The sequence below is a fragment of the Streptomyces sp. NPDC029041 genome, assembly GCF_040637515.1.
Classification (GTDB): Bacteria; Actinomycetota; Actinomycetes; order Streptomycetales; family Streptomycetaceae; genus Streptomyces.
Genome location: NZ_JBEZWO010000024.1, coordinates 1 through 54896 on the forward strand (window position 1 = coordinate 1; position 54896 = coordinate 54896).

Here is a 54896-nt window from a genome sequence, read left to right on the forward strand (position 1 = left end):
GGAGAACATCACCCTGGCCTACCGGATGCGCCATGCGCGTTCGAGGTTGTGGCGCCGGGCGAACGTTGCCTGCCGCGGCACTAGTGCTTCGGCCCCCGGGGCACGGTCACGGACGTGAGCAGCGCGACGCCCGGGGCCAGCGCCTGCCAGGTCGTGCCGTGCCAGGACAGGACGGCGATCGCAGAGGTGGGGAATTTCGTGCGGACCTGCTCCAGGGTGTCGTCGAGGCCGTCACCGGCGAGGGCCAGGACCAGTTCCTCCAGACCGGGGTTGTGCCCGATCAGCAGCAGCGTCTCCACCTCGGCGGGCACCTCGTGCACCACGGCCAGCAGCCCGGACGGACCGGCGGCGTACAGGCGCCGGTCGTGCCGGACCGGCGGGGGTGTGCCCCACTCGGCAGCGGCCAGGTCCCAGGTCCGGCGGGCGCGGACGGCGGTGGAGCACAGCGCGAGATCCGGCAGGAGGTCGGCGCCGGCCAGGGCCCGTCCCGCCGCGGGGGCGTCCCGGCGGCCGCGCGGGGCGAGGGGGCGTTCGTGGTCGGCGACGTCCAGGGGCCAGGCCGACTTGGCGTGCCGCAGCACGACCAGGCGGCGCAGCGGGCCGGCGCTGCTGCGGGCGATCATGACGGCGATCCCAGGTCACGGGTGAGGTCGAGGCCGAGGAGCCGGTCGGCGTAGGCGTATGTCTCGAAGCGGGCGCCGTCCGCGAGTTCCGGCTCGGTCTCGACCCGGCGCAGGATTTCCAGCACCCGCGGCACGTCCAGGTCGGCGTCCCAGGCTTCGCGCAGCCGCTCCCGCACGCCGTCGGGGACGGGCCGCGAGGGCTGTCGTGCCCAGCGGGCGACCGCGGTGCGCCAGCGGGCCAGGGTGGCGCCGGCCTCGTCGAGTCCGGCGGGTTCCAGCCGGACGGGGGCGCTGTGGTGCCGGGTGATCAGGGCGAGGCGCAGGGCGGCGGGGTCGCTGTGATCCGGCGGGCCGGACTCGACCGGTGCGACGGCGATCCGCACCCCGCCGGTCACCGCCTCGCCCTCGGCGGCGACATGGACGACCTGGGACTCGCCCAGACCGGCACCTACGTCGGTACTGTCCTCGAAGGCACGGATGCCGAGTGTCGTGGCGCCCGCGCGCAGCTCCGCCTGCCGGTTGCCGCCGGTCAGCAGGGCCCACACCGGTGTGCCGCCGAGCTCCAGGGTCCGCACGAGCAGGTCCCCGACGAGCAGCACCCGCAGGTCCGTCGTGCCGGAGCCCGACGCGTGCACCTGGACGCGCGTCAGACCACGGCGGGCCGGGGCGGCGTCGACCGGTTCACGGGTTCGGGCGTCGATGATGCGCAGCACGAGGCGAGCGTAGGCGGGCGGGCGGGCCCGCGCAGGCAGGCCGGGCGTTTTCCGGCCACCGTGGCGCGATCGGCCGACCTCCGTCGTGGACGGCCGTTCCTCTCAGTCCAGTGTGCCGAGGAACCGCACATGAGGCCGCCCTGCGGGCCCTTCCCGGCTGACGGCGGCCCGCACCCCGTACACCTCGGCGATGAGCTCCGCCGTGAGGACGTCTCCCGCGGGGCCGGCCGCCACCACCCTCCCCGCGCACAGGACGACGACCCGATCGCAGTACATCGCCGCGAGGTTGAGGTCGTGCAGGGCGACGACGGTGGTGACGGGCAGGGTGGTGACCAGGGCGAGCAGGTCGAGCTGGTGGTGGATGTCGAGGTGGTTGGTGGGCTCGTCGAGGAGGAGTTCGCGGGGTTCCTGGGCGAGGGCGCGGGCGATCTGCACCCGTTGGCGTTCACCGCCGGAGAGGGTGTGCCAGAGCCGGCCGGCCCGGTCGGCGAGACCGGTGCGCTCCAGGGCGGCGCGCACCGCCCGCTCGTCGTCGGCGGAGGAGGGCGTCCAGGCGCGGCGGTGCGGGACGCGGCCGAGCCGCACGACGTCCAGAACCGTCAGCTCGACCTGGGTGTCCGTTTGTTGCTCGACGACCGCGAGGCGGCGAGCGACCGTGCGGCGGGGCAGCTCGGCCAGGGGCGTGCCGTCGAGGGTGACGACTCCGGAGGACGGCGGCAGCAGCCCGGCGAGCAGCCTCAGCAGGGTGGACTTGCCGGAGCCGTTGGGGCCGAGGACGCCGACCGTGGAGCCGGTCTCCGGCGCGAGGGCGACGCCGTCCAGGATGAGGCGCCCGTCGGCACGGCGGCTGACCCGGTCGGCCCGCAGCCCCTCCCCCGCCGACGTCTCCGCGCCGCTCACCGCGCCCTCCGGGTCCGGTACAGCACCGCCACGAACGCCGGCACGCCGATCAGCGACGTCACGACACCCACCGGGACCTCCTGCGGATCGAGAACGGTACGGGCCAGCGTGTCCACCCACACCAGGAACACCGCTCCCGCGAGGGCGGTGACCGGCAGCAGCCGTGCGTGCCCGGGGCCGGTCAGGGCCCGGGCGGCGTGCGGCAGGACCAGTCCGACGAAGCCGATCGCCCCGGCCGAGCTGACGAGAGCCGCCGTGAGCAGAGCCGTGACGCACAGCAGGACCAGGCGGGTCCGGGCGACGGACACCCCGAGCGCGGCGGCGGCGTCCTGCCCGAAGGCGAAGGCGTCCAGGGTCCGGGCGTACGACAGGCACACCACCAGCGCCACCGCCAGCACGGCCAGGCACAGCCACACGTCGGTCCAGCCGGCGCCGCCGAGCGAGCCGAGGAGCCAGAACAGCACGCCGCGGGTCGTCTCGGCGTCGGCGGAGGTCATCACGACGAAGGAGGTGAGCGCGGAGAAGAGCTGCATGGCGGCCACGCCCGCGAGGACGACCCGGTCGGTGGTGCCGCCGAGGGTGTGGCTGAGCAGCAGCACCAGCGCGAACGACAGCAGGGCGCCGAGGAACGCGCCCGCGGACACCGGGAGGGCACCGCCGCCCACGCCGAGTACCACGACGAGCACCGCTCCGGTGGAGGCGCCCGAGGACACCCCGAGCACGAACGGGTCGGCGAGCGGGTTGCGCAGCAGGGACTGCATCACCGCCCCGCACACGGCCAGTCCGGCCCCGCACACGGCGGCGAGCAGGGTGCGCGGCAGTCGCAGCTGCCAGACGATCCCGTCCCGGATCGGCGTCAGCCCGGAGCTGCCGAGGCCGAGATGGGCGGCCACGACGGACCACACGTCGGCGACGCCGAGGTCGGCGGGGCCGATGGTGATGGCCACGGCGAGGGAGGCCACGAGTGCGACGGCCCCGGCCAGGCCCAGCGCGAGCCCGGCCCCGCGGCCGGGTCCGGGCCCGGCGGCCGGCAGCTCCTGCTCCCGGGCGGTCACTTCACCAGTCCGAACCTGCGCAGCCCGGCGGCCACCTGTTCCACGCCCTCGACGGTGCGGATCGTCGGGTTCATGGCCTGCCCGCTGAGCAGCACGTACCGCTTGTGCCGGACGGCGTCCATGTTCCTGGTGACCGGGTTGGACTCCAGGAAAGCGATCTTCTTCGCGGCCGACTCGGCGGTCTGGGACTTGCGGGTCAGGTCGCCGATGACGAGGACGTCGGGGTCGCGGTCGGCGACGGTCTCCCAGTTGACCTGTGGCCACTCCTCGTGGGTGTCGTCGAAGACGTTCTTCGCGCCGAGGGCCCGGGTGATGATGCCGGGCGCTCCGCAACAGCCCGCCATGTAGGGCGACTCGGAGTTCGCGAACCAGTACAGGAGGGTGACGTGGGAGGCGTCGATGCCCGCCGTGGCCTTCGCCATGCGCTGCCGGAGGGAGGCCACGAGTGCGTCGCCGCGTTTCGTCACGCCGAACACGCTCGCGAGGTCGTGGACTTCGCCGTAGACGGTGCCGATGCCGAGGGTCTTGTCGCGTGCGCCGTCGCCGCCGCCCGAGTTGTCCTTGCCGGCGCAGTCGGACGGGGAGACGTAGGTGGGGACGCCGAGTTTCTCGAACTGCTCGCGGGGGGCGACGCCCCCCTTGCCGAGGGTGGAGACGAAGGACGCGGTGACGAAGTCGGGCTCGGCGTCCAGGACGCGTTCGAAGGACGGGTTGTCGTCGGCGATGCGCGGCACCCGGGCGTTGGCCTTCTCCAGTCCCTTCATCACGGGGTCGGTCCAGGTGGCCGTGCCCGCGAGTCGGTCGGCGAGACCGAGGGAGAGCAGGATCTCCGTGGTGCCCTGGTTGAGGGACACCGCGCGGCGAGGTGGGGCGGCGACCCGGACCTCGTGCCCGCAGTCGGTGAGCGTGACGGCGGCCTTCGCGTCGGGGGACGGGCCGCCGCCGCAGCCGGTCAGGAGCAGGGAGCCGGTGATGAGCAGGACGGCGGCGCGGGCGGGTCGGGCCAGGGGCACGGGAACCAGTCCTCAGTCGTCGAGGGCCCGATCGCGGGGCCCGGTCGTACGGTGCTCCCCCGCCGCGTGCGGCCGCGGGGGCCGCCAGCAGGTCTTCGGACTCGGGTTCACCCGGGTCGGAGCGCCTTCCCGGACGTCCGTGCGGAAGTCCAGTGGCCGAGGCCCCGCCCGTCCCCCTCACCGCTGCGCGTCAGTTCCGGATTCGCACCGGATTCCCTGACCCACGTACATGGGTTCGACTGGCTTCGGCAAGCTATCACGGGGATCGTCCCGGGAATCACCGCGCACCCGGAGCCGTTGAACGGGGAGCAGCTCGTCCACGACTTGCGAGGAGGCCGCCGGTGTACGGCGACGAGGCAACGGTCCGCAGGATCCTCACCGAGCTCGGCGACACCTGGGCCGTGGTGGGCCTGTCGTCGAACCGGCAGCGCGCCGCGTACGGCGTCGCCGCCGTGCTCCAGCGCTTCGGCAAGCGCGTCGTTCCGGTGCACCCGAAGGCGGAGACCGTGCACGGGGAGAAGGGGTACGCGAGCCTGGCGGACATCCCCTTCGACGTGGACGTCGTGGACGTGTTCGTGAACAGCGACCTCGCCGGAGCCGTCGCGGACGAGGCGGTCGCCAAGGGCGCGCAGGGTGTCTGGTTCCAGCTCGGTGTGATCGACGGGGCGGCGTACGACCGGACCCGCGCGGCGGGCCTGGAGATGGTGATGGACCGCTGCCCGGCCATCGAGATCCCACGGCTGCCTCATCACCGCGTACAGGAATCCTGAAGCGTTTCCCAGGAAACACCCGCAGCCGGTCAAGGCTTGACGCGCCCGGTCAAGGCTGCACAACTCGTCTTCTGCCGCCGAGTAGTCCATTCCTAATCTGAGGCCTCTTGCTCACTGAACTCTCCGAGTTCGTCTATGAGAGGCCCCTGAATTCATGGAAAGAGACGGCCTGCGCCGGGATGTCGGGCTGATCGGGCTCATGTGGGCCTCGGTCGGCTCCATCATCGGCTCGGGCTGGTTGTACGGCGCCGAGAAGGCCGTCGTGGCGGCCGGCCCCGCGGCGATCCTGTCCTGGCTCATCGGTGCGGTGGCGATCGTGCTGCTGGCACTGGTGCACGCGGAACTGGGCGGCATGTTCCCGGTCGCCGGCGGTACCGCCCGTTATCCGCACTACGCGTTCGGCGGACTGGCCGGCATGTCCTTCGGCTGGTTCTCCTGGCTCCAGGCCGCGACGGTGGCACCGATCGAGGTCGAGGCCATGATCGGCTACGCCGGGCACTGGCACTGGGCGCAGGGCTTGCAGCACCCGAAGGACGGAACGCTGACGACGAGCGGCTTCGTCGTCGCGGTCGTCCTGATGGCCGTGTTCGTCGTCGTCAACTTCCTCGGGGTGCGGATCCTGGCGCACACCAACAGCGCCGCCACCTGGTGGAAGGTGGCCGTACCGCTGGCGGCGATCTTCATCATCGCGGCGGGCAACTTCCACCCGGGCAACTTCACCGAGCACGGCTTCGCGCCGTTCGGTGCCCACGGTGTGCTGAGCGCCGTCAGTTCCAGCGGCATCATCTTCGCCCTGCTGGGCTTCGAGCAGGCGATCCAGCTGGCGGGCGAGAGCCGCGACCCGCAGCGGGACCTGCCGCGCGCGACGATCGGTTCGGTCGCCATCGGAGCGGCCATCTACGTCCTGCTCCAGGTCGTCTTCATCGCCGCCCTGCCGCTGGGCTCGTTCGTGCACGGCTGGACCAAGCTCGACTACCCGGGCATCAGCGGCCCGTGGGCGGGGCTCGCGACCCTGCTGGGCCTCGGCTGGCTGAGCGTGGTGCTCTACCTGGACGCGGTGGTCTCCCCGGGCGGCACCGGCCTGATCTACACGACGGCCACGTCCCGCGTCTCCTACGGGCTGGCCCGCAACGGCTACGCGCCGAAGATCTTCGTCCGCACCGACGCGCGCGGCGTGCCGTGGTTCGGGCTGATCGTGTCCTTCGTGACGGGCGTGGTCTGCTTCCTGCCGTTCCCGAGCTGGCAGCAGCTGGTCAGCTTCATCACCTCGGCGAGCGTGCTGATGTACGCGGGCGCCCCGCTGGCCTACGGCGTCTTCGCGGACCGGCTGCCGCACCGGGAGCGCCCCTACCGCCTGCCCGGCGGGAAGGTCCTCTCTCCGCTGTCGTTCGTGGTGGCCAACCTCATCATCTACTGGTCCACGTGGGACACCCTGTGGCGGCTCGGCGTGGCCATCGTCCTCGGTTACGTCCTGCTCGGCGGCTACGCCTGGTACGCCACGCGCAAGGGCCTGCCCGACGCTCCCCGGCTCGACTGGAAGGCCGCCCAGTGGCTGCCCGTCTACCTGCTCGGCATGGGCGTCATCTCCTGGCAGGGCGGATTCGGCGGCCAGGGACACCTCGGACTGTGGTGGGACATCCTGGTCGTCGCGGTGTTCTCGCTGGCGATCTACTACTGGGCCCGGGCCTCGGCCTCCCTGTCCGGGGAGATCGAGCGGAGCATCGAAGAGGTTGCGGTCACGGAGGTGCCGGTCCACTGAGACAGACCTTCATAATGTGCGGATGCCGCCCCAAGCCCCCGAGCCCCTCGACTCCGGCGCCCCGCAACGCTTCCCAGTCGTTGTCGTGGGCGCCGGTCCGGCGGGTCTGACCGTCGGCAACATCCTGCGGGCCGCGTCCGTCGGCTGTCTGGTGCTGGAGGCGGAGACCCGTGAGTTCGTCGAACAGCGGCCCCGCGCCGGGGTGATCGAGGAGTGGGCCGTCCGGGGCCTGGAGAAGCGGGGCCTCGCCCGTGATCTGCTGGACCGGGCGGAACTGCACACCGCGTGCGAGTTCCGCTTCGACGGGGAGCGCTACCGGTTCCCCTACGGCGAGCTGACCGGCAGTCACCACTTCGTCTACCCGCAGCCGTTGCTGGTGACGGACCTGGTGCGCGAGTACGCCGACGTCCGCGGCGGCGAGATCCGCTTCGGCGTCCGGGACGTGGAGCTGCACGACGTCTACAGCGACCGGCCGTCGGTGTCGTACACCTGCCCCGAGACGGGTGAACGCCGGCTGGTGCACTGCGACTTCGTCGCCGGGTGCGACGGGGCACGCGGAGCGACCCGGGCCTCGCTCCCTCCCGAGCGGGTCCGGATCGCGCGGCACGACTACCGCGTCGGCTGGCTCGCCCTGCTCGCCGAGGCGCCGCCGTCCGCCGACTGCGTGCTGTTCGGCTGCCACCCGCGCGGGTTCGCCGGCCAGATGCCCCGCAGCCCGGAGGTGACCCGCTACTACCTCCAGTGCCCGCCGGGCGACGCTCCGGAGAACTGGCCGCACGAGCGTGTCTGGTCGGAGCTCCGCCGGCGGCTCGGGGCGTCCGGCGTGCCCCCGCTGACCGAGGGGCGGCTGATCGAGAAGCGCGTGCTGGACATGCACGACTACGTGGTCGAGCCGATGGTGCACGGCCGGCTCCACCTCGCCGGTGACGCGGCCCATCTGGTCGCCCCCATCGCCGCCAAGGGCATGAACCTCGCCCTGCACGACGCCTTTCTACTGGGCGACGCCTTGGTGGCCCGGCTGACCACGGGTGACGTCAGCGCTCTGGCCGGTTACGAGCAGGCGTGCCTGCGGCGCGTGTGGGACTACCAGGAGTTCTCGCAGTGGCTGTCCGAGGTGTTCCACGGCACGGCCACGGGCGACGCGTTCCGCGCGGGCACCGCACTCGCCCGGCTGCGCCGCCTGTTCACCTCTCCCACCGCGGCGGCCGCCTTCGCCGAGCAGTACCTCGGGACGGCGGCGCGTCACTGAGCGGACCGTCGCGTCGGCAACAGCCGCGGAGCGAGCCGCGCCGACCGGGACCGCGGTGCGGAGCGAGCCGCGCCGGCCGGGACCGCGCCACGGAGCGAGCCGCGCCGGCCGGGACCGCGCCACGGAGCGAGCCGCGCCGGCCGGTACTGCGCCGCGGAGCGCGCGTACTCGCCGGGACCGCGGCGCGGAGCGAGCCGTGCTCGTCAGGACTGCGCCGCTAAGCGCGCGTACTCGCCAGGACCGCGGCGCGGAGCGAGCCGTGCCCGTCGAGGGTGCGGCGCGCTGCCGAGCGAGCCGCGCTCAGTCGTGCAGGGGGCGGTCGCTGAGCCGGTGGTCGGCCACGTTCAGTGCCTCGTCGACCAGCCTGCGCAGGTGGCCGTCGCGCAGCGAGTAGATCACCCGGCGACCCTCCTTTCGCGTGGTCACCAGGCCCGCCAGACGCAGTCGCGCCAGGTGCTGGCTGACGGCCGGCCTCGCCGCCCCGCACGCCTCTGTGAGCGTCGTGACGTCGGCCTCTCCCCCGGTCAGCGCGTGCAGCAGGGCGAGCCGGGTCCGGTCCCCCAGCAGGGCGAGGAGCTCCGCGGCGAGGGCGAGCTGCTCCTCGCCCGGGCTGCGCGGATGCGCATCGTGTGCAGATGACAGGTGCATGCGTGCGCTCATACGCACATAATGGCGGCACGGCACGGGTACGTCCACTCCCGCGCACACCGGAAGGGGATCCACGTGAGCGAACGGCACGAGCACGCCCACTCTCACCAGCACGAGCATGGGCACGACCATGGGCACGAGCACGGTTCCCGGCACGGGCTGCGCCACCGGATGGCCCACCTCCTCGCCCCGCACTCCCACGAAACCGCCGACAAGGTCGACTCCGCCCTGGAGTCCTCGGCACGCGGGATGCGTGCGCTGTGGGTCTCGCTCGCCGTGCTCGGCGTGACGGCGCTGGCCCAAGCGGTCGTCGTGGCCGTCTCGGGATCGGTGGCCCTGCTCGGGGACACGGTGCACAACACCGCGGACGCGCTGACCGCCGTCCCGCTCGGCATCGCCTTCGTGCTGGGCCGGCGCGCGGCCACGCGCCGCTTCACCTATGGCTACGGACGCGCCGAGGACCTCGCGGGGCTGGTGATCGTACTGACGATCGCGGCGTCCGCGGCCTTCGCGGGCTGGACGGCCGTCGACCGGCTGCTCGATCCGCGCCCAGTCGAGCACGTCCCGGCGGTCGCCGTGGCCGCCGTCGTCGGCTTCGCCGGAAACGAGTGGGTGGCCCGCTACCGCATCCGCGTCGGCCGCTCGATCGGCTCGGCCGCGCTGGTCGCCGACGGTCTGCACGCCCGAACCGACGGCTTCACCTCGCTGGCCGTGCTGCTGGGAGCCGGCGGCTCGGCCCTGGGGTGGCAGGCGGCCGATCCGATCGTCGGTCTGGTGATCACGGCGGCGATCGTCCTGGTGCTGCGGGACGCCGCCCGCGAGGTGTTCCGCCGGGTGATGGACGCAGTCGACCCGGCTCTGGTGGACCGGGCCGAGCAGGCCCTGGCCGAGGTACCCGGGGTGCGCGGGGTGGGTGAACTGCGGCTGCGCTGGATCGGCCACCGGCTGCGCGCCGAGGTGGCGGTCGTGGTGGACGGCGGGGCCACGGTGCGCGAGGCCCACCGCATCGCCGTGGACGCCGAGCACACGCTGCTGCACGCCGTACCGCGTCTGACCGCGGCCCTGGTGCACGCGGACCCGGAGCCGGCGCCGGGCGAGAGCGACCCCCACCTCCCGCTGGCCCACCACATGGCGGCGTAGGTCGGCGGCCGTGTCACGGGCTCAGGTCACGGGTGGCACCGAGACGGCCATGACCATCTCCATGGGGGCGTCGCCGGTGTTGCCGTAGGTGTGCGGGACGTTCGCCTCGAAGTGGACGCTGGCGCCCGCGGGCACGCGGTGCTCGACGCCGTCGACGGTGAGGGTCAGTTCGCCCGCCGTGACGTGCAGCAGTTCGGTCGTGCCGGCGGGGTGCGGGTCCGACGGGCTGCTCTCGCCGGGCATGAGCCGCCAGTCCCACATCTCCAGCGGGCCCGGTGCCTCGGTGCCCGCGAGGAGCCGGTTGTAGCTGCCCGCGTCGGTGTGCCACAGCCGTACGGCCTGCTCGGCCGGGACGATGCGGACGTTCGGGCCCTGCTCGTAGTCGAGCAGCGTGGTGATGCTGACACCGAGGGCGTCGCCGATCTTGACGACGGTGCCGAGGCTGGGGTTGGTACGGGCCTGCTCGATCTGGATGAGCATGCCGCGGCTGACACCCGCCCGGGCCGCGAGCACGTCCAGGGTGAAGCCGCGCACCGCGCGCCAGTGCTTGACGCTCCGCGCCAGGGACTGGGTCAGCAGGTCGAGGTCCGACACATTCCGTCCAATATTCTGTATGACACAGTGCAGCAGACTGCACTATGGTGTGGTTGACCTGATCGTTCACTGCACTGTACTGCGAGGTATCCGTCCCATGACAGCGCTCTTCGCCCTGGCCACCAGCCTGTTGTGGGGCCTGGCCGACTTCGGCGGCGGTCTGCTGACCCGGCGCACGCCCGCCCTCACGGTGGTCGTGGTCTCGCAGTCGATCGCGGTGGTGGTGCTCGGCGCTCTCGTGATCGCGACCGGCGGCTGGAGCGAGACGGGGCCCCAGCTGTGGTTCGCCGTGGCGGCCGGGCTCGTCGGACCGGTGGCGATGCTCGCCTTCTACAAGGCGCTCGCGCTCGGCCCGATGGGCGTGGTCTCGCCGCTGGGCTCGATCGGTGTGGCGGTGCCGGTCGGGGTGGGGCTGATGCTGGGTGAGCGCCCCGGTCTGCTGCAGTTCGCCGGCATCCTGGTGGCCGTCGCCGGGGTGTGCCTCGCCGGCGGCCCACAGTTCCGTGGAGCCCCGGTCCAGCGCCAGGCCATCGCCCTGACCCTGCTCGCGGCCTTCGGTTTCGGCGCGGTGATGGCGCTGATCGCCGAAGCGTCGACGACCCTGACCGGCCTGTTCCTCGCCCTGTTCGTCCAGCGGGTGACGAACGTCGCCGCGGGCGGACTGGCCCTCTATGTCTCGGTGCGGCGCGGATCGCCCGCGCTCCCGGCGGACGGCTTCCCCTGGCACTCCCTGCCCGCCCTCGCCTTCGTCGGCCTCGCGGACGTCGCGGCGAACGGTACGTACTCGATCGCCGCGCAAAGCGGCCCGGTGACGGTGGCCGCCGTGCTGGCCTCCCTGTACCCGGTCGTGACGGCCGTGGCAGCGCGGGGCGTCCTGCGGGAACGGCTGCGGGCGGTCCAGGCCGCCGGAGCGGGGCTCGCCCTCGTCGGGACGGTCCTGCTGGCATCGGGCTGAGCCGGCGGTTCAGGAACCAGGCTCCAGCTTCGCCAGACCGGCCGCCTCCTCCTCGTCCAGCTCGGCCAGCCGGGCGGCCGTCTCCTCGTCCAGGTCCGACAGCGCGCGCAGCTGCTCGGGGGTGACGCCCTCCGGTATCGGCACCGGTGCGGGCGTGCGCAGCGGCGGCTGCCAGCCGTCCGCGGGTGTCCAGCGGCGTACGACCCGGGCGGGCGCGCCGGCCACCACGGCATGGTCGGGCACCGTGCCCCGCACGACGGCGCCCGCGGCCACCACCACGTTCCGCCCGATCCGGGCGCCCGGAAGGATCACCGCACCCGTGCCGATCCAGCAGCCCGGCCCGATCTCCACCGGTTCCATCCGCGGCCACTGCTTGCCGATCGGCTCGTGCGGATCGTCGTAGGAGTGGTTGGTGGAGGTGACGTAGACGTACGGACCGAAGTAGCAGTCGCTGCCGATGGTGACCGTCATGTCCGCGATGACGTGGCTGCCCCGGCCCAGGACGACACCGTCGCCGATGCGCAGGATCGGGTCGGGGCCGAGGTCGAGGTCGGGCATCAGGCCGGCGGTGAGGGTGACCTGCTCGCCGATGATGCAGTGGGAGCCGAGGTGGATCCAGGGTTCGCCGAAGACCGTGCCGAGCGGGAAGGCCAGTCTGGTACTCGTTCCCATCGAGCCGAAGCGGTAGCGGCCGGGGTGCTCGGCGGTGACGGAACCCGTGCGCTGCAGCCAGGCCCAGCCCGCGTGGACGGCGCGCTGTGTCAGGCCCCGCCGCCAGGATGAGAACGTGTTCTTGCGCTTCGGCACGACCTCACGGTACTCACCGGTAGCTCCGCCCGCGGCGTCGGAGGCCTGTGATCTTCGCCCCACCGGGTGGCGTACGGTTTGCGCGTTGTCTACGACGTTCCTGGAGGCGGACATGGCGCAGCGGGCGATGATCACGGGGATAGGCGGCCGGGAGCCGGAGATCGACGAGACGGCGTTCGTGGCGCCCACGGCGTCGGTGATCGGGAGCGTGACGCTGGGGGCGGGGGCGAGCGTCTGGTACGGGGCCGTGGTGCGCGGCGACGTCGAGGCGATCTCCGTGGGGGCGAGCAGCAACGTCCAGGACAACTGCACGCTGCATGCCGACCCCGGATTTCCCGTGACGGTGGGTGAGCGCGTGTCCATCGGGCACAACGCCGTGGTGCACGGGGCGACGGTCGAGGACGACTGTCTGATCGGCATGGGGGCGACCGTACTGAACGGGGCTGTCATCGGGGCCGGTTCGCTGGTCGCCGCGCAGGCGCTGGTGCCTCAGGGGATGGTGGTGCCGCCCGGATCACTGGTGGCAGGCGTTCCCGCGAAGGTCCGGCGGGAGCTGTCGGAGGAGGAGAAGCAGGGCGTCACCCTCAACGGCACGATGTACGCCGAGTTGGCGAAGGCGCATCGGGAGGTCCATGCGTAGGTTGTCCGGCGAGTGCGGGTGGGTGGGTGGGTGCTCGCGCAGTTCCCCGCGCCCCTGAAGGCGTGCTACTCCCCGGCGATCACGGGCTGGGCCTTCTTCGCCCTGCGCTTGATCACCAGCATGGACGTGAGGCCCACCAGGACCGCCGCCACCAGGCCCAGCCACGAGAAGCGCTTCAGCCAGGACTCCGCGACGATGCCGACGTAGTAGATGACCGCCGTCGTGCCGCCGGCCCACAGGATGCCCCCGAGGACGTTGGCGATGGCGAACTTCCAGTACGGCATGCGGAGCACACCGGCGAGGGGGCCCGCGAAGATGCGCAGCAGGGCGACGAAGCGGCCGAAGAAGACGGCCCACATGCCCCACTTCTCGAAGGAGCGCTCGGCGGTGGCGATGTGGCCCTCGCTGAAGTGCTTGGGGAACTTGCCGCCCAGCCACGCCAGCAGGGGCCGCCCGCCCTTGCGGCCGATGGCATAGCCGATCGAGTCGCCGATGATCGCGCCGGCCGTGGCGCTGGCGCCGAGGACGACGGGGTCGATCTGGCCGTTCTGGGACGCGAGCAGCGCCGAGGAGACGAGGATGATCTCACCCGGCAGCGGGATGCCCAGACTTTCCAGGCCGATGACCACCCCGACCAGCGCGTATACGGCGACCGCGGGTACGGTTTCGAGCCACTCCTGGACGTGCAACGCCGGTTCCTTTCGCTGAGCTTCCCTGCGTGCCCAGGGAAGCCTACCGGCTTCTAGGACGTCCCTCGGGGCTCAGGCGTTCCAGCTCCACTCGGCCACCTCGGGCAGGTCGGTGCCGTGCTCACGGATCCAGGCGTGGTGCCGGGTGCGGGCGTCGGCCATCCGCTGGCGTACGGCCGTGGCGCGCACCGCCAGGCCCGGGACGCGGTCGATGACGTCCATGACCAGGCGGTAGCGGTCGAGGTCGTTGCGGACGACCATGTCGAACGGCGTGGTCGTGGTGCCGGCCTCCTTGTAGCCGCGCACGTGCACGTTCTGGTGGCCGGTGCGGCGGTAGGCGAGGCGGTGGATCAGCCACGGATAGCCGTGGTAGGCGAAGATCACCGGCTTGGTCGTGGTGAACAGGCCGTCGTACTCGAAGTCGCTCATGCCGTGCGGGTGCTCCCCCTGGGGCAGCAGCCGGGCGAGGTCGACGACGTTGACGACCCGGACGGACAGCTCGGGCAGGTACCGGCGGAGCAGGTGCGCGGCGGCCAGGGTCTCCTGGGTCGGGACGTCACCGGCGCAGGCCAGGACGACGTCGGGCTCGGTGCCGTCCTCGGTGCCCGCCCACTCCCAGATGCCGGCGCCGCGGGCACAGTGCACCCGGGCCTCCTCGATCGACAGCCAGTCGAAGCAGGGCTGCTTGCCGGCCACGATGACGTTGACGTAGTCGCGGCTGCGCAGGGCGTGGTCGGCCACCGACAGCAGGGTGTTGGCGTCCGGCGGGAGGTAGACCCGGACGACCTCGGGGCTCTTGTTGAGGACGTGGTCGACGAAGCCGGGGTCCTGATGGGAGAAACCGTTGTGGTCCTGCCGCCACACATGGGAGGTCAGCAGGTAGTTGAGGGAGGCGATGGGGGCCCGCCAGGGCAGCGTGCGCGAGGTGCGCAGCCACTTGATGTGCTGGTTGACCATGGAGTCGACGATGTGCACGAACGCCTCGTAGCAGGAGAAGAACCCGTGCCGGCCGGTGAGCAGGTAGCCCTCCAGCCAGCCCTGGCAGAGGTGTTCGGAGAGCACCTCCATCACCCGGCCGTGCCGGTCGAGGTGCTCGTCCACGGGCAGGGTCCCGGCCTGCCAGGCCTTGCCGCTGGCGTCGTAGACGGCCTGGAGCCGGTTGGACGCGGTCTCGTCCGGGCCGACCAGGCGGAAGTCACGGCGGCCGGCGGTGTCGCGCATGATCCGGGCGAGGAGGTCGCCGAGGACCCGGGTCGGCTCGTGCGTCGTCGTGCCGGGCTTGTCGACGGGTACGGCGAAGTCGTCCAGGGACGGGACGGGCAGGTCGCGGATGAGCAGGCCGCCGTTGGCGTACGGGGTGGCGCCGAGACGCCTGGTGCCCTCGGGGACGCAGGCGAGGACGTCCGCGACCGGGCGGCCCTCGGCGTCGAACAGTTCCTCGGGCCGGTACGAGCGCAGCCAGGACTCCAGCTGCCGCAGGTGCTCCGGGTTGTCGCGGACGCCGGACAGCGGCACCTGGTGGGCGCGCCACGTGCCCTCGACCGGCTCGCCGTCGACCTCGGCCGGGCCGGTCCAGCCCTTGGGGGTGCGCAGCACGATCACCGGCCAGCGCGGGCGCTCCGTCGCCCCCTGCTCGCGTGCGGCGCGCTGTGAGGCGGCGATACGGTCGAGCGCGGTGTCCATGGCCTCGGCCATGGTGCGGTGGACGGTGGCCGGGTCGTCGCCGGCCACGTGGACCGGCTCGTGGCCGTAGCCGCGCAGCAGCGCGTCGAGCTCCTGCTCGGGGAGGCGGGACAGCACGGTCGGGTTGGCGATCTTGTAGCCGTTGAGATGCAGGATCGGCAGGACGGCACCGTCGTGGACGGGGTCGAGGAACTTGTTGGCGTGCCAGGAGCCGGCGAGCGGCCCGGTCTCCGCCTCGCCGTCGCCGATCACGCAGGCCACGAGCAGGTCCGGGTTGTCGAGGGCGGCGCCGTAGGCGTGCGCGAGGGAGTAGCCGAGTTCACCGCCCTCGTGGATCGAGCCGGGCACCTCCGGGGCGACGTGGCTCGGCACGCCGCCGGGGAAGGAGAACTGCCGCATCAGAAGCTCCATGCCCTGCGCGTCGCGGGACGCGTCCGGGTACTTCTCGCTGTAGCTGCCCTCCAGCCAGGAGTTGGCGAGGACCGACGGCCCGCCGTGGCCCGGGCCCCAGACGCACAGGGCGTCGAGCCCCCGGTTCTTGATCACCCGGTTGAGGTGCGTGTGGACGAGGTTCAGCCCGGGTGACGTGCCCCAGTGGCCCAGCAGCCGGGGCTTGATGTGCTCGGGCCGCAACGGCTCGGTGAGCAGGGGGTTCGCCAGCAGGTAGATCTGACCGGCCGCCAGGTAGTTGGCGGCCCGCCAGTGTGCGTCCAGCGTGCGCAGTTCCTCGTCGGTCGGCGCGGTCCTGCTGTCCTGGCGCGGGGCCTCGGGCATGGGTGACTCCCTGGGTTCTGCGGGCGGACTCAGGAGGAGTACCAGTTTGTTCCGGTTCGATGCCAGGCGCCTGCCGGCCATCCCGCACTCGGACGCTTCGGGCGGGCTCGAAGCCCCGGGCGGCCTCCGACGCACCCGGGCAGCGGAGTCACCGAAGTGCCCGGCGCCCGGGTGCCGACGGGGCGCCGGCGCCTGGGAAGAACCGGTGACGGGGGGGGGACGGCGCCGGGGCAAGGGTGCCCGGGCAACCCCGTGCCGGAAGCCGGGTGCCGGGGTCCCCGCGCCGGGGGTGTCTGCGCCCGGAGGGGCCGGTGCTTACGGCTGCCGGGCTGTACGCCCGCCGCGCCGGGGCCCGCGCCCGGGGCGCCCCTGCACGGCCACCCAGTACCGCTTCCACGGCAAGTGCGGGGCGCACGGCCCCTACGGCAAGCGCACCGCCGAGTGCAGCGTCGTCACAGCGTCTGTGACGGTGGCCGGCGCGCGCCCGAGGACGCCGGAGCCGCTCTGCGGCGCGGACCCACCGGCTCCCTCAGCCCCCGCCCCGCCGGCCCCAGCGGTCGCACCGGCCCCCGACTCGGCTCCCCCGCAGCAGCCCACCTGCGCGAACCGCGTCTCGTACCGCTCCTGCGGCAGTTCCCCGGGGTCGGTGCGCGGCGGCACGGGCCGCCGCCCGGGCGGGGCGTCGTCGTACGGCCGCTGCTCGCGCTCCCGGCGGCTCTCCCCCGGAGCGTCCTGCGCACGCTTCTCCCGCGACTCCCCCGGCCCTCCGGAGCCCGCGGCCGGTTCCAGCACCCAGCGCTGCCCCTCGGATCCGTCGCGGGCGGTGACGATCACGTCCCGGCCCTTCCCCGGCGCCAGGGCCAGCCCCTTGCCCCCACGCGGCAGGAGTTCACCGCGCACGGTCAGGTCGTAGCGGACGACTCCCGCGTGCACGAGGCAGCCGGCCAGGGCGACTGGGCCCTCGGCGGCGTCGGAGCCGAGGCACAGGGTGGGGTCTGCGGCGCTGCGCAGGACACCGTCGTCCTGGTACGACCACTGCTGGGACCCGCCCGTGGAACACGCGGTCAGCACGATGCGGGCGCCGACGCGGGTGCGGCCGCCGAGGGCGTCGAGGCACAGGCCCTCGCGCAGGCTGCGCAGCCGGCCCCGGGCCACTTCGGCGGCGGTGCCGGCGGAGGCGGCCGACGGGGAAGCCGCGGCCGAGGGTGCGACGGAGTCCGGTCCGGCCGACGAGGATCCCGCGCTGCCCGGGTCGACGGAGTGGCCGCTGGCCGCGCCCCAAGTGGCCTGCGGGCCGACGGTGCCGCCCTCCTCGCTCCAGCCCCGGGCGGCGAGCAGGGTCGCGAGCAGCACGAGGGAGGTCACCCCGACGGCGGCGGCCAGCGCCTTCGCGTGCCTCCTCGGCGCCCCGGGCCGGCCGTCCGCCGGCAGGGCACGGGGCCGGAGGCGGTGCCGTCCTCCGGCGGACGGGGCGCCCCGGCCCTCGACGCGGCCCGGCCGTGATTCCAGGTAGCGGCGGGCTCCCCAGCCGAGCACCGTCTCGGTGAGCAGGTCTTCCAGACCGGCCTCGAAATGGCTGAGCTGTTCGGCGGCATGGCGGCAGTAGCGGCATGCCATGAGATGCCGCTGCACATCGGGAAGCAGCGCCCCACCACGGCGCATGGGAACGTCCAGCAGACGGTTGTAGTAGCGGCATTCCTGTGTCGGCGCGAGTTCCCGGTGGGCGCGTACGCACCCCGACCTGAATTGCTCGCGCGCCTGTTCCAGGGCGGCCGACGCGGTACCGGCGTCCACTCCCAGCAGACCGGCCGGTACGGATATGGGTTCGGCCTCGACGTCCGTGTGCCAGAGCAGGCATTGGGAAGCCCCCGGAAGGCCGCGGAAAGCGCGCTCCGCGAGGCGTCGCCTTTCGGGTGTTCCGGGCCGGGCGGCGCGCAGGCCGCGGGCGCCGACGGTTTTGCGGAGTTCCGGCAGCACTTGGGAAATACCGTCGTCGGCGGCCCACTCCCGGACCGTCTCCCGAACGGCGGTGAGCAGCCGCGGACGCAGGGCTCCGCCGCCCGGCCGGGCGAGCTCCCTGCGGAAGGCGGCCGCGGCCGCCATCGACGCGGAATCCTCGGAGGCGGCCAGGCAGATCACGGCGTATTCGTAGATCGGGCGCCAGTGCCGGGCCAGCAGCAGCGCGACGACACGCGGCCCTTCGGCGGGTTCACGGACCCGGGCGAGGAGATCGCGGTCGGACTCCGCGGGGCCGGCTCCGGGTCGTGGCGCGTACGGCGGGCGTGGGGGGGTGGGGGATTGCACGGAACCATTTCCTTCCAGCCGCAGAAGGCAGGCTAATTGCGCGTCCGTCGGAAAGCAGGTGCGTGATTGGTGCATACCTATGCCGCGTCAGCCGCGGACTTGACTGTGAGCCGGCTCACTTTCGCACACACGACTGACAGGTAACAAGAAGTTCGGATGACCCGAGTTCAAAACACTGGGAATTCAGATATGTTACCGACGGTATCCGCACCGACTTTCGAAAACGCGGGCGCCTGGGGCCGCAAGTTGTGCGTCTTCAAAGGCGGTTGGTCACACAATCTCCTCCGCCACGGCGCGCCCCCTGATGGCCACCGGCCGCCACGAGCGGGCCATCGAGGACCAGGTCGACCACGCTCCGGGCTCGGCAGCGTGGCCACCCTGACGGAGGTTCCCGCCCGACCAGGTCCGCCGTTACGACTGGGCCGCTGTGGAGCCGGCCCGTGAGGAGGGCCGGGTCCGCGTCACAGGCCGGGTCGCGAAGCCGACGGGCAGTCAGGCACTCAGGCACTACGCCGCCATCGGCCGCCAAGTCCTGGACCAGGCCGTCTTCCCCGCCCTGGAGCGCACCCCGCCGGGCCGGGGCGGCGACATCCGGCCGACCGACGCCCTGCCGGAGACGGCCACGGCACACGGGGCGCTACTCAACGGCGGGCGCCGGGACACGGGCGCCGAGGCCGGCCATCCGCACGGGTCCTGACGGCTTGCGAACGGCCGGACCTGCAAATGGAGTTCGCGGCCCGGCTCCGGATCTTCGCCGGGAAGCCGGACGACGCGCTCCCGGGGCACCGGGACACGGCGGCCCGGCCCGCGAGGGGGTCGGCGTACGGCCGGGGCGGCACGCACGCCAGCGCCCGGTCAGCCGTTGGGCCGCAGGGTCCACACCACCGTCATCTCGCCGGTGACGGCACCGTCGGCCCGCTGGATGGCGATGGTCACCGGGAACTCGGGGCGCTCACCGGCGTCCAGCTGCGCGACGACCTCGGCGGCCGGGCGGCCCAGGGTGGCCGTGGCCGTGACGGCGCCCATCGCCAGCTTCTTGTAGGAGATCTCGGCGCTGACGGCGAGCGGCACGGCGCGCGAGAGCTGGTCCCCGAACGCGGCCAGCACGATCGCCCCGCTCGCGGACTCGCCGAGCGTGAACATCGCACCGGCGTGCGGACCGCCCACGTGGTTGTGGTATTCGCCCTGGTCCGGCAGCGACACCACCGCCCGCTCCGGCGTGGTCTCCAGGAACTGGAGGTTCAGGGTCCGGGCCATGGGCACCGTGGCGGCGAGCATCTCGCCGATGGACATCTGGTCTGCGCTCATGCCCGAATGTTACTCACGAGTAGAGACGCCTGGCCAGGCCGGTGTGACGACCACCGCATCCCTCCGCACGACATCCGCACCCGGCTGTCGCCGGGTTGCCACATCTCCGTCCACGGGCGGTGACCGCATCGTGTCCGGGGCGCGGCTAGGGTGGCTGCCCATGTGGCCAGGACAGCAGCCGCCCGGGGGCGAGCAGAACCCGCAAGCGAACAACCCGTACCAGCAGCCGGGGTACCAGCAGCCGAATCCCTACCAGCAGCCGGGATACCAGCAGCAGCCCCACCCCTATGGGCAGCAGCCGCAGTGGGGAGCCCCCGGGCCGGCCGGCGCGCCGCAGCCCCCGCAGCCACCGCAGGGCGGTGGCGGCAGCCGGACGAAGCTGGTGGCGATCATCGCGGCCACGGCGGTGGTCGTGGCGGCCGGTGTCACCGGCTTCCTGGTGCTGGGCGGCGACACGGACGACACGGCCGACGGCGGCAAGAACGGCAAGGGCGACAAGGTCACGACGAACCCGCCGGCCGAGGAGCCGAGCGCCCCCGCCTCGGACGACAACCCGCGCGGCGGCGAGGCGGCGCAACCCACCGTCAAGGGCTGGAAGGTCGTCATCAACCCCAAGTGGGGCACGGCCTTCGACGTCCCGGCCGACTGGGAGGTGGCGTCCCCCACGTCGTACGTCTTCTTCGAAGACGAGAAGTCCGACGACGGCAAGCCGCTGATCCTCATGTCGGCACCGGCGTTCTACAAGTCCAAGTGGTGCACGAGCGACGACAACAAGGACGGCAGCACCGAAACCGAGTCCCTCGGCGGGGTGGGCACCAAAGGCGCCGACGGCGCCAAGAACACGGACGAGGTCGCGGTCAACCAGGCGGCCGCGTGGGTGTACGGCGGCTACACCCAGCCGGACAAGAAGAGCGTCAAGACGGACGACAAGGCCAAGCCCTACACCACCGCCTCGGGCGTGAAGGGAAGTGTCGCCTGGGCACACTCGGAGAACACGCCCGACACGGGCAAGTGCGCGAGCGACGGCAAGGCGGTCACGTTCGGCTTCAAGAACTCCGCCGGCGACTTCGTCGCGTGGAGCTTCTTCGGCGCCAAGGGCGTCAAGGGCGAGGTGCCCGAAAAGACCATCATGAAGATCCTCAGCACGGTCCGCCTGCACGGCGAGCCGACCGGCGGCTGAACCGGAAGGGCGGAGCCGGGTCCGCCCCCCTGCGACGGGGGGCGGACCCGGCTCACCGGAGCGTGGTGGGAGGGGGCCCCTCACGAACCGGGCGTGCGCGGAACGGCCGTCACGCCGCTCCTCCTGCCCGGCGGGTTCGGGCAACTCCTTGCGATGTGCCGTCACCCCGCGCAAACGGTTTGGCAGGAGGAGCCGCGGGCGGCGATAGTCGGCCGGTGACGTCGCCCACCGCCTCCTCCCGCAGCTCCGGCAGACCCGCTTGGGCGGGCCGCAACTACTCCCTGCTGACCGCGGCCGCCGTGGTCACCGGCCTCGGCAGCCACGGCGCCCTCGTGGCGTCGGCGTTCGCCGTCCTCGAAGCGGGCGGCGACGGCGGTGACGTCGGCCTGGTGGCGGCGGCGCGGACCCTGCCGCTGGTGCTGTTCCTGCTGATCGGCGGCGCCGTGTCGGACCGGCTGCCACGCCATCACGTGATGGTCGCGGCCAACGTCCTCAACTGCCTCTCCCAGGCCGCCTTCGCCCTTCTCGTGCTGACCGGGGAGCCCAGGCTGTGGCACATGATGCTGCTGGCCGCGCTCGGCGGCACCGGTCAGGCCTTCTTCGGCCCGGCCGCCGAGGGCATGCTGATGTCCTCGGTCGACGGCGAGAACGCGGAACGCGCCTTCGCCGTGTTCAGGATGGCGATGCAGGGCGCGGCCCTCGGCGGTGCCGCGCTCGGCGGCGCCATGGTCGCGGCGATCGGACCCGGCTGGGTGCTCGCGGCCGACGCGGCGGCGTTCGCACTCGCCGGCGCGCTGCGGGCCTTCCTCGACGTCGGCCACATCGCGCCCCGGGCCCCGGGCGGCGGCTTGCTCGCCGATCTGCGGGACGGCTGGCGCGAGTTCGCCGGCCGCCCCTGGCTGTGGGGCATCGTCGTCCAGTTCTCCCTCGCCAACGCGGTCGTCGCCGCCGCGGACGCCGTCTACGGCCCGCTCGTCGCCCGCGACCACCTGGGCGGCGCGGGCCCCTGGGGGCTCGCCCTGGGCGCCTTCGGTGCGGGTACGGTGGCCGGTGCCCTGCTGATGACCCGCTGGAAACCCCGCCGTCTGCTCTTCGCCGGCACCCTCTGCGTGTTCCCGCTGGCCCTGCCCTCGGCCGCCCTCGCCGTCCCCGTGCCGATCGGCGTCCTGTACGGGGTGATGTTCCTCGCCGGCGCGACCGTGGAGGTGTTCGGCGTCTCCTGGATGACGGCGCTGCACCAGGAGATCCCCGAGCACAAGCTCTCCCGCGTCGCGGCGTACGACTGGTTCGGCTCCGTCGCCCTGGTCCCCCTGGCCACGGCCGCGGCCGGACCGGCGGAGGACGCCTTCGGCCGCACTGCGGCCCTGTGGGGTTGCGCCGGCCTGGTCGTCCTGGTCACGGCGGCCGTGCTGTGCGTGCCGGACGTCCGCGATCTGCGCCGCCGGACCGCACCGGTCGCCCGGGGCGGCGCCGAGCCCGCGTCAGCCGATGCCGAACGCCCCGTCGGGGGGCTCGGGTGACGGCACGGCGTCCGCGTCCCGGACCGGCCGCGCGTCGCCGATGAACTTCCGCAGGGCCGAGCCGTGTTCGACCCGGGCGGGGAAGGCGTCGGCGGCGGTGAGCCTGGCCAGGGCTGCGACGTCGATCGCCCGGGATCCGGCGACGAGCACGGCGTTCCCGAACCGCCGCCCTCGCAGCACGCCCGGTTCGGCGATCAGCGCGAGCTCCTCGAAGGAGTCCGCCAGCGTGGCGAGTTGCGACCGCAGGAAGCCGAAGGGCGCGGCGTCGGGGAGGTTGGCGAGGTAGACCCCGCTGCCCCGCAGGACCCGTGCTGCCTCGCGGACATAGGCGACGGAGGTGAGGTGTGCCGGCACCCGCGAGCCGCTGAAGACGTCCGCGAGGAGGACGTCCGCCGAGTCCGCGGGGGCGTTCTCCAGCCAGGCCCGGGCGTCCGCCGTGTGGAGGGCGACGTCCGCGCCTTCCGGCAACGGCAGATGGTCCGTCACCAGCTGCAGCAGCCCCCGGTCGGCCTCGACGACGTCCTGCCGCGAACCCGGCCGGGTCACGGCCACGTACCGCGGCAACGTGAGCGCACCGCCCCCGAGATGCACCACGTCCAGCGCCCGCCCCGGCTCGGCCACGACGTCCAGGACGTGCCCGAGCCGCCGGGTGTACTCGAACTCCAGGTGCGCCGGTTCGTCGAGGTCGACGTAGGACTGCGGCGCCCCGTCCACGGTGAGCAGCCAGGCCCGCTCCCGGTCGACGTCGGGCATCAGCTTGGCGAACCCGTGGTCGACGGGCCGGGCGACGGGTACAGGCTCGTTCACCCTCTCATTGTGCCTGTGCGACCACGCCCTTCCGGGGCGCGGGGCTGCACCGATATGCGGCTCCGCCGCGTGGGCGCGACCAGCCACGACGGCCGCGCAGTCCCCCGCGACCTCAACCCACCGCGGTCACGGTCCCCGCCCCCACAGTCCTGCCGCCCTCACGGATGGCGAACCCGAGCCCCGGCTCCAGGGGCATGTCCCGCCCCAACTCCACGGTCATCGCGACCGTGTCACCGGGCCGGGCCACCGCAACCTCTCCGAGGTCGACCACTCCCACCACATCCGCGGTCCGGATGTAGAACTGCGGCCGGTACCCGGAGGAGACGGATGTGGTCCGCCCACCCTCCCGGGCCGACAGGACGTACACCTGCGCCGAGAAGCGCCGCCGCGGCTTCACACTCCCCGGCGCGGCCACCACATGCCCCCGCCGCACGGCATCCCGTGGAACACCCCGCAACAGCAACGCCACGTTGTCCCCGGCCTGCACCTCCTCCATCGGCTTGCCGAAGGTCTCCAGCCCCGTGACGACCGTCTCGACGGACGCCCCGAGCACCTCAACCCGGTCACCGACGCGCACCAGGCCCCGCTCGACCGCTCCGGTCACCACGGTCCCCCGGCCGGTGATGGTCAGCACGTTCTCCACCGACAGCAGGAACGGCGCGTCCAGGTACCGCTCCGGCATCGGCACGTACGTGTCCACCGCGTCGAGCAGCGCCTCGATCGACGCCGTCCAGCGCGGGTCGCCCTCCAGCGCCTTCAGCCCCGAGACCCGTACGACGGGCACGGAGTCACCGCCGTAGCCGTGCCCGGTGAGCAGGTCGCGGACCTCCAGCTCGACCAGGTCGGTCAGCTCCTCGTCCCCGGCGTCGGCTTTGTTGAGGGCCACCACGATGTGGTCGACGCCCACCTGACGGGCGAGCAGGACGTGTTCGGCGGTCTGCGGCATGATCCCGTCGAGCGCGGAGACGACGAGGATCGCCCCGTCGAGCTGGGCGGCGCCGGTGACCATGTTCTTGACGTAGTCGGCGTGGCCCGGCATGTCGACGTGCGCGTAGTGCCGGGTGTCGGTCTCGTACTCGACGTGCGCGATGTTGATGGTGATGCCGCGCGCCGCCTCCTCGGGCGCCCGGTCGATCCGGTCGAACGGCACGAACGCGCCACTGCCGCGGTCGGCGAGGACCTTGGTGATGGCGGCCGTCAACGTGGTCTTGCCGTGGTCGACATGACCCATCGTGCCGATGTTGAGATGCGGTTTCGTACGGACATAAGCCGTTTTGGACATGGCTGTACCTCGAAGCGTGTGATCGGCGAAGAAGAAGGGGGACCCCGAGGACCTGCCCGACCCTCCCCTTGCGGGGTCCGCCGGACGAACCGGAGAGGGTCAGCTTCGGGCGCCGTCCATGACGGCCGTGAGATCGAGGACGGCAGCCTTCGGGGCATCCGTGACCACGGATGCTGCGAGGGTGAAGGCGTGCCGGAACATGCCGCCGATCATTGCCGACGCTTTACCGCACGTCGAATGGTTTTCGTCCGCCCTGCGCACAGGCGCGCGGGCCGCGTCCTGTGACGCTGGTGAGACGAACCATACGGCGATCACACACATTTGTCGGTTAGTGTCACCGGATGCTCGATGCCACCACCCGCTCTGGGGGCACCGCCACGGCCTCTCCCCGGGCCACCGCCGCGGAGCTCGCCGTCGCCGTTCCCCCGGCAACGACCGTCTCGTCCGCCGTACCCACCCGTTTCGCCGCTCGTTGCACGAGAGTTCTGCTCTCCCCGTACTCGCGGTTGTCCCTGCTCGTCGTGCTGCTCGCCGCGGGCGCCTGCGGGATGCTCCTGTTCGAGCCCCAGCGGCTGCTGACGGAGGGCTGGCCGCCGCAGCTCTCGGGGGCCGCCGCGGCGGCCGTGTTCACGGTGGGGTACGGCGTGTGCACCGTGGCGTTCGTGCCGAGGCCGCTGCTGAACCTCGCGGCGGGCGCCCTGTTCGGTTCGCAGCTCGGCCTCGGTGTGGCCCTGGCGGGCACGGTGCTCGGTGCCGGCATCGCCTTCTGCCTCGGCCGGGCGCTGGGCCAGGACGCCCTGCGGCCGTTGCTGCGGGGACGCTGGCTGAAGGCCGCGGACGGCCAGCTCAGCCGGCACGGCTTCCGTTCGATGCTGATGGTGCGGCTGTTCCCGGGGGTGCCGTTCTGGGCCGCGAACTACTGCGCCTCCTTCTCCCGCATGGGCCTGCTGCCGTTCCTGCTGGCCACCGGCCTCGGCTCGATCCCGAACACCGCCGCCTACGCCGTCGCGGGCGCCCGGGCCTCCACCCCGACCTCCCCCGCCTTCCTGATCGCCATGGCGTGCATCGCGCTGCCCGCGCTGGCAGGCATGGTGGTGGCCTGGCGCAAGCGGCACCAGCTGCGCCGTCTCTGACGTCCCGTCACGCGCAGCTCAGACCCGTTCCAGCACCATGGCGTTGGCGAGTCCGCCCGCCTCGCACATGGTCTGGAGCGCGTACCGGGCGCCTCGGTGCCGCATCGCGTGCACCAGTGTCGTCGTCAGCCGCGTCCCGCTCGCGCCGAGCGGATGTCCGAGCGCGATGGCCCCGCCGTGCACGTTGACCCGGGCGAGATCGGCCCCGGTCTCCTGCTGCCACGCCAGTACGACAGTGGAGAACGCCTCGTTGACCTCGAACAGGTCGATGTCGTCGAGGGTCAGTGAGGCCCTGCGCAGCACCTTCTCGGTCGCCGGGATCACGCCCGTGAGCATCAGCAGCGGGTCGGAGCCGGTGACGGCGAAGCTGTGCAGGCGGGCGAGCGGACGCAGGCCGAGCCGGGCCGCGGTCTCGCTCGACGTGATGAGGACCGCCGAGGCCCCGTCGTTGATCGGGCTGGCGTTGCCCGCCGTGACGTTCCACTCGATCTGCGGGAAGCGCTCCGCGAAGACCGGGTCGTGGTAGGCGGGCTTGAGGCCGGAGAGGATCCCGGTGGTGCTGCCGGGGCGTACGCACTCGTCGCGTGCGACGCCCTCGAGGGGCGCGACCTCGGCGTCGAACAGCCCGTTCTCCCAGGCCTCGGCGGCCTTGTGGTGCGAGGAGACGGCGAAGGCGTCCATCGCCTCGCGGCCGATCGACCATTTGGCGGCGATCAGTTCGGCACTGATCCCCTGCGGGACGAGCCCCTCGGGGTAGCGCCCGGCGACTCCGGGGCCGAAGGGGTCCTTGCCCTCGGGCACGTTCGACCACATCGGCACCCGGCTCATCGACTCCACGCCGCAGGCCACGACCATGTCGTACGCACCGGAGAGCACACCCTGCGCCGCGAAGTGCACGGCCTGCTGCGAGGAGCCGCACTGGCGGTCCACGGTGGTCGCGGGCACGGACTCCGGGAACCCGGCGGAGAGCACGGCGTAACGGGTGGTGTTCATGGCCTGCTCGCCGACCTGGTCGACGGTGCCGCCGATGACGTCGTCGATCAGCGCCGGGTCGATCCCGGACCGCTCGACGAGGGTGCGCAGGGCGTGGGCGAGGAGCTCCACGGGGTGGACGTGTGCCAGGGCGCCGTTCGGCTTGCCCTTGCCGATCGGGGTGCGTACGGCTTCGACGATCACTGCGTCACGCATGTGCGGGCCTCCACGGCTACCAGTGAGTAGGAAATCCAAACTCACCGTAGCCCGCGGCGTTGGAAAATCCAACCCTCCCCTAGACTGATCCTCATGGCCGACCGCAAAGACCCGCGCCCCTGTTCCATCGCCGACACCCTCGCGCTCGTCGGCGAGAAGTACTCCCTGCTCGTGCTGCGGGAGGTGTGCCTGGGCAACGGCCGGTTCGACCGGCTGGTGCGCAACATCGGCGCCCCGCGCGACATCCTGGCCACCCGGCTGCGCCGGCTCGTCGACGCCGGGATCCTGGCCAAGCATCCCTACAGCGAGCGCCCGCAGCGCTTCGAGTACCGGCCGACGCAGGCAGGGCTGGAACTGGAGCCGGTGCTGACGACTCTCATGGCATGGGGCGACCGCCACCTCCGGCCCGACGGCGACCGCCCGATGATCCTGGAGCACTCCTGCGGGCGGCCCCTCGACCCGGCCGTCACCTGCCGAGCCTGCGGCGACGAGGTGCGCCACGAGGACCTCACGGCCCGCCCACAGGCCCCGGGCTGGACGGTGACCGGACCCACCGCGGCCTGATCGCCGCTGGTCGGGAGCGCTTCCAAACCCCTGTGTCCGGTGGGCCGCCGGGGGACGCTACGCTTCCCCCTCGGCACACCTGATCCCCCGTTCATCGCAACGGCGGCCCGGTGCGCCCGTCGTCCGTCCCACGATCGGCACTTGGACTCCGCTACCTCATGTCTTGGTTCGAATCATTCATCCTCGGACTCGTCCAGGGGCTGACCGAGTTCCTCCCCGTCTCCTCCAGCGCTCACCTGCGGCTGACGGCGGCCTTCGCCGACTGGAAGGACCCGGGCGCCGCCTTCACGGCGATCACGCAGATCGGCACCGAGGCGGCCGTGCTGATCTACTTCCGCAAGGACATCGGGCGGATCCTGTCGGCCTGGTCGCGCTCGCTCACGAACAAGGCGATGCGCAGCGACCCCGATGCCCGGATGGGCTGGCTGGTGATCGTCGGCTCGATCCCGATCGGCGTGCTCGGCGTGACGCTGAAGGACCAGATCGAGGGACCGTTCCGCGATCTGCGGATCACCGCGACGATGCTGATCGTCATGGGCATCGTCCTGGGCGTCGCCGACCGGCTCGCGGCCCGCGACGAGAGCGGTGGCAAGCACCGAGCGCCCAAGCAGCGCAAGGCCCTCGAGGACCTGGGCGTACGGGACGGCCTGATCTACGGCGTCTGCCAGGCCATGGCGCTCGTCCCGGGCGTCTCCCGCTCCGGCGCCACCATCAGCGGCGGCCTGTTCATGGGCTACAAGCGCGAGGCCGCGGCCCGCTACTCCTTCCTGCTCGCCATCCCCGCGGTGCTCGCCTCGGGCCTGTTCGAGCTGAAGGACGCGACGGAGGGCGGCCACATCTCCTGGGGGCCGACGATCTTCGCGACGGTCATCGCCTTCGTCGTCGGGTACGCGGTGATCGCATGGTTCATGAAGTTCATCTCCACCAAGAGCTTCATGCCGTTCGTCTACTACCGCATCGCGCTCGGCATCGTCATCATCGCCCTGGTCAGCATGGGTGCGCTGAGCCCGCACGCCGCCGAGTCGGCGGGCTGACCCGCGGGTCCTGTGACCCCGGTCTCGTGACCAACCGCATAGCCGTCGGGTAGCCGTCCGGTAGCGGGCTGTCAGTGGCTGCCCCTAGGCTTGTCCGCATGTCCCCCGATTTCGTGACCCCTGGTTCCGTGCGGTCCGCTGCCGAGGTCAACGAGGAGATCCGTGCGCTGTGGCAGCGCACGGGCGGCACCCTGTCGGCAGAGGAGCGCGCGGAGTACGAGCTTCTCGTCGTCGAATGGGCCGCCGCACTCCGAGGCGGCGTCGCCAAGGCAGCCTGAGCGGTTCCTTGCGCAACAACCCGGCGGCCAAATTCACTTACCGGTGCGGCAGCGGTTCGAGGTGCAGATCCCGTTCCGGATCCCACCGCACCCGCGAGGCTCCCAGACCCGCGTACACCCCTGCGCCCTGTCGTGCTCGGGCCCTGCTGACCTACCATCTCACCAGTCCAGGGTGACGCTGCTCGGGTGCGCGAAGGGGGAACCGTGCTGACCGAGATCACGGTGGCGGCGATCGGCGCAGCAGGGACACTCGCAGTTGCCTACGTGGCACGAGAGGGGCCGCGCCGGGAGCAGCGAGAGCGGGGGGTGCCTCTGATGACTCTCAGCGAGCATTGCGGCTACATCAAAGGAGTCGCCGAGGCTGCGGTCGCGGACTGTGAGCGAACGATCGGCCTGCTGTCCGGGCGCCGGCGAAGTCAGGTCACCTGGTCGGCGTGTGAGACGTACGAAGCATTCACGGAGAAGACGTCCGCAGACAAGGACGACCCTCGGCCTTTCGCCAGTCAATTGCGGTACTACAGCTCAAGGGTCGACGAGTTCGGCATTGTTCTGAGGTCTGTATGCGATCGCATCGACCGAATAGCCGGAACGTCGGCACCGGGCCAGGGACGGGTCAGGGCGCAGGATTTCAAAGAGCTGAGAAGGATGGATCTCGCTCAACTCAAGGTCCAGCTCCGGAACCTGGACGAGCAGTTCATCGCTCTGCAGACTGTCTGGCTCGACAAGGTCAAACCCCTGGTACCGCCGGGGGCACCTCGTTACTTCTCCAGACGTTCCCATCACCATTACAAGCGGTTCGTGGCCATGGGGCGGAGCACGGAGTTCGCCCACCCTCGCAGGCAGCAAGCGCCCGACGAGGAAACGGGTGCGCCGGGCCCTGGTGAACCGCGTGATGCCGGTTCAGGTCTCCCAGCGTGTGGACACTGCATCTGGCAGTGCCCACATGCCCCTGGTCACAATGGCCTCGCAGTCATCACACCGCAGACCACCACTGCGCCGGCCACTGCAGCCAACACGCTGGGCCCGATCCCGTCGGCGCCCCCGTCATTCCCACCACCGGACCGCCCACCTGGCGCTCTGACCACCTGACGGCGCCCCCGTCACAGGGGGCCGAGGCCCTGTGGTGCACCTCACCGCACTCCGCAGCGCGAAGCACCGACTTACGGCGACGCACGGCATCTGTTCAGCGCCGCCACTCATAGACACCCGGTGAGGACTGCAGGACCTCGCTCGGCCATTCCTTCAGCACCCGCCCGAACAGTCTCCGCTGTTCGTCGATCCAACCCTCTTCGAGGTTCATGGGAAGGAACACGGACACGCACGAACGGCCCGGATCCTCGACCTGCACAGCGGGAGTCCCATGTTCTTCGTGGTATGGCTGGATCCTGATCTCGGGGCTGTGGCCGTCGTTCCTCCAGCGGTGTTGCTCTGCCCACCTTCGCCCGCCAGGGTTCACGGTGCCGAATCAGAGAATCGGCCACAAGCAGATCGTCCCGGGTATCGGAGTCGGGCCCCACCGCCCCTCGGCGGCCATCGAATATCACGCGCGCAAGGCCCTTGGCCCGGCCCCCGCCATGCCCAACACTGAGCCGATGACGCAGCGTGTGGAACTGGCCACCGTGAGAGACCGGCTGGCCGTCGACGGACTGATCACCGACTACGCGGTGGCGGTCGACGACGGCGACTGGGAGGCGTACCGAGGGCTGTTCGCCCCGCGAGGGCGGGCGGACTACCGCTCGGCGGGCGGCATCGAGGGAGAGGCCGGGGCGGTCGCCGCCTGGCTCGCCGAGAGCCTGGGGCTGTTCCCGACGCGGCAGCATCTGATCGTCAACCGGCGGGTGCGTTTCGGGATCTGGGAGCAGGACACCGGTGACACGGCCGAGGTCCAGGCCGACTACGTCAATCCCATGGCCGCCTCCGGACCCGCTCCCGACTTCGTGTGCGGCGGCCGGTACGCCTTCTCGGCACTGCGCACGGCCGACGGCTGGCGGCTGAGCGAGGTGGTCGTGCGGGAGAAGTGGCGGCGCCTTTCCGAGCCGCGCACGGCACCTGTGGTCAACTGACCCGGCGTCCGGTGTCCTAGATCGTCCGCAGGGCGCACACTGGAGGCACCCGCGGGTAGGAGGCGCCTATGAAGACGCTCGGCCACTGGCTCGCCTCCCCCTGGCGCCGCTCGGCCGCCGCGGCGGTCGCGGGCGCCCTCCCCGTCCTCGCCTTCCCCGCGCCGTCCCTGTGGTGGTGCGCCTACGTCGCGCTGGTGCCCTGGCTCCTGCTGCTGCGCACCGCGCCGACCGGGAGGCGGGCCGCGTACGACGGCTGGTGCGGCGGCTTCGGCTTCATGCTGGCCATGCACCACTGGCTGCTGCCGAGCCTGCACGTGTTCACGTTTGTCATCGCCGCCCTCCTGGGCGCCCTGTGGGCCCCCTGGGGCCGGCTGGTGCGCCGCCTGCTGGGCGGCTCCCCCTCCGGGAGGCGGGTCGCGGTGGCACTGCTGGTGCTGCCGTCCGGCTGGCTGGCCATCGAGCTGATCCGCTCCTGGCAGGGGCTCGGCGGCCCCTGGGGCATGCTCGGCAGCAGCCAGTGGCAGGCCCAGCCCGCGCTGCGGCTCGCCTCGGTGGGCGGGGTGTGGCTGCTCAGTTGTCTGCTCGTGGCGGTCAATGTCGCGGTCGCCGTTCTCGTCGCGGTCCGCCGGTCCCGGGTGCCGGCCGTGGCCGGTCTGGTCGCCACGGCCGCGGCCACCTCCGCCGCCTGGACCCTCTCGCCCCGTCCCGCCGTCGACGGCCACGTCAGGATCGCGGTCGTGCAACCCGGGGTCATCGCCGGTCCCGACGGCCGGTTCGACCGCGAGGAGCAGCTCACCCGCCGCCTCGCCGGTCAGGACGTCGACCTGATCGTCTGGGGCGAGAGCAGCGTCGGTTTCGACCTCGGGGACCGGCCCGGCCTCGCCCGGCGGCTCGCGGACCTCTCCCGCGCGACGGGCGCCGACATCCTGGTCAACGTGGACGCCCGGCGCTCCGACAAGCCCGGCATCTACAAGAGCTCGGTCCTGGTCGGGCCCGACGGCCTGACCGGCGAGCGCTACGACAAGATGCGGCTCGTGCCGTTCGGCGAATACATCCCCGCCCGCTCCCTGCTCGGCTGGGCCACCTCCGTCGGCAAGGCCGCGGGCGAGGACCGCAGGCGCGGCTCGCAGCCGATCGTGATGAACGTCGGGGACGATCTGCGCGTCGGCCCGCTGGTGTGCTTCGAGACCGCCTTCCCCGACATGACCCGTCATCTCACCCGGGAGGGCGCCGACGTACTGATCGGCCAGTCGTCGACGTCCACGTTCCAGCACAGCTGGGCACCCGAGCAGCACGCGTCGCTGGCCGCGCTGCGGGCCGCCGAGACCGGCCGCCCCATGGTGCACGCGACCCTGACGGGCGTCTCGGCCGTCTACGGCCCGGACGGACAGCGCCTCGGATCATGGCTCGGCACGGACACCTCCGCCGCGCGGGTCTACGACATCCCCCTCGCCCACGGCACCACGCCCTACGTCCGCCACGGCGACTGGACGGTGCACGCGGCGATGCTGATCCTCGCCCTGTGGCTCGTGGGCGAAGGCGCGAAAACCCTGCGGATCAGGCGGTCCGCTCCTGCACCGCGCGTACCACCCGCTCGCACAGTTCATGGGTCTCCAGCGCGTCCCGGGCGCTGAGCACCCTGCCCGCCCGGACCGCGTCGAGGAACGCCAGCACCGCCTGCTCGATCCCGCGCTGCCGGGCCACCGGCACCCAGTCACCGCGCCGCCGCACGGTCGGCTGCCCCTTGTGGTCGACGACCTCGGCGAGGTTGACCACCTGCCGTTTGGTGTCCTGCCCGGACACCTCGAGGATCTCCTCGGCGGAACCGCTGAGCCGGTTCATCACGCCGAGCGCGGTGAAGCCGTCCCCGGCGAGCTGGAGCACCAGGTGGTGGAGCAGCCCGTCGCGGACGCGGGCGCGCACGGTCACGTCGTCGATCTCGCCGGGCACGAGGAAGCGCAGGGTGTCGACGACGTGGATGAAGTCGTCGAGGATCATCGCGCGGGGTTCCTCCGGCAGCCCGATGCGGTTCTTCTGCATGAGGATGAGCTCGCGCGGATGGTCCGCGCACTGGGTGTAGCCGGGTGCGTGGCGCCGGTTGAAGCCGACGGCGAGGCTGACGTCCCGCTCCTCGGCGAGCGTCACCAGCCGCGCGGAGTCCTCCAGTGCGTAGGCGAGCGGCTTGTCGACGTAGGTCGGTACGCCCGCCTGGAGAAGCCGCGTCACGATCTCCGGGTGCACGAGGGTGGGGGCGTGCACGAAGGCCGCGTCGAGGTCTGCCGCGAGCAGCGAGTCGAGGGTGGTGTGCCGTCGCTCCCGCGGGACGTGGAGGCTCTCGGCGACCCGGTCGAGCGTGGCGGGCGTACGGGTCTGCAGGTGCAGTTCGACGCCGGGCCGGAGGGCGAGGACCGGGAGGTAGGCCTTCTGCGCGATGTCACCGAGTCCGATGCAGCCGACCTTCACGGGGTGATCTCCTCTAGCCGTTGTCTGCCGGGGTCTGCTCGGAGCATACGGCGTCCGTCTGCGGGGGCCGCCAGTCGGCGATGCCGTCGAAACTGCGCAGGAACAGGGCGGGGCCGGCCAGCGACAGCATGCTCATGACCGTGTCGCGCACGGCGATACCGGACCGGCTGCTCATCAGGCTGAGGCGGGACGCCGTCACGGCCTGGCGGGCGATGGCGGTCGTGCGGGGGCGCCGGGCGGCGGTGTAGGCGGCGAGGTCGTCCCCGTGGTGGGCGAGGACGACGGCGTCCTCGATGGCCTGGTTGCCGCCCTGGCCGAGACTCGGCGGCATGGCGTGCGCGGCGTCGCCGAGCAGCGCGACCCGGCCGTGGTGATAGGCGGGCAGGGGGTCGGCGATGTGGTGGACGTCGTGGCGCAGCACGTCCTCGGGGCGGACGGCCGCGAGCACGGCGGGGATCGGGTCGTGCCAGTCACCGAAGAGACGCAGCAGCTCCGACTTCTCGTCGTCGGGCGCCCGTCCGCCGGCGGGGGTCCTGGCGCCGGCGTAGGCATAGACGCGGCCGTCCTTCAGCGGGTGGGTGCCCCAGATGCGGCCCGGGCCCCAGGTCTCGTGGGAGGCGAACCGGACGCCGGGGACGGGCACCACGACTCGCCAGGTCGTCCAGCCGGAGTAGACGGCGCCCGGGTGGTGCGGGAAGAGCGTCCCGCGGACGACGGACCGGATGCCGTCCGCGCCGACCACGAGATCGGCCTGCAGTTCGTCGTCCGCGGTCGCGACGCGAGCCGGCCGGCCGGGAGCGCCGCTGTCGAGGAGGGTCGCTGCGGCGTCCGTCCGGACGGCGCCCGCGGGGAGCAGCGCGGCCAGGCGCTCGACCAGGGTGGCGCGGTGCAGCAGGACGAGCGGCCCGCCGAAGCGCCGGGCGGCGGCCTCGGCGGAGGATCGGGAGAGCCACCGTCCTTTCGGGCTGCGCAGGCCTCCGTCCCCCGACCAGGCGGCGAGTTCGCGGATCTCGTCGCCGAGTCCGATGACGTCCAGTGCGCGCAGGGAGTTGGGCGCGAGGGAGATGGCCGCGCCGACCGGTTCCAGCGAACGGGCCCGCTCCAGCACGGTGACCCGCACACCGCGCCGGCTCAGGGCGACCGCCGCCGTCAGGCCTCCGATCCCAGCGCCGATCACGACGGCATGCCCGGGCTGTCCCATGGCTTCTCCTTCTGCGACTACACCTGTAGTTGACGCCGTCGACGTTACTACAGGTGTAGTCGGAGGGGTAGCGTGAGGCCCATGTCCGTACGCACCGAAGGCCCCGCCCGCTCCGACCTCGTCGCCGACACGGCCCTCGCCCTGCTCGCCGAGCGGGGGATGCGCGGCCTCACGCACCGGGCGGTCGACGAGCTGGCCGGGCTCCCGCAGGGCTCCACTTCGAACCTCGCGCGGACCCGGCAGGCCCTGCTGGAGCTGGCGGTGCGGCGCCTGGCCGACCGTGAGGCCCGGGTGCTGGGCCTGCACGAGATGCCGGGCCCCGAGGCCGGAGCCGGCTCCGTGGCGGACGCCCTGGCCCTGGCGACCCACCGGGCCCTGACGCAGCACCGCGCGCTCACCCTCGCCCGCTACGAACTGGCCCTGGAGGCGACGCGCCGCCCCGAGCTGCGGGCCTTCTTCGACGCCACGGGCGCCCGCTTCCGGGACCGGCTCACCGCGCTGGTCGAAGCCATGGGCTCGACGGATCCCACCCGGCACACCCTCTCGCTCGTCGCCTGGGCGGACGGGCTGATGTTCAGCTGCGTGGCGGGGTCGTTCGGCGCCGAGGTGCCGAGCCTGGAGGAGGTGCGGGCCGGGCTGCGGGAACTGCTGGAAGGGATGCTCAAGGGCTGAAAATCTTGTTGGTGCGCCGGGGGCGGCTCGGAAAGGATGCCTCCATGACGAACGAACGCACCATGCCCGCCCCCACGGCCGACGAGCGCACCATGCTGGAGGGCTGGCTGGACTTCCACCGGCGGACCCTCGCCTGGAAGTGCGAGGGCCTGAGCGACGAACAGCTCAGGTCCGCGGCCGTCGAACCGTCCGACCTGTCCCTGATGGGGCTGGTCCGGCACATGGCGGACGTGGAACGCAACTGGTTCCGCCGGGTACTGACGGGCGAGGACGTGCGGCCGATCTACTGGAGCGACGAGGACCCGGACGGCGAGTTCCACCTCACCGAGGCGGACACCTGGCAGGAGGCCCGCTCCACCTGGCAGGCCGAGATCGAGACGGCCCGGCGCAACGCGGCACGCTTCGGCCTCGACGACATCACCGAGGGCAAGCACCGCCGCACCGGCGAGCGGTTCAATCTCCGGTGGCTCTACACCCACATGATCGAGGAGTACGCACGGCACAACGGCCACGCCGACCTGCTCCGCCAGCGCATCGACGGCGCGACCGGCGACTGACGTCACCACCCCGCGCGAGCGACCGCGTCACCACGCCCACCTTCGGTGACTGCCGTCGCCACCGTCTCATGCGTCGCCCACGTCACCCCCGTCACGCCGAGGCCCTCCGTACGGGGCGCGAGATCACCCGTGCGGGGCAACCTCCGCCCGTTCCGCCGCCCCACGGCGGGCCGGACGCACCAGAGTTGCGCGGGTGCATCGAACGACGACCACAGCGACGCTCCTGGTGACCGTGGCGGTCTCGGCCCTCTCCGGCTGTACGACGGTCCCGCATCCCGCCGCGCCGGGTCCCCTGGCGACACCGTCCCGGCCGTCGGCGCCGCAGCCGGAGGGTGCGGCGCGGACCCCGATCGTGCAGGCACCGGCCCGCGAGGCCCTGTCGCTCATCGAAGAGGCGTCCGGCCGCCCGGAGCCGGCCAAGCCGGCGGCCCGGCCTGCCGCTCCCCCGGCGGCCTCGCGGCAGACCGGGGCGCCGCAGGCCGGGCACCGCGATGTCCGTCCGCCCCCCGCCCGCCCGGGACACCCCGAGCCCGCACCGCGCCGCCCTCAGCGGTCCTGGGCCGGCATCCCCGACGTGTCGGAGTCCGTACGCCGGAACGTCGAGAAGAGCGTCCCCGGCAACGACGCGGACGTGTGCGCGCTGGGCAAGCGCTACGGAGGATGGCGGGCGGACAGCCCGGAGGCGACGATCTGCCACGACACGTACCGGCGTTGACCCGCCGCGTCAGGGTCGCTGACGCGGCGGCGTCCACGTCCCCGTGCCGCCCTCCCCCAGCCGGGACTCCAGCCGTCCGATGGCCGCCCGCACGCCCTCGGCGTAGCCGTCGTCGCTGAGGGCGGTGGCGGCTTGCCGGGCCCACCGCAGGTGCGCGCGGGCGGCGTCGCCGCGACCCAGCCTGACGTAGTCGTCGGCCAGGTTCAGGTGCAGGGAGGGGTAGAGCGCGGTCACCGAGAGGGCCTCCTCCCCGGCCTCCCCGGCGGCCGTCAACGCGCGCAGGTCCCAGGCCAGTTCGTCCGCAGGGTCGTCCTGGGTGTCGGCGAGGTAGTGGGCGAGGGTGCAGCGGTGCAACGGGTCGCCGTCCTCGCCGATCTCCGCCCACAGGCCGAGGAGCCGGTGCCGGGCCTCCTCCCGGTCACCGGCGTGGTGCAGCATGACCACCTGCCCGATCCGGGTCAGTACGGCATCGGGTGCCGTCTGCTCCTGCCGCTCCGCCACGACGCCCTCCGCCCACTCGCCGGCTGTTCCGCCGACGCTAACCGCAGGCGGGGGCGATTCGGCGCAGGCGTCTCCGGACACCACCCGGCCCGTCACGGCACGGCCGTACGCCCCGCAGGCCTCAGCCCAGGTTCGGGATCGTCCAGTCGATCGGCGTGTGGCCCTGGGCCGCCACCGCTTCGTTGATCTGCGTGAAGGGTCGCGAGCCGAAGAACTTCTTCGCCGACAGGGGCGAGGGATGCGCACCCTTGACCACGATGTGCCGGGACTCGTCGATCAGCGGGAGCTTCTTCTGCGCGTAGTTGCCCCACAGGACGAACACGGCCGGGTCGGGGCGCTCGGCCACGGCCCGGATCACGGCGTCGGTGAACTTCTCCCAGCCGCGGCCCTTGTGCGAGTTGGCCTCGCCGCCGCGGACCGTGAGGACCGCGTTGAGCAGCAGCACGCCCTGCTCGGCCCACGGCATCAGATAGCCGTTGTCGGGGATCGGCGTGCCCAGCTCCTGCTGCATCTCCTTGTAGATGTTGCGCAGGGACGGCGGGATCCGTACGCCCGGCCTGACCGAGAAGCACAGACCGTGCCCCTGGCCTTCGCCGTGGTAGGGGTCCTGACCGAGGATCAGGACCTTGACTCCCTCGTACGGCGTGGCCTCCAGCGCCGCGAAGACCTCCTCGCGCGGCGGGTGGACGGGACCCTTCGCCCGCTCCTCCTCGACGAACTCCGTCAGCTCCTTGAACCAGGGCTGCTGCAGCTCGTCGCCCAGAACCCCGCGCCAGGACTCGGGCAGCATGGCGGTGTCGGTCACGTCAACGTCCTCACGATGTGCGGTCACTTCCCGGCCTCAGAACCTACAGGCGACCACTGACAACGCGTCCGGGACAGCCCGCCGCCGGACCGCCTACCAGGCGGTCTTGCGGTGCAGCTCCCACATCATCATGATCGTCGACGGGTCCAGGGCCCGCTCCGCGCCCGAGACGTCCCGGCTGGCCGCCACGTACTGCCGGCCCTGCCACAGCGGCAGCAGCCGCGCGTCGTCCACGAGGATCTGCTGGGCCTCCTCGAACTCCTTCACCACCTTCGCGCGGTCGCTCTCGCGGCGCGAGCGGGGCAGCAGGTCGCCGGTGATCTCGGGCGCCGGGTAGGGCGTGCCGAGGGCGTTCTGGTCGCCGACGAACGGCGCGATGAAGTTCTCGGCGTCCGGGAAGTCGGGGAACCAGCCGCGCCCGAAGACGGGGTACTCGCCCTTCTGGTAGCCCTCGACGTACGTCTTCCACGGCCGGCTCTTCAGGCTGATCGAGAACAGTCCGGAGGCGTCGAGCTGGCGCTTCAGCTCCTTGAACTCCCCGGCGGTCTCGGAGCCGTAGCGGTCGCTGGTGTACCAGAAGGTGAGCGGGACGCGCTGGTTGATGCCCGCCTCGGTGAGGATCTTGCGGGCCTTGGCGACGTCGGGGTCGCCGTAGTCGTCGAAGAAGCCCGTGGTGTGGCCCGTGAGGCCCTTGGGGACCATGGAGTACAGCGGGTCCACGGTGTCCTTGTAGACCTTGTGGGCGATCGCCGCCCGGTCGACGACCTGCGCGATGGCCTGGCGCACGGCCTTCTTGTTCGCCCAGGAGTCCTTCGGGTTGAACACCAGGTAGTTGATGTCGGTGCCGGTGCCCTCGACGAGCTGGATCTCCTCGTCCTTGGAGGACTTGCTCTGCAGTTCGACCACGTCACCGGCCGCCAGACCGCGGTAGGTCACGTCGATCTGCCTGTCCCGCAGCGCCGTCACCATGGTGTCGGAGTCCTGGAAGTAGCGGACGGTCACCGCGTCGTTCCGGCGCTCCGCGTAGCCCTTGTAGGAGTCGTTGCGGACGAGGACGGCCTCTTTGCCCTCGGAGTACGAGTCGAGGGTGTACGGCCCGGACCCGACCACGTCGTCGCCCTTGCGCAGGCTGCCGTCCGGGTAGGCGTCCGGGGACACGATCGACATGGCGGGGGTGGCGAGCACGAACGGGAAGGTCGAGTCCGGCTTGTTGAGGTGGAAGATCACCTCACGCTCGCTCGGCGCCTGGACCCGCTCCAGGCTGCCCAGGAGACCGGCGGGGCCGCCGTTGACGTTGATCTTGCGGATCCGGTCGAACGAGTACTTCACCGCCCGGGCGTCGAGCGCGTCGCCGTTGGAGAACTTCAGGCCCTCGCGCAGCTCGCAGCGGTAGACCTGGTTCGAGGAGTCGCTGAAGCCGCACTGCTCGGCGGCGTCCGGCTGGGGCGTGCTCGCGCCCGTCGGGTAGCTCAGGAGCGTCTGGTAGATGTTGCGGAACAGTTCCCAGGAGCTGTCCCACGACGCGGCGGGGTCGAGCGTGCTGGGCGAACTGGTGGTGCCCACGACGATCGGCCCTTCGTCCTCCGGGGTGTCGGAGGACAGCACGCCGCATCCGGCGAGCAGGGACGATATGGACGCGATGGCCGCCACCTGCCGCAGGCATCGGTTCCGGTTGAACACGCGCACGCTCCTCGATCTGCCATGCCAAGGGTCGGCAGACCATACCGCAGTGCCGCGCCGCCTGACCCTCCCCGTCCATGACCGCTTGATCGACAAACCTTTGACGACGTTGTCATCGCACTTTGCGGAGCCTTTACGCCGGAACGGGCGCCCGTCGTGCCGCCGGCGCCCGTTCCGGTCCGTGTGGTCGATCCTCGCGTCAGCCGGTTCCGGCGTTGAGGAAGATGCCGCCGTCGACGACGAGCGTCTGGCCGGTGACCCAGTCGGACTGCCCGGAGGTGAGGAAGGCGGCCGCGCCCCCGATGTCGGAGGGCACCCCGAGCCGGCCGAGCGGGTAGGCCGCCGCGGCCTCCTCCTCGCGGCCCTCGTACAGGGCCTGGGCGAACTTGGTCTTCACGACGGCCGGGGCGATCGCGTTGACCCGCACCTTGGGCGCGAACTCGTGCGCGAGCTGCACCGTCAGGTTGATCATCGCGGCCTTGCTGACGCCGTAGGCGCCGATGAACGGCGAGGGCGACAGGCCCGCGACGGAGGCGATGTTGACGATCGCGCCGCCGTTGTCCTTCTGCCAGGCGTGCCAGGTCCGCTGGGCGAAGCCGAGCGCCGAGACGACGTTGGTCTCGAACACCTTGCGGGCGACGTTCAGGTCGAGGTCGGCGATGGGCCCGAACACCGGGTTGGTGCCGGCGTTGTTGACCAGGTAGTCGACCCGGCCGAAGGCCTCCATCGTGCGCTCGACGGCGAGGGCCTGGTGGGCCTCGTCGTGCGCCTTGCCCGCCACATGGACGGCGCGGTCGGCGCCGAGTTGCTCGACGGCCTCCTTGAGGGCGTCCTCGTTGCGGCCGGTGATGCACACGCGGTCACCGCGCGCGACGAGGGCCTCGGCGACGCCGTAGCCGATGCCGCGGCTGGCGCCCGTGACGAGGGCGACCTTGCCGGAGAGTTCCACGGAAGTCATGTTCTTCGTCCTCTAGTCGAGCGGTCCGCCGGCCACGTACAGCACCTGGCCGGAGACGAATCCGGCCGCCTCGCCGGTGAAGAAGGCGATGGCGTTGGCGATGTCCTCCGGCTCACCGACCCGGGCCACCGGGATCTGAGTGGCGGCGGCGGCCTTGAAGTCCTCGAACCCCATGCCGACGCGGTCGGCGGTGGCCTTGGTCATCTCGGTGGCGATGAAGCCGGGCGCGACGGAGTTGGCGGTGACGCCGAACTTGCCGAGCTCCTTGGCGAGGGTCTTGGTGAAGCCCTGCAGGCCCGCCTTGGCGGCCGAGTAGTTGACCTGGCCGCGGTTGCCGAGCGCCGACGACGAGGACAGGTTGACGATCCGGCCGAAGCCCGCGTCCACCATGTGCTTCTGGCAGGCCTTGGACATCAGGAAGGCGCCGCGCAGGTGCACGTTCATGACGGTGTCCCAGTCGGAGACGCTCATCTTGAACAGCAGGTTGTCGCGCAGCACGCCCGCGTTGTTGACCAGGATCGTCGGGGCGCCGAGCTCCTCGGCGATGCGCGCGACGGCCGCCTCGACCTGCGCCTCGTCGGAGACGTCGCAGCCGACGGCGATGGCCTTGCCACCGGCGGCGGTGATCTTCTCGACGGTGTCCTTGCAGGCCGCCTCGTCGAGGTCGAGCACGGCGACCGCGCGGCCCTCCGCGGCCAGTCGTACGGCGGTGGCGGCACCGATGCCGCGCGCGGCACCGGTCACGACGGCAACCCGCTGCTCAGTGGTGGACATGACTGCTACTCCTCGGGTGAGCGACCGCTTAGTACCTTCAGTGGGTGTGACGCTAGAAGCCCTGGCACGCGGTGTCAACGGCCGGAGGCGGCATGTGATCCATCACCCGGGCCCGCACGGCCCGGCGGCGTCCCCGGGAACACCCGATCGGCCCATGACGGCGCGCCGCCGCGCTCCTCGGCGCCTAGCGTCGGATCGCGAGCCACCCATGGCCGGAAGGGAGGCGCTCCATGCGCCGTCGCACCGGTGTCGTGGGCGCGCTGTTCGCGATCGTCGCGATCGTGCCCATGGCCGACCCCGCTCATGCCCGGCAGGACCTGGACTGCCGCGACTTCGCTTTCCAGGAGGACGCGCAGGCCGTCTTCGACGCGGACCCGAGCGATCCCAACAGGCTGGACGAGGACCAGGGCCCCGACGACGGCGTGGCGTGCGAGGCGCTGTCCCACCGCGGGATCATCGACCCCACGACGTCCCCCACCTCACCCCGTCCCTCGGCCAGTCCGTCCGCGTCTCCCTCGCCCCGTCCCTCCGCTTCCGTCACCACCGCGCCCACCAGCGCTCCGAGCCGGGGTGTGCGGGGCGGGCTGGGGGGTGCTGTGGCGTCGGGGCCGAGCGACTGGGACATCGCGATCGGGCTGACCTTCGCGGTGGGTGCCACGCTCGCCGCCGGTTACGTGGTGAGGCGCCGCCGGCGCTGACGGGCGGGCATCCCTCACCTCACCAGCAGGTCCAGCAGCCGTTCGGTCTCCGCCGCCGGGTCCGTGGTCAGGCCGGTGTGCACGGGGCCGGGCTGGACGATCGTGGAGCGGGGGGCGACGAGCCAGCGGAAGCGGCGGCCCGGGTCGTCGGAGGCCGCCTGCCCGGCCGCGCTCCCGCCTGCGCACAGGCCTTCCACGGCCCCCAGGGCGGCCCGGACCCCGGCCACGTCGGCCAGGGGGTCGAGGGCCAGCAGGCGGGTCTCGTCGAGGTGGGTGCGGGCCCCGACGTAGGCCTCGGCGCGGCAGTACACCAGCACCCCGGCGTTGATGCACTCGCCGCGCTCCACGCGCGGGACGACGCGCAGGACGGCGTACTCGTAGACGTGGCGGTCCCGGGGGCCGCCCCTGATGATGTGCCGGTCGTTCACTTCAGCCCCTGGATGCGGTCGTGGATGACGGCGGCCCGCGCCAGCAGCGGGCGCGCGTAGGCCTGTCTGAGATCGTCCGGCGCGGCGAAGCCGGGTTCGTCCGTGAGCCAGGTGTCCGGGATCTGCGCGGTGACGTCGGCGAGCAGTTCCTCGGTGAGCAGGGGTGCCAACTCGGCGGCGGCGGAGGCGACATCGGGGGCGAAGGACGCCAGCGCGTGGTCGGAGGCGTCGTACGGGCGGGCGGCGGAGGCCTCCACACCGGGCCAGTTGTGGTGCCAGATCATCGTCGCGCCGTGGTCGACGAGCCACAGCTCGCCGCGCCATCTCAGCAGGTTGGGGTTGCGCCAGGACCGGTCGACGTTGTTGATCAGCGCGTCGAACCAGACCACGCGGCCCGCCTCCTCGGGGCTCACCGGGAACGCGAGCGGGTCGAAGCCGAGCGCGCCGGAGAGGAAGTCCATGCCGAGGTTGGTGCCGCCGCTGGACCGGAGCAGGCTCTGCACCTGCTCCTCCGGCTCGCCCAGTCCCAGGTCCGGGTCGAGCGCGACGGTGACCAGACGCGGCATCCGCAGCCCCAGCCGCCGGGCGAGTTCCCCGCAGACCACTTCGGCGACGAGTGTCTTGCGCCCCTGTCCCGCACCGGTGAACTTCAGGACGTAGGTGCCGAAGTCGTCCGCCTCGACCAGGCCCGGCAGCGAACCGCCCTCGCGCAGGGGCGCGATGAAACGGGTCGCGATCACTTCCTTGAGCATCGCCCCAGGTTACTGACGCATCCGGCGGCCGTGGCGACGGCCTCGCGTGGCGGGCCGGAACCCGACAGCACGCCGACAGCTCCGCTTTACCCATCTCCTGGCCGGAACGGGTCAGGATTTCGGCGGGGCCTGAACAGCGGGTCCCCAGGGGCCGTACCTCTCGGCAGATCACGAATTCCCCCGGAAGGAACGTCAGCATGACCAGCGAATCCGTTCAGCCGATGTCGGGACCGAGCCGCCGCACCGTCGTGGCGGCGGTCGGCGCGGCGGGGCTCACCGTGGCGCTGACGGCGTGCGGTTCGGAAGACAAGGCGTCCGACCCGTCCACCGAACAGAGCGCCGGCGGTGGCGGCGCGACGAACGAAGGGGGCGGCTCGTCCGCCGGGGCGGGAGCCGGTGGTGCGGCGCTCGCGAAGACCGCCGACATCCCCGAGGGCAGCGGCAAGATCTTCAAGGACGAGAAGGTCGTGGTCTCCCAGCCGGCCGCGGGCGACTACAAGGCGTTCTCGACGATCTGCACCCACCAGAACTGCCCGATGGTGGATCTCAAGGGCGACACCATCTCCTGCACCTGCCACGGCAGTCAGTTCTCCGTCCTGGACGGCAGCGTGAAGAAGGGGCCGGCGGTCGAGCCGCTGGAGGCGAAGCGGATCAGCGTGAACGGCGACTCCATCACACTGGCCTGACGCCCCGCGCACGCTCCAGACACGCCAGCACCTCGTCCGTGGTCGCGACCGTGGCGACCAACGCGAGGGTGTGGCGGATCATCGCGGGGGTGTAGTCGGCGGGCACTCCCGCGATGGCGTCCGCCGGGACGACCACGGTGTAGCCGCGGTTCACGGCGTCGAACACGGCGTTGGGCACGGCCACGTTGGCCGAGACGCCGGTGACGATCAGCGTGCGGCAGCCGAGGTTGCGCAGCAGCGGATCGACGTCGGTGCCCTGCAGGGGCGACAGCCCGTGCAGCCGCCGGACGACGAGGTCCTCCTCGGCGACCTCGATCGGAGCGGCCACCCGCACCGCCGGCGTGCCGGTCAGCTGCTGGACGGGCAGCCGTGCGGCGGCGCGGAAGAGGCGGGCGTTGCGGCTGGCACCGCGGCCGTCGGGCCTGCGCTCGGCGACGGCGTGGACGACCTGGACGCCGCCGCCGTGGGCGGCCGACACCAGACGGGCGACGTTGGCGAGGGCGCCGCCGGCGCGTGCCTGTTCGGCGAGTGCGGGCAGGGCGCTGTCCGTTCCGACGACGCCTTCCTGGCACTCGACGGTGAGCAGCACGGTGGTGCGCGGTTCGAGGAGTTCGCTGAGCGCTGCGTACGAGGGCACGGTTTTCCCCTGTCACCGGCGGCCGGGCGGGCGAGCGTAGCCACCATTGCGCACGGACGGAAGAGCACTCATCCTTTTCTGACGTGATGTCAGAGGATCTCCTCTGGCACGACGTGGGAGAAAGAGGGGGAGCATGACCATCACGCAGCAGCGCAGGGGCCGGAAGATCATGATGACGCCGGGCGAGCTGGACGCGTTTCTGACCACCCAGCGCACCTGCCGGGTCGCCACGGTGTCGGCCGGCGGGGCGCCGCACGTGAGCACACTGTGGTTCGCCTGGGACGGCACCTCGATGTGGCTGTACTCGGTCGTGCGCAGCAAGCGCTGGACCGACCTGCGGCGCGATCCGCGGGTGGCGATCGTGGTCGACACCGGCGAGGAGTACGACGAGCTGCGCGGCGCCGAGCTGTCGGGCACCGTCGAGTTCGTGGGCGAGATACCCCGCACGGGCGAGCTGCGCGCCGAACTCGACGTGCCCGAGATGCTGTTCGCACGGAAGAACTTCCGCCTGGAGGAGATGCCGCACGACGGCCGGCACGCCTGGATCCGGCTGACTCCCGAGAAGATCGTCTCCTGGGACTTCCGCAAACTGGCCGGGCAGTAGCCCCTTCCGGACCGTCAGCCGACCCTCTCCCCCGCCGCCCGCAGGGCCTTCACCGCCGCACGGATCGACGGACGCCGGTCCGCGTCCGCGCGCCAGACGACGTACACGTGCCGGCGGACCCGCTGCCGGAGGGGGACGGTCACGACGCCGGCGGGCACGGGGTGACGGCCGAGCAGGGGGGCGATGCACACTCCGAGGCCCGCGGCGACCAGGGCGAGCTGCGTGTGGGTCTCGGCGGCGCGATGGCCGACGATCGGCTCGACACTCCTGGAGCGGAGGGTGAACATCAGCCACTCGTGGCAGAACTCGCCGTCGCCCCAGGTGATCCACTCGTCATCGGCGAACTCTCCGAGATCGACCTCCTCGCGCCCCGCGAGCCGGTGGTCCGCCCGTAGGGCGACCTCGGCCGGGTCGTCCAGGATCGACGCCTTGACCAGGCCCTCGGGCAGCGCCATCGGCTTGTTGTACCAGTCGAGCACCACGGCGAGATCGAGGTCGCCGCGCACGACTCCGGCGATGCCGCGCTCCGGTTCCAGCTCGCAGGAGCGCAGCCGGAGCGCGGGGTGCTGCTCTCGCAGTGCGGCCAGCGCGTGCGGGAACAGCCCTCGTGCGGCCGTCGGGAACGCCGAGAGCCGCAGCTCGCCGACGACCTGGCCGCGCTGCGCCTCCAGATCGGACTGGGCGAGTTCCACCTGGGACAGGATGCGCGCGGCGTGCTCGGCGAGCAGCCGGCCGGCGTCGGTCAGCCGCACGCCCCGGCCGTTCTTGGCGAGCAGTTGCTGACCGGCCTCCCGCTCCAGCTTGGACAGCTGCTGCGAGACGGCGGACGTCGTGATGTGCAGGCCCTCGGCCGCGCCGCTCACCGAGCCGTGCCGGGCCAGGGCGTCGAGGGTGCGCAGGCGCTCCAGGTTCAACATGTAAGCAATGCTACGCAGTACCGGGTGCGAATTCTCGATTGTGCTACGAGGTTCCGCTCGCGCATCGTTGGCTGCCATGAGCACCGTGACCACCCCGGCCGGCCGCGCCGCCACCGCCCCGCCCGCACCGCCCCGCCGCCTCCTCGACTGGCGGCTGCGGTTCGCCGCCCTGTCCCTGATCTGGGGCTTCAGCTTCCTCCTCATCAAGGTGGGCACCGAGACCTACGCACCGTTCCAGGTGACGCTCGGGCGGCTGGCGTTCGGCACCGCGGTGCTGGCCGCCGCGATGGCGATACGACGCGAGCGGCTGCCGCGCGGGGCGCGCGTCTGGGGGCATCTGACGGTCGCCGCCTTCCTGCTCAACGCCCTGCCGTTCTCGCTCTTCGCGTACGCCGAGCTGACCATCCCGTCCGCCCTCGCGGGCATCTGCAACGCGACCTCGCCGCTGTGGGGCATGGCACTGTCCCTGGTCGCCCTGTCGGAGGACCGCCCGACCCGGGTGCGGGTCGCGGGCCTCGGACTGGGCTTCCTCGGGGTGCTCACGGTGCTCGGAGCCTGGCAGGGCTTCGACGGCCTGGACGCCACCGGCACGGCACTGGCCCTGCTGGGCTCCCTCAGCTACCCGATCGGCTGGATCTACGTGCGCCGGACCCTGGCCGGCACCGGCCACTCGCACCTGTCGATGACCGGCGCTCAACTGCTCCTTGCGACGGCTCAGTTGGCCGTCGTCACCCCGCTGTTCACGACCCTGCCGACCCACCTGTCCGTCATGCCGCTGCTGGCGGTCGCCGCCCTGGGCGCCCTGGGCACGGGCCTCGCGGTGCTCCTCCAGTACGGCCTGGTCGCCGAGGTCGGCCCGACGACCGCCCAGATGGTCACGTACTTCATCCCGGTCATCGCCACGGCCGCGGGCGTCGCAGTTCTCGGCGAGGCGCTCACCTGGTCGACGCCGGCCGGGGCGGTGATCGTACTGGTCGGGGCGGCACTCACCCAGATCCGGCCGAAGACCGGTGCGGGACCTCGGCAGTAGCCGACGGCTCGGCAGAAGCCCCGAACGGCGCCCGGCCACCCGGCCCGACGGCTCAGTCGTAGCTGCGCGCCGGGGCGGGCCGGAGGGCCGAGGCGATCGCGCCGGCCAGCCTCTCGATCTCGCCGTCGACGAGGGTCGAGACGGTGACCCGGATACCGGGCGGCGCACTCAGCCGGAAGCGGGCGCCGGGGGCCACGGCCCAGCCGGCGTGCAGCAGACGGGCGACAGCGCCGGTCTCGTCCGGCACCGGCACCCAGACGTTCATGCCGGTGCGCCCGCGGGCCGCGACACCTCGCCGTTCGAGCGCCGTGATCAGCGCGTCCCGGCGCCGCCCGTACGACGCCGCCACTTCGGCCGTGTCCACCGCGCCGTCGGCCCACAACCGGGCCAGGGCCCGCTGCATCAGCCGGCTCACCCAGCCCGGTCCGAGCCGGTGCCGTCCGCGGACCCGGTCGACGGTGACGGCGTCCCCGGTGAGCAGGGCGAGCCGCAGATCCGGGCCGTAGGCCTTGGCGGCCGAGCGCACGAACGCCCAGTGCCGGGTGACTCCGGCCAGCGGGTGCAGGGGCACGTCGACGATGCCGTGGCCGTGGTCGTCCTCGATCAGCAGGGTCTCCGGATACGCCCGGAGCACCGTTCTCAGCGCACGCGCACGTGCGGAGCTCACCGCCGCGCCTGTCGGGTTCTGCGCCCGGTCCGTGACGATCAGGGCCCGCGCCCCGGCCTCCAGCGCCCGGCGCACGTCCTCCACATACGGCCCCTCGTCGTCGACGCCGACGGGCACGGTCCGCAGCCCGAGCGCGGGGACCAGGTCGAGGGTGCGGCCCCAGCCGGGGTCCTCGACGGCGACGGTGTCGCCGGGCTTGAGATGGGCCGCCAGTACCCGTTCGACGCCGTCGAGGGCCCCGGAGACCACGGCCAGCGGCCCTTCCGGCACACCGTCGGCGTCGAGTCCGGCCCGTGCCATCCGGGCCAGTCCCGGTTCGAGGGGGGTGTCGCCGTACAGCACGGGCGCCCGGTCCCCCTCGGCGGCGGCCGCCGCGAACGCGCCCGCGAGCGCCGGCAGGAGTGCCGGGTCCGGATTGCCCTGCGCGAGGTCCCGCACCCCCTCGGGGACGTCCACCCGGATGTGCTCCCGCCCGGTCGTTGCCGGTGCCGGCCGCACCCGGCTGCCGCGCCGCCCCGCCGTCTCGATGACCCCGCGCTCGCGCAGGGTCCGGTACGCGGCCGCGACCGTGTTGGGATTCACTCCCAGCTGCTCCGCCAACTGCCGCATGGGAGGCAGTAGTTGGCCCGGAAGCAACTCACCGGCTCCCACCGCGCGCTCGATGCTCGCGGAAATGTCCGCTGCGCGACGCCCCTTGATCCGATACTCTCCTAGCACAAAGTAAATTATGCACTAGTGCAATGGAGAGCGCCATGCAGGGGACCGCACAGACGCCGTCGCAACCCGGCACCGCCTACACCCCGACCGACCGCACCGTCCCCACCCGCTCCGCGGACCGGGCGTCGTACGACAAGGACCTGGTGCACTCGATACTCGACGAGGCCTACGTCTGCCACCTCGGGTTCGTCCGCGACGGGGCGCCCGTCGTGCTGCCCACCCTGTACGCCCGGGTCGGCGAACGGCTGTACGTGCACGGCTCGACGGGCTCGCGTCCGCTGCGGGCGGCCGGTCAGGCCGACCCCGGCCTCCCGGTCTGCCTGACGGTCACCCACGTCGACGGTCTGGTCCTGGCCCGCTCGGCCTTCCACCACTCGATCAACTACCGCTCCGTGGTGGTGCACGGCGTCGCCCATGACGTGACGGACCCCGAGGAGAAGCTGCGGGCCCTGGACGCGCTGGTCGACCACGTCGTGCCCGGCCGCTCCGCGGACTCGCGCCCCGCCAACAAGAAGGAACTGGCCGCCACGGCCGTAATCCGTCTGGACCTGGACGAGGTCTCGGCGAAGCTGCGCACCGGCGGCGTGAACGACGAGCCGGAGGACCTCGCCCTCCCCCACTGGGCGGGCGTCGTCCCCGTCCGGCGCGCCTACGGCACCCCGCTCTCCGACCCGGACCTGGCCCCCGGTACCGAGCTGCCCGGTTACCTCACGGCGCTGTGATGCTGATCCACCCCTGGGACGCGCCCCGTGACGACACCGAATGGCAACGGTGGCTGGCCGGCCACGACTTCGGCCAGCTCGCGGTCAACGGCCCGCCGGGCGAACCGCCCCACGTCCAGCCCCTGCACTTCGCCTACGACGCCGGGCGCCGCGAGGTCGTCACCCACCTCGCCCGCCCCAACCCGCTGTGGCCCGCGCTGGAGGCCGCCCCCGACGTCCTGCTGAGCGTGGTCGACGACTACGTGTTCGTACCCGGCCCCTGGCAGGCCGCCCCGGACGTCCCGCCCGAGCACGGCACGCCGACGAGCTTCTACGCGGCCGTCCAGCTGCGCTGCCGTGCTCATGTCGTGGACGACCCGGTACAGAAGGCCGCGCTGCTCAACCGCCAGGTCGACCACTTCCAGCCGGACGGCGGCTCCGCACGGGCAGCCGTGGGTGAGGCCCCCTACGGCAGGATGCTCGCCGGCATCCGCGGCCTGCGCCTGGAAGTGACGGACGTGCGGGCGAAGTTCAAGTACGCGAACCACAGGCCGGCCGAGGTCCGGGACCGGATCGCCGCGGCTCTCGCGGCCCGCGGCGGTCCGGGCGACTCCAGGGCACGCGACCACCTCCTGCGCAGACAGGAGGCACAGGCCGCGGGCCCCCGCCTCACATCGCCATGACCGGCTCCTCCCTCCTCCGCGCGCCCCGGGCCTCCCCCACCGCCAGGCCCGCCACCGAGCCCAGCATCAGCAGAGTCCCGGCGAGCATCGCCGCCGTGAGGTGCTCGCCGAGGAGGAGGACGGCGAGCACCGCCGCGCTCACCGGTTCGAGCAGCATGATCACCGAGACGGTGGCGGACCGTACGACGGCCGCGCCCGCGAAGTAGAGGCCGTAGGCGAGCGCCGTCGGGACGGCGGCGACGTAGAGCAGCAGGAGCAGGAGCCGGCCGGACTCCTCGGTGTGCGGCAGCAGTCCCTCGGCGAGGGCGAACGGCAGCAGGCACAGGCTCGTGACGGCGAAGGCCCCGGCGGTCGTCCGGGTGGCGTCACCCGCGCCGTCGCGGCCCCACCGGCGGGTGAGCAGGGTCATCGCGCTGTACCCGGCCGCGGAGAGCAGGGCGAGCAGCACACCCGCGGGGCGCACGGTCGTGCCGCCGCTCCCGAGGACGAGAACCGCGAGTCCGGCGAGGGCGCCCAGGACGGCCACGGCGCCGCCCCGACCCAGTCGCTCGGCCTGGGTCAGCCGGGCTCCGAGCGCGATGAGGACGGGTCCCGCGCCCAGCGTGACGACGGTGGCCACCGCCAGGCCGGTGGCGGAGACGGCCGCGAAGTACGCCGTCTGGAAGACGGCGAGCCCGAGGCCGGTGACCCCGGCCCGCACCGCCCGGCGGCCGAGCGGCTGCCGCACGGGGTCCTGGGCGCGCGGCCGCAGCAGGCGCACGGTGAGCAGCAGCACGAGGCCGGCGGCGCAGCGCCAGAAGGACAGGGCGACGGGCCCCATGTCGCTGGTCCGGTAGACCAGGGAGGCGGCCGCGCCCGCGGTGCCCCAGGCGACACCTGCGACGATCAGATAGAGGAGGCCTCGCCCGACGGGCAGGCCGGAGGCGGTGTTCGGCATGTGTTCTCTCCGCAGACGCGCACGGCATGCCGCGCCCGCGTCGGGCGGCGGTTGGGTGCGCGGAAGTTCGGGAAGGGCCCCGGATCAGTCGTGATCAGCGGGGTCCGCGGACTTCGTCTGCGGGCAGCACCGTTCTGCGCGGCGGCGTAACGCCGGGCGCGGTTTCCGGAGGGCCCGCCTCAGGCGGCCGGAGGCGGAAGAACGAGTGCGTTCGAAGGCATGATCGACACCTTAGGCGCTGGTCCCGCGCCGGGACAATTCCCTTTCCGGGCCGCCGCTCGCCACCGGCTGCCCGGATCCTTTCGAGGGCGTCGAGGACTGCGCGATGAACGCGCCCACCAGCACGATCGCCCCACCGGCGATCTGCGGCGCCGAGAGGTGCTCACCGAGCAGGACCCAGGCCAGGACGGTGGCGATGACCGCCTCGAGACAGGCCACGACCCCGGCGACCTGCGGAGAGAGCCGGCGCACGGAGACCACACCGGTGACGTAGGCGACGACCGTGGCGACCAGGACGATCCACGCCAGCAGCACGCCGGCGGCGACGGGCCTGCCGTCCATGCTCGCGGTGCCCCCGAGCACCGACCAGTCCATGGTCCAGGGCCGGGCGACGACGGTCAGCACAGCGGCGCCGACGAGCAGTCCGTAGGCGATGACGCCGAGCGGGTCGGGCGCCTCGTCCCCGGCGTCGCTGCCCTGGTCGGACAGGACGAAGTAGCCGACCTGGCAGCAGGCCGCGCCGAGCGCGAGCAGCAGCCCCAGCACGTCGAATCCGAGGCCCGACCACACCTCCACGACGCAGGCGAGCCCGCCGACCGCGAGCACCACGCCGACGGCCGCGGCGCGGGTCACGGGCCGCTTCTGCACGAACCGCACCCAGCCCAGCACCAGCGCGGGCGCCAGGTACTCGATGAGCAGCGCCACCCCGACGGGGATCCGGGAGAGCGCCGCGAAGTAGCAGGCCTGGACACCGGCGACGGCCAGCAGCCCGAACCCGGCGAGCAGTCCGGGGCGCCTGCGCAGCAGCGCGCGGTGCCGCACGGCCAGGGGCAGCATGACCAGGGCCGCCCCGGCCACCCGCAGCCACACCACGTGCAGCGGGTCCAGGCCCGCCTCGATCAGCGGCTTGGCCGCGACACCGGATCCGCCGAAGGCCACGGCGGACAGGAGGGCGAGTCCGAGCCCCATGCCCCTGCCGCGCCCGCTCACGCTGCTGTCAGTGGTACGCACCGGCACATGATGACAGGACACGACAGGAGCGTCATCCCCTATGACACCTGTCTCACAGCCTGGACGGGACGACCGGCCTCGTGCCGCACCGCTCAGCCGGCGGCCTCGCCGCACTCCTCTGCGACGCCGGACCGGCCGGCCAGCCGGGTGAGTACTTCGCGCGGGTCGATGCCGGCCCGTCCCAGCACCTCGACCGCGCGCGCCTGCGGGTCGAGGACGATCGCCGCGAGCAGATCCGTGCCACGAGCCGGTTCACCGCGCTCGGCGGCACGCTCGCAGGCGTGGTCCACGCAGGCGGCGGCGAGCGGTGAGAAACCCGCTGTCGCCGTCACCACGGGGACGGCGCCGGAGTCCTCGACAGCGCTCTGCCAGCGCAGGCCGTACCCGATGCTGCGCTGGACGAGATAGCCGAGCAGGCGCGCGATCTGCGGTCCTTCGACGAAGGCGGCACGCGCCGCGGGGTCGGACTCCAGCAGCGAGTGGAGCAGATGGGCGGTGTCGATCTGCCGGTCCCCGTCCCGGACGGCCCTGCGCCGGGCGCCACCGACCACCGACGCCAGCTCGTCACTGAGCCTGGCATCGTTGTCCACGCGCTGGAGGCCGTACTCATGGGCCGACTGCGGGTTACGGGAGTGGGCCGACTGCGGGTTACGGGAGTGCACATCCCCCAGCCCACCAGTCTCCCGGGCCCGCGTCATCCACGGTGCGAAGCATTCTCGCGTCCCACGGGAAGTGGACTCCGCCCCCGCGTCTCCTCCTTGCGGAGGAGATCAGACGGATTCCGGTAGCGGGCCCGCCGGTCTGACAGTTCGTCAGTATTGAACATTGCGACCGCCGCCGCTACGGTCCGCGACACCCAGCCCGACACGAAGAGGTGGTCGCATGGCCGAAGTCAGCGCGGAGGCCCGCATCGGGGCGCCCGCCGGCACGGTGTGGGCGAAGCTCACCGACTGGTCCGCGTACGGCGAATGGAACGCGACCCATACGAGCTTCCCGTCGGGCGGCCCGGAACCCCTCGAAGTGGGCGCGACGTTCCAGGAGAACATGCGGCTGATGAACTTCCCGGCCGAGGTGGCGTGGACCGTGGAGGAACTGGAACCCGCACGGGTGCTCGCCATCCGCGGCAAGGGACCGATGGCGGTGACCGTAGCGACGCGCTACACCCTCACACCCGACGGCGACGCCACGATGGTCCGCGTCGACGGCGAGTTCACGGGCGCGACGGTGTCCCTGATGGCGGGCAGGCTCAAGGACTCGGCGACGGCCGCCCTGCACGAGTCGCTGCGCAGGCTGGACGGGCTGGTGACCTGACACCCCGTGGCCCCGGCGCGCCGGAGCGCCCCCGGACCACTTCCGGGGGCGCTCCGCATCCGACGCGGCTTCCTCTCGCCGGACGGCTCAGTCCTCGTCGGCGAGGATGAGGTACAGCTTCTTGCGGGCCTCGTTGATGACACCGAGGGCTTTCTCCCGCTGCTCCTTGCTGCCGGTCTTCCAGACCTGGCCGAAGGCCTCCATCAGACCGAAGCCGGCCTGGCGGATCTCGCCGAGAGCCTCCCAGTCGACCCCGCGGGAGGCTTCCTCCCAGGGAGCCTCGGGCCCCTCCTCGGCGGCCTCACGGCCCGCCTCGGTGAGCGAGAACAGCTTCTTGCCGCCCTCGGAGGCGCTGGTGATCAGCCCCTCGTCCTCCAGCAGCTGAAGGGTGGGGTACACCGACCCGGGGCTGGGCTTCCACGCCCCGCCACTGCGCTCGGCGATCTCCTGGATCATCTCGTAGCCGTGCATCGGCCGGTCCCTCAGCAGGGCCAGGATCGAGGCGCGTACGTCACCGCGCCGCGCCCTTCCCCTAGGCCCCCCGCGCCCTCGGCCGCCCCAGGGGCCCGGACCGAAGCCCGGCCCTCCGGGGCCGCCCCAGCCCGGGCCGCCCGGGCCACCCGGCCCGAACGGACCGAAGGCCGCACGCAGCCCTTCGAAACCGCCCCGCCCGCGGTGCGGGCCGTCGTGATGTCCATGTCCACGCTCGAATCCGTGGGTACGCATCGCAACCACTCTCCATTCCATCGTTGATCTGTCGCGATGCTTCAACGATATATCGGTGACTCTCGAACGACAAGCCCCTCTCCCCGGTTGTCTGCCGACGGAACTCGGGCCGGCGGGTGTGAATTGGCCTTGGTCTGCTGCTTCGTGGACGCCCTAGCGTCGGTGCATGCGCATCCGAATCGTCGACGCCTTCACCGATCGCCCCTTCTCCGGCAACCCGGCCGGGGTCCTGCTCCTGCCCGGCGCGGACGCCTTCCCGGACGACACCTGGCTGCAGAACGTCGCCCTGGAGGTCAACCACGCCGAGACGGCCTTCGCCCACCCGCTCCCGGAGGGCTCCGCGGCGGACTGGGCGCTGCGCTGGTTCACTCCGGCCACCGAGGTCGCGATGTGCGGCCACGCCACCCTCGCCACCGCCCACATCCTGCACACCACCGGCGCCCACACGGGGCCGGTGCGGTTCGCCACCCGCAGCGGCGTCCTCGTCGCCACGCCCGCGGCGGACGGTTCCGTCACCCTGGACTTCCCGACGGCGCCGCTCACCCGGGCCGACCCGCCCGGCGGCCTCGCCGAGGCGCTGGGCACGGAGGTGCTCACGGTCCTCGACACCGGCCCGAACGTGGGCGACCTGCTCGTCGAGGTCGCCGACGAGAAGACGGTGCGCACCCTCACCCCGGACCTCGCGGCCCTCGCCGTCCACTCCGAGCGCGGTGTGATCGCGACGGCCCTCGCCGACGACCCCGGCGCCGGGCACGACTTCGTCTCGCGCTGCTTCTTCCCGAACGTGGGCATCGACGAGGACCCGGTGACCGGCAGCGCCCACACGGCACTCGCCCCGTTCTGGTCCGAGCGCCTGGGCCGCTCCCGCCTCACCGGCCTCCAGGCCTCACCCCGCTCCGGCCGGGTCCGTACCGAGCTGCGCGGCGACCGCACCCTGCTGACGGGCACGGCGGTCACCGTCATCGAGGGTGAGCTGCTGGCCTGAGACGGGCGAGGGGGCGTACGACGGTGTCGTACGCCCCCTCGCCCGCTGATTCACGCCGTCGGCAGCCAGCCCACCTTGCCCGCCAGCAGCGCGTACCCGACGAACGCCCCGATGTCGAGCAGCGAGTGGGCCACCACCAGCGGGCCGACACGCCCCCAGCGGCGGTAGAGGTATACGAAGACGACGCC

General features: G+C 72.4%; 59 protein-coding genes and 1 riboswitch (1 of these 60 running past the window's edge). Of the genes, 26 read left to right on the top strand and 33 right to left on the bottom strand.

The features are described from left to right. Window positions 1–80 precede the first annotated feature (80 nt). From AB0F04_RS36530 to AB0F04_RS36550, 5 genes are all read right to left on the bottom strand, one after another. Window positions 81–623: a histidine phosphatase family protein gene (locus AB0F04_RS36530; RefSeq protein ID WP_362050339.1), complete on the bottom strand. Its 543-nt coding sequence runs from the start codon at window positions 621–623 to the stop codon at window positions 81–83. Further along, a complete protein-coding gene (locus AB0F04_RS36535) occupies window positions 620–1336 on the bottom strand; it encodes a hypothetical protein (RefSeq protein WP_362050342.1) in 717 nt (238 codons plus the stop codon). The genes AB0F04_RS36530 and AB0F04_RS36535 overlap by 4 nt, the downstream gene beginning before the upstream one ends. A gap of 102 nt (window positions 1337–1438) precedes the next feature. Continuing rightward, window positions 1439–2236 (bottom strand): ABC transporter ATP-binding protein, encoded by a 798-nt coding sequence (locus AB0F04_RS36540; RefSeq protein WP_362050345.1) that lies wholly within the window; start codon window positions 2234–2236, stop codon window positions 1439–1441. After that, window positions 2233–3225 carry an iron chelate uptake ABC transporter family permease subunit gene (locus AB0F04_RS36545; protein ID WP_362050525.1) on the bottom strand — a complete coding sequence of 331 codons (993 nt, stop codon included), beginning with the start codon at window positions 3223–3225 and terminating at the stop codon, window positions 2233–2235. The genes AB0F04_RS36540 and AB0F04_RS36545 overlap by 4 nt, the downstream gene beginning before the upstream one ends. A gap of 62 nt (window positions 3226–3287) precedes the next feature. After that, entirely contained in the window at window positions 3288–4304 is a 1017-nt protein-coding gene (locus tag AB0F04_RS36550) for an ABC transporter substrate-binding protein (RefSeq protein WP_362050348.1), read from the bottom strand. 68 nt (window positions 4305–4372) lie between these two features. Further along, window positions 4373–4563: riboswitch (cobalamin riboswitch) on the bottom strand. Window positions 4564–4645: 82 nt separating this feature from the next. On the opposite strand from AB0F04_RS36550, the gene AB0F04_RS36555 reads away from it, so the two are divergent. The 3 genes from AB0F04_RS36555 (at window position 4646) to AB0F04_RS36565 (ending at window position 8082) form a co-directional block, all read left to right on the top strand. Then, complete coding sequence (locus AB0F04_RS36555) at window positions 4646–5074, top strand: CoA-binding protein (RefSeq protein ID WP_362050351.1); 429 nt, start codon at window positions 4646–4648, stop codon at window positions 5072–5074. 154 nt (window positions 5075–5228) lie between these two features. Then, window positions 5229–6833 carry an APC family permease gene (locus tag AB0F04_RS36560; protein WP_362050354.1) on the top strand — a complete coding sequence of 535 codons (1605 nt, stop codon included), beginning with the start codon at window positions 5229–5231 and terminating at the stop codon, window positions 6831–6833. Between the two features lie 22 nt (window positions 6834–6855). Next, window positions 6856–8082, top strand: coding sequence for a 4-hydroxybenzoate 3-monooxygenase (locus AB0F04_RS36565; protein WP_362050356.1), 1227 nt, complete (start codon window positions 6856–6858; stop codon window positions 8080–8082). Between the two features lie 300 nt (window positions 8083–8382). Here the strand turns inward: AB0F04_RS36565 and AB0F04_RS36570 are convergent, their stop codons facing one another. Then, window positions 8383–8742 (bottom strand): metalloregulator ArsR/SmtB family transcription factor, encoded by a 360-nt coding sequence (locus tag AB0F04_RS36570; RefSeq protein WP_362050359.1) that lies wholly within the window; start codon window positions 8740–8742, stop codon window positions 8383–8385. Window positions 8743–8805: 63 nt separating this feature from the next. Between AB0F04_RS36570 and AB0F04_RS36575 the strand changes: the two genes are divergently transcribed. After that, on the top strand, window positions 8806–9870 hold the full coding sequence (locus tag AB0F04_RS36575) for a cation diffusion facilitator family transporter (RefSeq protein WP_362050362.1): 1065 nt from the start codon (window positions 8806–8808) through the stop codon (window positions 9868–9870). Between the two features lie 21 nt (window positions 9871–9891). On the opposite strand, the gene AB0F04_RS36580 is transcribed toward AB0F04_RS36575, so the two are convergent. Continuing rightward, a complete protein-coding gene (locus AB0F04_RS36580) occupies window positions 9892–10464 on the bottom strand; it encodes an XRE family transcriptional regulator (RefSeq protein ID WP_104781916.1) in 573 nt (190 codons plus the stop codon). 97 nt (window positions 10465–10561) lie between these two features. Between AB0F04_RS36580 and AB0F04_RS36585 the strand changes: the two genes are divergently transcribed. Continuing rightward, a complete protein-coding gene (locus AB0F04_RS36585) occupies window positions 10562–11419 on the top strand; it encodes a DMT family transporter (protein WP_362050365.1) in 858 nt (285 codons plus the stop codon). Between the two features lie 9 nt (window positions 11420–11428). Here the strand turns inward: AB0F04_RS36585 and AB0F04_RS36590 are convergent, their stop codons facing one another. Then, a complete protein-coding gene (locus AB0F04_RS36590) occupies window positions 11429–12226 on the bottom strand; it encodes a DapH/DapD/GlmU-related protein (protein WP_362050367.1) in 798 nt (265 codons plus the stop codon). 112 nt (window positions 12227–12338) lie between these two features. Between AB0F04_RS36590 and AB0F04_RS36595 the strand changes: the two genes are divergently transcribed. Further along, the gene (locus AB0F04_RS36595; RefSeq protein WP_362050528.1) at window positions 12339–12866 is read left to right on the top strand and encodes a gamma carbonic anhydrase family protein; all 528 of its coding nucleotides are present in this window, start codon (window positions 12339–12341) and stop codon (window positions 12864–12866) included. A 65-nt stretch (window positions 12867–12931) separates the two neighbouring features. Here the strand turns inward: AB0F04_RS36595 and AB0F04_RS36600 are convergent, their stop codons facing one another. The 3 genes from AB0F04_RS36600 to AB0F04_RS36610 form a co-directional block, all read right to left on the bottom strand. Beyond that, window positions 12932–13555 (bottom strand): DedA family protein, encoded by a 624-nt coding sequence (locus tag AB0F04_RS36600; RefSeq protein ID WP_362050369.1) that lies wholly within the window; start codon window positions 13553–13555, stop codon window positions 12932–12934. Between the two features lie 72 nt (window positions 13556–13627). Then, complete coding sequence (locus AB0F04_RS36605) at window positions 13628–16012, bottom strand: phosphoketolase family protein (protein ID WP_362050372.1); 2385 nt, start codon at window positions 16010–16012, stop codon at window positions 13628–13630. Window positions 16013–16432: 420 nt separating this feature from the next. Then, window positions 16433–18316 carry an RICIN domain-containing protein gene (locus AB0F04_RS36610; RefSeq protein ID WP_362050375.1) on the bottom strand — a complete coding sequence of 628 codons (1884 nt, stop codon included), beginning with the start codon at window positions 18314–18316 and terminating at the stop codon, window positions 16433–16435. A 427-nt stretch (window positions 18317–18743) separates the two neighbouring features. On the opposite strand from AB0F04_RS36610, the gene AB0F04_RS36615 reads away from it, so the two are divergent. Then, window positions 18744–19013: a hypothetical protein gene (locus AB0F04_RS36615; protein ID WP_362050378.1), complete on the top strand. Its 270-nt coding sequence runs from the start codon at window positions 18744–18746 to the stop codon at window positions 19011–19013. A gap of 158 nt (window positions 19014–19171) precedes the next feature. Here the strand turns inward: AB0F04_RS36615 and AB0F04_RS36620 are convergent, their stop codons facing one another. Further along, window positions 19172–19624 (bottom strand): DUF4442 domain-containing protein, encoded by a 453-nt coding sequence (locus AB0F04_RS36620; RefSeq protein ID WP_362050380.1) that lies wholly within the window; start codon window positions 19622–19624, stop codon window positions 19172–19174. A gap of 160 nt (window positions 19625–19784) precedes the next feature. On the opposite strand from AB0F04_RS36620, the gene AB0F04_RS36625 reads away from it, so the two are divergent. Beyond that, entirely contained in the window at window positions 19785–20804 is a 1020-nt protein-coding gene (locus AB0F04_RS36625; protein WP_362050383.1) for a hypothetical protein, read from the top strand. 215 nt (window positions 20805–21019) lie between these two features. Continuing rightward, complete coding sequence (locus tag AB0F04_RS36630) at window positions 21020–22324, top strand: MFS transporter (RefSeq protein WP_362050386.1); 1305 nt, start codon at window positions 21020–21022, stop codon at window positions 22322–22324. On the opposite strand, the gene AB0F04_RS36635 is transcribed toward AB0F04_RS36630, so the two are convergent. Then, window positions 22286–23131 carry a fused MFS/spermidine synthase gene (locus AB0F04_RS36635; RefSeq protein ID WP_362050389.1) on the bottom strand — a complete coding sequence of 282 codons (846 nt, stop codon included), beginning with the start codon at window positions 23129–23131 and terminating at the stop codon, window positions 22286–22288. The genes AB0F04_RS36630 and AB0F04_RS36635 overlap by 39 nt on opposite strands. Window positions 23132–23243: 112 nt before the next feature. Next, entirely contained in the window at window positions 23244–24413 is a 1170-nt protein-coding gene (gene tuf, locus AB0F04_RS36640) for an elongation factor Tu (protein ID WP_362050392.1), read from the bottom strand. Window positions 24414–24754: 341 nt separating this feature from the next. Between tuf and AB0F04_RS36645 the strand changes: the two genes are divergently transcribed. Then, entirely contained in the window at window positions 24755–25546 is a 792-nt protein-coding gene (locus tag AB0F04_RS36645; protein ID WP_362050395.1) for a VTT domain-containing protein, read from the top strand. A gap of 18 nt (window positions 25547–25564) precedes the next feature. On the opposite strand, the gene AB0F04_RS36650 is transcribed toward AB0F04_RS36645, so the two are convergent. After that, window positions 25565–26734, bottom strand: a complete 1170-nt coding sequence (locus tag AB0F04_RS36650) for a thiolase family protein (protein ID WP_362050397.1) — start codon at window positions 26732–26734, stop codon at window positions 25565–25567. A gap of 93 nt (window positions 26735–26827) precedes the next feature. Between AB0F04_RS36650 and AB0F04_RS36655 the strand changes: the two genes are divergently transcribed. From AB0F04_RS36655 to AB0F04_RS36665, 3 genes are all read left to right on the top strand, one after another. Then, the gene (locus AB0F04_RS36655) at window positions 26828–27298 is read left to right on the top strand and encodes a helix-turn-helix domain-containing protein (protein ID WP_362050400.1); all 471 of its coding nucleotides are present in this window, start codon (window positions 26828–26830) and stop codon (window positions 27296–27298) included. 158 nt (window positions 27299–27456) lie between these two features. Beyond that, window positions 27457–28332, top strand: a complete 876-nt coding sequence (locus tag AB0F04_RS36660; RefSeq protein WP_362050402.1) for an undecaprenyl-diphosphate phosphatase — start codon at window positions 27457–27459, stop codon at window positions 28330–28332. 98 nt (window positions 28333–28430) lie between these two features. Continuing rightward, entirely contained in the window at window positions 28431–28610 is a 180-nt protein-coding gene (locus AB0F04_RS36665; protein WP_078956223.1) for a hypothetical protein, read from the top strand. A gap of 1183 nt (window positions 28611–29793) precedes the next feature. Here the strand turns inward: AB0F04_RS36665 and AB0F04_RS36670 are convergent. Further along, a complete protein-coding gene (locus AB0F04_RS36670; protein ID WP_362050406.1) occupies window positions 29794–30066 on the bottom strand; it encodes a DUF5959 family protein in 273 nt (90 codons plus the stop codon). A 136-nt stretch (window positions 30067–30202) separates the two neighbouring features. Here AB0F04_RS36670 and AB0F04_RS36675 point away from each other — a divergent pair, with 136 nt between their 5' ends. Then, the gene (locus tag AB0F04_RS36675) at window positions 30203–30673 is read left to right on the top strand and encodes a nuclear transport factor 2 family protein (RefSeq protein ID WP_362050409.1); all 471 of its coding nucleotides are present in this window, start codon (window positions 30203–30205) and stop codon (window positions 30671–30673) included. A gap of 68 nt (window positions 30674–30741) precedes the next feature. After that, on the top strand, window positions 30742–32307 hold the full coding sequence (gene lnt, locus AB0F04_RS36680; protein WP_362050412.1) for an apolipoprotein N-acyltransferase: 1566 nt from the start codon (window positions 30742–30744) through the stop codon (window positions 32305–32307). On the opposite strand, the gene AB0F04_RS36685 is transcribed toward lnt, so the two are convergent. Together AB0F04_RS36685 and AB0F04_RS36690 are read right to left on the bottom strand one after the other, a co-directional pair. Further along, entirely contained in the window at window positions 32231–33136 is a 906-nt protein-coding gene (locus AB0F04_RS36685; protein ID WP_362050414.1) for a Gfo/Idh/MocA family oxidoreductase, read from the bottom strand. The two genes, lnt and AB0F04_RS36685, sit on opposite strands and share 77 nt — an antisense overlap. A 13-nt stretch (window positions 33137–33149) precedes the next feature. Continuing rightward, the gene (locus AB0F04_RS36690) at window positions 33150–34337 is read right to left on the bottom strand and encodes an FAD-dependent monooxygenase (RefSeq protein ID WP_362050416.1); all 1188 of its coding nucleotides are present in this window, start codon (window positions 34335–34337) and stop codon (window positions 33150–33152) included. A gap of 81 nt (window positions 34338–34418) precedes the next feature. On the opposite strand from AB0F04_RS36690, the gene AB0F04_RS36695 reads away from it, so the two are divergent. The 3 genes from AB0F04_RS36695 (at window position 34419) to AB0F04_RS36705 (ending at window position 36281) form a co-directional block, all read left to right on the top strand. Next, window positions 34419–35009, top strand: a complete 591-nt coding sequence (locus tag AB0F04_RS36695; RefSeq protein ID WP_362050419.1) for a TetR/AcrR family transcriptional regulator — start codon at window positions 34419–34421, stop codon at window positions 35007–35009. 44 nt (window positions 35010–35053) lie between these two features. Next, window positions 35054–35566, top strand: coding sequence for a DinB family protein (locus AB0F04_RS36700; protein WP_362050421.1), 513 nt, complete (start codon window positions 35054–35056; stop codon window positions 35564–35566). A gap of 193 nt (window positions 35567–35759) precedes the next feature. Continuing rightward, on the top strand, window positions 35760–36281 hold the full coding sequence (locus tag AB0F04_RS36705; protein ID WP_362050424.1) for a hypothetical protein: 522 nt from the start codon (window positions 35760–35762) through the stop codon (window positions 36279–36281). A 9-nt stretch (window positions 36282–36290) separates the two neighbouring features. On the opposite strand, the gene AB0F04_RS36710 is transcribed toward AB0F04_RS36705, so the two are convergent. The 5 genes from AB0F04_RS36710 to fabG all read right to left on the bottom strand — a co-directional run bounded on the left by AB0F04_RS36710 (window position 36291) and on the right by fabG (window position 40999). Next, complete coding sequence (locus AB0F04_RS36710) at window positions 36291–36782, bottom strand: hypothetical protein (RefSeq protein ID WP_362050427.1); 492 nt, start codon at window positions 36780–36782, stop codon at window positions 36291–36293. A gap of 121 nt (window positions 36783–36903) precedes the next feature. Further along, window positions 36904–37587 (bottom strand): uracil-DNA glycosylase, encoded by a 684-nt coding sequence (locus AB0F04_RS36715; RefSeq protein WP_362050430.1) that lies wholly within the window; start codon window positions 37585–37587, stop codon window positions 36904–36906. A gap of 93 nt (window positions 37588–37680) precedes the next feature. Beyond that, window positions 37681–39267 carry an ABC transporter substrate-binding protein gene (locus AB0F04_RS36720; protein WP_362050433.1) on the bottom strand — a complete coding sequence of 529 codons (1587 nt, stop codon included), beginning with the start codon at window positions 39265–39267 and terminating at the stop codon, window positions 37681–37683. Window positions 39268–39466: 199 nt separating this feature from the next. After that, on the bottom strand, window positions 39467–40225 hold the full coding sequence (locus AB0F04_RS36725) for an SDR family oxidoreductase (protein WP_362050436.1): 759 nt from the start codon (window positions 40223–40225) through the stop codon (window positions 39467–39469). 12 nt (window positions 40226–40237) lie between these two features. Next, window positions 40238–40999: a 3-oxoacyl-ACP reductase FabG gene (fabG, locus tag AB0F04_RS36730; RefSeq protein ID WP_020270157.1), complete on the bottom strand. Its 762-nt coding sequence runs from the start codon at window positions 40997–40999 to the stop codon at window positions 40238–40240. Window positions 41000–41229: 230 nt separating this feature from the next. Between fabG and AB0F04_RS36735 the strand changes: the two genes are divergently transcribed. Beyond that, window positions 41230–41697 (top strand): excalibur calcium-binding protein, encoded by a 468-nt coding sequence (locus AB0F04_RS36735; RefSeq protein WP_362050439.1) that lies wholly within the window; start codon window positions 41230–41232, stop codon window positions 41695–41697. Between the two features lie 14 nt (window positions 41698–41711). On the opposite strand, the gene AB0F04_RS36740 is transcribed toward AB0F04_RS36735, so the two are convergent. Next, on the bottom strand, window positions 41712–42125 hold the full coding sequence (locus AB0F04_RS36740; RefSeq protein WP_053674159.1) for a DUF3037 domain-containing protein: 414 nt from the start codon (window positions 42123–42125) through the stop codon (window positions 41712–41714). Then, entirely contained in the window at window positions 42122–42877 is a 756-nt protein-coding gene (locus tag AB0F04_RS36745; protein ID WP_362050442.1) for a HipA family kinase, read from the bottom strand. The genes AB0F04_RS36740 and AB0F04_RS36745 overlap by 4 nt, the downstream gene beginning before the upstream one ends. A gap of 197 nt (window positions 42878–43074) precedes the next feature. Between AB0F04_RS36745 and AB0F04_RS36750 the strand changes: the two genes are divergently transcribed. Then, window positions 43075–43563 carry a Rieske (2Fe-2S) protein gene (locus AB0F04_RS36750; protein WP_362050445.1) on the top strand — a complete coding sequence of 163 codons (489 nt, stop codon included), beginning with the start codon at window positions 43075–43077 and terminating at the stop codon, window positions 43561–43563. Here the strand turns inward: AB0F04_RS36750 and AB0F04_RS36755 are convergent. After that, window positions 43550–44200: a cysteine hydrolase gene (locus AB0F04_RS36755; RefSeq protein ID WP_362050448.1), complete on the bottom strand. Its 651-nt coding sequence runs from the start codon at window positions 44198–44200 to the stop codon at window positions 43550–43552. The genes AB0F04_RS36750 and AB0F04_RS36755 overlap by 14 nt on opposite strands. Before the next feature lie 133 nt (window positions 44201–44333). On the opposite strand from AB0F04_RS36755, the gene AB0F04_RS36760 reads away from it, so the two are divergent. Beyond that, on the top strand, window positions 44334–44804 hold the full coding sequence (locus AB0F04_RS36760) for a pyridoxamine 5'-phosphate oxidase family protein (protein ID WP_362050451.1): 471 nt from the start codon (window positions 44334–44336) through the stop codon (window positions 44802–44804). Between the two features lie 14 nt (window positions 44805–44818). Here the strand turns inward: AB0F04_RS36760 and AB0F04_RS36765 are convergent, their stop codons facing one another. Continuing rightward, window positions 44819–45721 carry a LysR family transcriptional regulator gene (locus AB0F04_RS36765; protein WP_362050454.1) on the bottom strand — a complete coding sequence of 301 codons (903 nt, stop codon included), beginning with the start codon at window positions 45719–45721 and terminating at the stop codon, window positions 44819–44821. 76 nt (window positions 45722–45797) lie between these two features. Between AB0F04_RS36765 and AB0F04_RS36770 the strand changes: the two genes are divergently transcribed. Further along, window positions 45798–46751, top strand: a complete 954-nt coding sequence (locus AB0F04_RS36770; RefSeq protein WP_362050457.1) for a DMT family transporter — start codon at window positions 45798–45800, stop codon at window positions 46749–46751. Window positions 46752–46803: 52 nt separating this feature from the next. Here AB0F04_RS36770 and AB0F04_RS36775 read toward each other — a convergent pair whose 3' ends face one another. Further along, window positions 46804–48135 carry an aminotransferase class I/II-fold pyridoxal phosphate-dependent enzyme gene (locus AB0F04_RS36775; protein ID WP_362050460.1) on the bottom strand — a complete coding sequence of 444 codons (1332 nt, stop codon included), beginning with the start codon at window positions 48133–48135 and terminating at the stop codon, window positions 46804–46806. 35 nt (window positions 48136–48170) lie between these two features. On the opposite strand from AB0F04_RS36775, the gene AB0F04_RS36780 reads away from it, so the two are divergent. Then, window positions 48171–48857 (top strand): pyridoxamine 5'-phosphate oxidase family protein, encoded by a 687-nt coding sequence (locus AB0F04_RS36780; protein ID WP_362050463.1) that lies wholly within the window; start codon window positions 48171–48173, stop codon window positions 48855–48857. Then, the gene (locus tag AB0F04_RS36785) at window positions 48857–49519 is read left to right on the top strand and encodes an FMN-binding negative transcriptional regulator (RefSeq protein WP_362050466.1); all 663 of its coding nucleotides are present in this window, start codon (window positions 48857–48859) and stop codon (window positions 49517–49519) included. The genes AB0F04_RS36780 and AB0F04_RS36785 overlap by 1 nt, the downstream gene beginning before the upstream one ends. On the opposite strand, the gene AB0F04_RS36790 is transcribed toward AB0F04_RS36785, so the two are convergent. From AB0F04_RS36790 to AB0F04_RS36800, 3 genes are all read right to left on the bottom strand, one after another. Then, on the bottom strand, window positions 49506–50456 hold the full coding sequence (locus AB0F04_RS36790; RefSeq protein ID WP_362050469.1) for an EamA family transporter: 951 nt from the start codon (window positions 50454–50456) through the stop codon (window positions 49506–49508). The genes AB0F04_RS36785 and AB0F04_RS36790 overlap by 14 nt on opposite strands. A 231-nt stretch (window positions 50457–50687) precedes the next feature. Continuing rightward, on the bottom strand, window positions 50688–51692 hold the full coding sequence (locus tag AB0F04_RS36795; protein WP_362050531.1) for an EamA family transporter: 1005 nt from the start codon (window positions 51690–51692) through the stop codon (window positions 50688–50690). Window positions 51693–51778: 86 nt separating this feature from the next. Next, complete coding sequence (locus AB0F04_RS36800; RefSeq protein WP_362050534.1) at window positions 51779–52276, bottom strand: Clp protease N-terminal domain-containing protein; 498 nt, start codon at window positions 52274–52276, stop codon at window positions 51779–51781. Window positions 52277–52568: 292 nt separating this feature from the next. On the opposite strand from AB0F04_RS36800, the gene AB0F04_RS36805 reads away from it, so the two are divergent. After that, entirely contained in the window at window positions 52569–52997 is a 429-nt protein-coding gene (locus AB0F04_RS36805) for an SRPBCC family protein (RefSeq protein WP_362050471.1), read from the top strand. An 87-nt stretch (window positions 52998–53084) separates the two neighbouring features. On the opposite strand, the gene AB0F04_RS36810 is transcribed toward AB0F04_RS36805, so the two are convergent. Further along, on the bottom strand, window positions 53085–53723 hold the full coding sequence (locus AB0F04_RS36810) for a PadR family transcriptional regulator (RefSeq protein ID WP_362050474.1): 639 nt from the start codon (window positions 53721–53723) through the stop codon (window positions 53085–53087). Between the two features lie 166 nt (window positions 53724–53889). On the opposite strand from AB0F04_RS36810, the gene AB0F04_RS36815 reads away from it, so the two are divergent. Then, window positions 53890–54708 (top strand): PhzF family phenazine biosynthesis protein, encoded by an 819-nt coding sequence (locus AB0F04_RS36815; RefSeq protein WP_362050477.1) that lies wholly within the window; start codon window positions 53890–53892, stop codon window positions 54706–54708. A gap of 50 nt (window positions 54709–54758) precedes the next feature. Here the strand turns inward: AB0F04_RS36815 and AB0F04_RS36820 are convergent, their stop codons facing one another. Then, on the bottom strand, window positions 54759–54896 hold the 3' portion of the coding sequence (locus AB0F04_RS36820) for a type II CAAX endopeptidase family protein (RefSeq protein ID WP_362050537.1). The gene runs 603 nt beyond the window's last position; the window shows 138 of its 741 coding nt (coding positions 604–741); the start codon falls outside the window, past its right edge; it ends in the stop codon at window positions 54759–54761.

Coding starts and splice junctions, on each gene's coding strand:
- AB0F04_RS36530 (WP_362050339.1), bottom strand. CDS start 623: ATGATCGCCCGCAGCAGCGCCGGCCCGCTGCGCCGCCTGGTCGTGCTG.
- AB0F04_RS36560 (WP_362050354.1), top strand. CDS start 5,229: ATGGAAAGAGACGGCCTGCGCCGGGATGTCGGGCTGATCGGGCTCATG.
- AB0F04_RS36565 (WP_362050356.1), top strand. CDS start 6,856: ATGCCGCCCCAAGCCCCCGAGCCCCTCGACTCCGGCGCCCCGCAACGC.
- AB0F04_RS36570 (WP_362050359.1), bottom strand. CDS start 8,742: ATGAGCGCACGCATGCACCTGTCATCTGCACACGATGCGCATCCGCGC.
- AB0F04_RS36585 (WP_362050365.1), top strand. CDS start 10,562: ATGACAGCGCTCTTCGCCCTGGCCACCAGCCTGTTGTGGGGCCTGGCC.
- AB0F04_RS36595 (WP_362050528.1), top strand. CDS start 12,339: ATGGCGCAGCGGGCGATGATCACGGGGATAGGCGGCCGGGAGCCGGAG.
- AB0F04_RS36605 (WP_362050372.1), bottom strand. CDS start 16,012: ATGCCCGAGGCCCCGCGCCAGGACAGCAGGACCGCGCCGACCGACGAG.
- AB0F04_RS36620 (WP_362050380.1), bottom strand. CDS start 19,624: ATGAGCGCAGACCAGATGTCCATCGGCGAGATGCTCGCCGCCACGGTG.
- AB0F04_RS36625 (WP_362050383.1), top strand. CDS start 19,785: ATGTGGCCAGGACAGCAGCCGCCCGGGGGCGAGCAGAACCCGCAAGCG.
- tuf (WP_362050392.1), bottom strand. CDS start 24,413: ATGTCCAAAACGGCTTATGTCCGTACGAAACCGCATCTCAACATCGGC.
- AB0F04_RS36645 (WP_362050395.1), top strand. CDS start 24,755: ATGCTCGATGCCACCACCCGCTCTGGGGGCACCGCCACGGCCTCTCCC.
- AB0F04_RS36650 (WP_362050397.1), bottom strand. CDS start 26,734: ATGCGTGACGCAGTGATCGTCGAAGCCGTACGCACCCCGATCGGCAAG.
- AB0F04_RS36655 (WP_362050400.1), top strand. CDS start 26,828: ATGGCCGACCGCAAAGACCCGCGCCCCTGTTCCATCGCCGACACCCTC.
- AB0F04_RS36660 (WP_362050402.1), top strand. CDS start 27,457: ATGTCTTGGTTCGAATCATTCATCCTCGGACTCGTCCAGGGGCTGACC.
- AB0F04_RS36665 (WP_078956223.1), top strand. CDS start 28,431: ATGTCCCCCGATTTCGTGACCCCTGGTTCCGTGCGGTCCGCTGCCGAG.
- AB0F04_RS36675 (WP_362050409.1), top strand. CDS start 30,203: ATGACGCAGCGTGTGGAACTGGCCACCGTGAGAGACCGGCTGGCCGTC.
- lnt (WP_362050412.1), top strand. CDS start 30,742: ATGAAGACGCTCGGCCACTGGCTCGCCTCCCCCTGGCGCCGCTCGGCC.
- AB0F04_RS36690 (WP_362050416.1), bottom strand. CDS start 34,337: ATGGGACAGCCCGGGCATGCCGTCGTGATCGGCGCTGGGATCGGAGGC.
- AB0F04_RS36695 (WP_362050419.1), top strand. CDS start 34,419: ATGTCCGTACGCACCGAAGGCCCCGCCCGCTCCGACCTCGTCGCCGAC.
- AB0F04_RS36700 (WP_362050421.1), top strand. CDS start 35,054: ATGACGAACGAACGCACCATGCCCGCCCCCACGGCCGACGAGCGCACC.
- AB0F04_RS36725 (WP_362050436.1), bottom strand. CDS start 40,225: ATGACTTCCGTGGAACTCTCCGGCAAGGTCGCCCTCGTCACGGGCGCC.
- fabG (WP_020270157.1), bottom strand. CDS start 40,999: ATGTCCACCACTGAGCAGCGGGTTGCCGTCGTGACCGGTGCCGCGCGC.
- AB0F04_RS36735 (WP_362050439.1), top strand. CDS start 41,230: ATGCGCCGTCGCACCGGTGTCGTGGGCGCGCTGTTCGCGATCGTCGCG.
- AB0F04_RS36745 (WP_362050442.1), bottom strand. CDS start 42,877: ATGCTCAAGGAAGTGATCGCGACCCGTTTCATCGCGCCCCTGCGCGAG.
- AB0F04_RS36750 (WP_362050445.1), top strand. CDS start 43,075: ATGACCAGCGAATCCGTTCAGCCGATGTCGGGACCGAGCCGCCGCACC.
- AB0F04_RS36760 (WP_362050451.1), top strand. CDS start 44,334: ATGACCATCACGCAGCAGCGCAGGGGCCGGAAGATCATGATGACGCCG.
- AB0F04_RS36765 (WP_362050454.1), bottom strand. CDS start 45,721: ATGTTGAACCTGGAGCGCCTGCGCACCCTCGACGCCCTGGCCCGGCAC.
- AB0F04_RS36770 (WP_362050457.1), top strand. CDS start 45,798: ATGAGCACCGTGACCACCCCGGCCGGCCGCGCCGCCACCGCCCCGCCC.
- AB0F04_RS36780 (WP_362050463.1), top strand. CDS start 48,171: ATGCAGGGGACCGCACAGACGCCGTCGCAACCCGGCACCGCCTACACC.
- AB0F04_RS36785 (WP_362050466.1), top strand. CDS start 48,857: ATGCTGATCCACCCCTGGGACGCGCCCCGTGACGACACCGAATGGCAA.
- AB0F04_RS36790 (WP_362050469.1), bottom strand. CDS start 50,456: ATGCCGAACACCGCCTCCGGCCTGCCCGTCGGGCGAGGCCTCCTCTAT.
- AB0F04_RS36805 (WP_362050471.1), top strand. CDS start 52,569: ATGGCCGAAGTCAGCGCGGAGGCCCGCATCGGGGCGCCCGCCGGCACG.
- AB0F04_RS36810 (WP_362050474.1), bottom strand. CDS start 53,723: ATGCGTACCCACGGATTCGAGCGTGGACATGGACATCACGACGGCCCG.
- AB0F04_RS36815 (WP_362050477.1), top strand. CDS start 53,890: ATGCGCATCCGAATCGTCGACGCCTTCACCGATCGCCCCTTCTCCGGC.